Annotated in this window: 33 protein-coding genes (2 of these 33 cut by a window edge); 20 read left to right on the top strand and 13 right to left on the bottom strand. The window is 68.2% G+C overall.

What is annotated here, in order from left to right:
* The 5 genes from KXD96_RS01905 to KXD96_RS01885 form a co-directional block, all read right to left on the bottom strand.
* Positions 1–6,092 carry the start of an amino acid adenylation domain-containing protein gene (locus KXD96_RS01905; RefSeq protein ID WP_396878943.1) on the bottom strand. It extends 10,324 nt beyond the left edge of the window, so only the first 6,092 of its 16,416 coding nucleotides appear in the window; its start codon is at positions 6,090–6,092; the stop codon falls past the left edge of the window.
* Between the two features lie 188 nt (positions 6,093–6,280).
* The gene (locus tag KXD96_RS01900) at positions 6,281–22,843 is read right to left on the bottom strand and encodes a non-ribosomal peptide synthetase (RefSeq protein WP_260742605.1); all 16,563 of its coding nucleotides are present in this window, start codon (positions 22,841–22,843) and stop codon (positions 6,281–6,283) included.
* Positions 22,844–22,858: 15 nt separating this feature from the next.
* Positions 22,859–29,080 (bottom strand): sulfolipid-1 biosynthesis phthioceranic/hydroxyphthioceranic acid synthase, encoded by a 6,222-nt coding sequence (gene pks2 / locus KXD96_RS01895; RefSeq protein WP_260745589.1) that lies wholly within the window; start codon positions 29,078–29,080, stop codon positions 22,859–22,861.
* Between the two features lie 55 nt (positions 29,081–29,135).
* Entirely contained in the window at positions 29,136–29,591 is a 456-nt protein-coding gene (locus tag KXD96_RS01890) for a hypothetical protein (protein WP_260742604.1), read from the bottom strand.
* A gap of 398 nt (positions 29,592–29,989) precedes the next feature.
* Positions 29,990–30,763, bottom strand: a complete 774-nt coding sequence (locus KXD96_RS01885) for an Rv3717 family N-acetylmuramoyl-L-alanine amidase (RefSeq protein WP_260742603.1) — start codon at positions 30,761–30,763, stop codon at positions 29,990–29,992.
* Positions 30,764–30,861: 98 nt separating this feature from the next.
* On the opposite strand from KXD96_RS01885, the gene KXD96_RS01880 reads away from it, so the two are divergent.
* Both KXD96_RS01880 and recR read left to right on the top strand, forming a co-directional pair.
* Positions 30,862–31,209 carry a YbaB/EbfC family nucleoid-associated protein gene (locus KXD96_RS01880; RefSeq protein WP_260742602.1) on the top strand — a complete coding sequence of 116 codons (348 nt, stop codon included), beginning with the start codon at positions 30,862–30,864 and terminating at the stop codon, positions 31,207–31,209.
* A 13-nt stretch (positions 31,210–31,222) separates the two neighbouring features.
* Positions 31,223–31,834, top strand: coding sequence for a recombination mediator RecR (recR, locus tag KXD96_RS01875; RefSeq protein WP_260742601.1), 612 nt, complete (start codon positions 31,223–31,225; stop codon positions 31,832–31,834).
* Positions 31,835–31,930: 96 nt separating this feature from the next.
* Here the strand turns inward: recR and KXD96_RS01870 are convergent, their stop codons facing one another.
* Together KXD96_RS01870 and KXD96_RS01865 are read right to left on the bottom strand one after the other, a co-directional pair.
* Complete coding sequence (locus tag KXD96_RS01870; protein ID WP_260742600.1) at positions 31,931–32,638, bottom strand: type 1 glutamine amidotransferase; 708 nt, start codon at positions 32,636–32,638, stop codon at positions 31,931–31,933.
* Positions 32,631–33,860 (bottom strand): Mur ligase family protein, encoded by a 1,230-nt coding sequence (locus KXD96_RS01865; RefSeq protein ID WP_260742599.1) that lies wholly within the window; start codon positions 33,858–33,860, stop codon positions 32,631–32,633. The genes KXD96_RS01870 and KXD96_RS01865 overlap by 8 nt, the downstream gene beginning before the upstream one ends.
* Before the next feature lie 72 nt (positions 33,861–33,932).
* Between KXD96_RS01865 and KXD96_RS01860 the strand changes: the two genes are divergently transcribed.
* The 3 genes from KXD96_RS01860 to KXD96_RS01850 are packed head-to-tail and all read left to right on the top strand — an operon-like array spanning position 33,933 to position 35,989.
* Positions 33,933–34,925, top strand: coding sequence for a DEDDh family exonuclease (locus tag KXD96_RS01860; protein ID WP_260742598.1), 993 nt, complete (start codon positions 33,933–33,935; stop codon positions 34,923–34,925).
* Between the two features lie 42 nt (positions 34,926–34,967).
* On the top strand, positions 34,968–35,417 hold the full coding sequence (locus tag KXD96_RS01855) for a hypothetical protein (RefSeq protein ID WP_260742597.1): 450 nt from the start codon (positions 34,968–34,970) through the stop codon (positions 35,415–35,417).
* Positions 35,417–35,989, top strand: a complete 573-nt coding sequence (locus tag KXD96_RS01850) for a TetR/AcrR family transcriptional regulator (RefSeq protein ID WP_260742596.1) — start codon at positions 35,417–35,419, stop codon at positions 35,987–35,989. Before KXD96_RS01855 ends, KXD96_RS01850 begins: the two co-directional genes overlap by 1 nt.
* On the opposite strand, the gene leuA is transcribed toward KXD96_RS01850, so the two are convergent.
* Complete coding sequence (leuA, locus tag KXD96_RS01845) at positions 35,986–37,830, bottom strand: 2-isopropylmalate synthase (protein ID WP_260742595.1); 1,845 nt, start codon at positions 37,828–37,830, stop codon at positions 35,986–35,988. The two genes, KXD96_RS01850 and leuA, sit on opposite strands and share 4 nt — an antisense overlap.
* A gap of 298 nt (positions 37,831–38,128) precedes the next feature.
* Between leuA and KXD96_RS01840 the strand changes: the two genes are divergently transcribed.
* From KXD96_RS01840 to egtE, 12 genes are all read left to right on the top strand, one after another.
* Positions 38,129–39,394: an aspartate kinase gene (locus KXD96_RS01840; protein ID WP_260742594.1), complete on the top strand. Its 1,266-nt coding sequence runs from the start codon at positions 38,129–38,131 to the stop codon at positions 39,392–39,394.
* A complete protein-coding gene (locus KXD96_RS01835) occupies positions 39,395–40,429 on the top strand; it encodes an aspartate-semialdehyde dehydrogenase (RefSeq protein ID WP_260742593.1) in 1,035 nt (344 codons plus the stop codon).
* Positions 40,430–40,436: 7 nt separating this feature from the next.
* Positions 40,437–41,579, top strand: a complete 1,143-nt coding sequence (locus KXD96_RS01830; protein WP_260742592.1) for a DUF4185 domain-containing protein — start codon at positions 40,437–40,439, stop codon at positions 41,577–41,579.
* An 80-nt stretch (positions 41,580–41,659) separates the two neighbouring features.
* Positions 41,660–42,025 (top strand): hypothetical protein, encoded by a 366-nt coding sequence (locus tag KXD96_RS01825; RefSeq protein WP_260742591.1) that lies wholly within the window; start codon positions 41,660–41,662, stop codon positions 42,023–42,025.
* A gap of 156 nt (positions 42,026–42,181) precedes the next feature.
* Positions 42,182–42,688, top strand: a complete 507-nt coding sequence (locus KXD96_RS01820; protein WP_260742590.1) for a hypothetical protein — start codon at positions 42,182–42,184, stop codon at positions 42,686–42,688.
* Between the two features lie 69 nt (positions 42,689–42,757).
* Positions 42,758–44,200, top strand: a complete 1,443-nt coding sequence (locus tag KXD96_RS01815) for a catalase (protein WP_260742589.1) — start codon at positions 42,758–42,760, stop codon at positions 44,198–44,200.
* 103 nt (positions 44,201–44,303) lie between these two features.
* Positions 44,304–44,951, top strand: a complete 648-nt coding sequence (locus KXD96_RS01810) for a sensor domain-containing protein (protein WP_260745588.1) — start codon at positions 44,304–44,306, stop codon at positions 44,949–44,951.
* A gap of 156 nt (positions 44,952–45,107) precedes the next feature.
* A complete protein-coding gene (egtA, locus tag KXD96_RS01805) occupies positions 45,108–46,382 on the top strand; it encodes an ergothioneine biosynthesis glutamate--cysteine ligase EgtA (RefSeq protein ID WP_260742588.1) in 1,275 nt (424 codons plus the stop codon).
* Entirely contained in the window at positions 46,379–47,668 is a 1,290-nt protein-coding gene (gene egtB, locus KXD96_RS01800; RefSeq protein ID WP_260742587.1) for an ergothioneine biosynthesis protein EgtB, read from the top strand. The genes egtA and egtB overlap by 4 nt, the downstream gene beginning before the upstream one ends.
* Positions 47,668–48,381 (top strand): ergothioneine biosynthesis protein EgtC, encoded by a 714-nt coding sequence (gene egtC / locus KXD96_RS01795; protein WP_260742586.1) that lies wholly within the window; start codon positions 47,668–47,670, stop codon positions 48,379–48,381. The genes egtB and egtC overlap by 1 nt, the downstream gene beginning before the upstream one ends.
* Positions 48,378–49,343 carry an L-histidine N(alpha)-methyltransferase gene (gene egtD / locus KXD96_RS01790; protein ID WP_260742585.1) on the top strand — a complete coding sequence of 322 codons (966 nt, stop codon included), beginning with the start codon at positions 48,378–48,380 and terminating at the stop codon, positions 49,341–49,343. Before egtC ends, egtD begins: the two co-directional genes overlap by 4 nt.
* Positions 49,340–50,488 (top strand): ergothioneine biosynthesis PLP-dependent enzyme EgtE, encoded by a 1,149-nt coding sequence (gene egtE / locus KXD96_RS01785; RefSeq protein ID WP_260742584.1) that lies wholly within the window; start codon positions 49,340–49,342, stop codon positions 50,486–50,488. Before egtD ends, egtE begins: the two co-directional genes overlap by 4 nt.
* A 3-nt stretch (positions 50,489–50,491) precedes the next feature.
* On the opposite strand, the gene KXD96_RS01780 is transcribed toward egtE, so the two are convergent.
* Positions 50,492–51,172, bottom strand: coding sequence for a class I SAM-dependent methyltransferase (locus KXD96_RS01780; protein WP_260742583.1), 681 nt, complete (start codon positions 51,170–51,172; stop codon positions 50,492–50,494).
* A gap of 21 nt (positions 51,173–51,193) precedes the next feature.
* Positions 51,194–52,666, bottom strand: a complete 1,473-nt coding sequence (locus KXD96_RS01775) for a glutamate--cysteine ligase (RefSeq protein WP_260742582.1) — start codon at positions 52,664–52,666, stop codon at positions 51,194–51,196.
* A gap of 114 nt (positions 52,667–52,780) precedes the next feature.
* Here KXD96_RS01775 and glpK point away from each other — a divergent pair, with 114 nt between their 5' ends.
* Entirely contained in the window at positions 52,781–54,307 is a 1,527-nt protein-coding gene (gene glpK, locus KXD96_RS01770) for a glycerol kinase GlpK (protein ID WP_260742581.1), read from the top strand.
* An 82-nt stretch (positions 54,308–54,389) separates the two neighbouring features.
* Here glpK and KXD96_RS01765 read toward each other — a convergent pair whose 3' ends face one another.
* On the bottom strand, positions 54,390–55,061 hold the full coding sequence (locus KXD96_RS01765) for a PadR family transcriptional regulator (RefSeq protein WP_260742580.1): 672 nt from the start codon (positions 55,059–55,061) through the stop codon (positions 54,390–54,392).
* Between the two features lie 205 nt (positions 55,062–55,266).
* On the opposite strand from KXD96_RS01765, the gene KXD96_RS01760 reads away from it, so the two are divergent.
* Positions 55,267–55,659 (top strand): hypothetical protein, encoded by a 393-nt coding sequence (locus tag KXD96_RS01760; protein ID WP_260742579.1) that lies wholly within the window; start codon positions 55,267–55,269, stop codon positions 55,657–55,659.
* 8 nt (positions 55,660–55,667) lie between these two features.
* Here the strand turns inward: KXD96_RS01760 and KXD96_RS01755 are convergent, their stop codons facing one another.
* The gene (locus tag KXD96_RS01755; RefSeq protein ID WP_260742578.1) at positions 55,668–56,540 is read right to left on the bottom strand and encodes an RDD family protein; all 873 of its coding nucleotides are present in this window, start codon (positions 56,538–56,540) and stop codon (positions 55,668–55,670) included.
* A gap of 36 nt (positions 56,541–56,576) precedes the next feature.
* Here KXD96_RS01755 and KXD96_RS01750 point away from each other — a divergent pair, with 36 nt between their 5' ends.
* The gene (locus KXD96_RS01750; RefSeq protein ID WP_260742577.1) at positions 56,577–57,569 is read left to right on the top strand and encodes a stage II sporulation protein M; all 993 of its coding nucleotides are present in this window, start codon (positions 56,577–56,579) and stop codon (positions 57,567–57,569) included.
* A 72-nt stretch (positions 57,570–57,641) separates the two neighbouring features.
* Here the strand turns inward: KXD96_RS01750 and KXD96_RS01745 are convergent, their stop codons facing one another.
* Positions 57,642–57,671, bottom strand: the 3' portion of a protein-coding gene (locus tag KXD96_RS01745; RefSeq protein ID WP_260742576.1) for a DUF58 domain-containing protein. Its footprint extends 1,293 nt past the window's final position; the window shows 30 of its 1,323 coding nt (coding positions 1,294–1,323); its start codon lies off the right edge, out of view — the gene reads right to left on this strand; its stop codon occupies positions 57,642–57,644.

Here is a 57,671-nt window from a genome sequence, read left to right as displayed (position 1 = left end):
CGCCTGATCCGGCCGTGGTCCAGTGCCGAAGGGGCCCACGTCCAGGTGGCCTGCAGGTGCGGGCCGGCATCGGTGTCGACGGTGCATGCGTTGAGTTCCACGGTGTGTCCCAACGGCATCGGGACTTTGGTCGCGGCGGCGACCGGCAGGCCGTCCTGGCTGACCCGCCACAGCTCGTCAGGGACGGCGGCGGCTGCGCCCATCCGGCCCAGATAGTTGAACCCGATCGTGGGGTCCGACCCGCGCAGGGCGATGTCGGTGTTGAGGTAGCGCAGCAGCCCGTAGGTCAAGCCGTCGGGAAGGGCGCGGAGCTGTTCTTTGGCGTCTTTGATCACCGCACCCAGCGCCGCTTCGCCGGCCACGACCTGGGTCCAGCGCAGGCCACCGATCGCCAGCGAAACCGGGTATTTGGTGGTGAACCAGCCCACCGTGCGCGACAGGTCGACGTCGCGGGACAGGTCGTCGTGGCGCCCGTGACCCTCGACGTCGATGCCGATGGGCGCGCCGCTGTCGGCGCCGGTGTATTCGGCCCAGGCCATCCCGAACGCGATCAGCAGGATGTCGGTGATTCCGGTGTGAAACGCCGCGGGCACCTCACCCAGCAGCAGGCGCGTCGTCTCCGCATCCAGTGATGCCGTCAGGTGCCCGGCGCTGGCATAGGTGTCCAGCTCGGGTTGTACCGGGGGCAACGCGGCCGGGGTCGCCAGCACCTTTCGCCAGCTGTCGGCCTGGTTGACGACTGCCGGGGTGTGGGCGTGCTCGTCGAGCAGTGCTGCCCAGCGGGCAAACGAGGTCCCGGCTGCCGGCAGCGCGATCGGTTGTCCGCTGCGATGCTGGGCCCACGCGATGTTCAAGTCCTCCAACAGGATTCGCCAAGACACGGCGTCGATGGCCAGGTGGTGAATGATCAGCGCCAACTGGCCGCTGGCTTTCGCCCACACTGCGCGCACCATCGCCCCGCCGGCCGGGTTCAACCGTGACCGGCCCTCCGACAGCGCCTCGTCGGAGAGCATGTCGACGGTGTCCAGGCAACCATCGGAGTCGACCGAACCCGGCTCCGGCACCTGGAATGACCAGTCGCCGGCAGCATCGGTGTCGGCGCGCAGCCGCAGCATGGCGTGCCGATCCAGCAGCGCCTGGAGGACGATCACCACGTCGGCCCCGGTGGCCCCGGCGGGCGCCTGCACCACCATCGTCTGGTTGAACTGGTCTATCGGTCCGCCCACGGTGCACAGCCAGCGCATGATCGGCGTGGCCACCACCGGCCCGACACCTTCATCGACCGAGACGGCTTCACCGCCGGCCGCCGCGGCCACGCGCGCCAGCCGGGCCACAGTCTGCTCGACGAAGATGTCGCGCGGGCGACACGTCAGCCCGGCCGCCCGGGCCTGGGCCACCACCTGCATCGACAAGATGCTGTCCCCGCCCAGGTCGAAGAACGATTCCTCGACCCCGACCCGCTCCAGCCCGAGCACCCGGGCGTAGATGCCGGCCAGGACCTCCTCGACCGCGTTGGTCGGCGGACGGTAATGATCGACGTCCCGGTACTCCGGTGCCGGCAGGGCGCGAGTATCGAGTTTGTTGTTGACCGTCAACGGCAGCGCGTCGACGACCACCACCGCGGCAGGAACCATGTAGGCCGGGAGCCGCTCAGCCAGCCGCGCGCGTGCCTCGGCGGGGCAAGTTGTTCCGGTGATGTAGCCGACCAGGCGTTTATCTCCCGGACGGTCCTCGCGGACGATCGCCACCGCCTGCTCCACCCCGGCCAGCCCGGCCAGTGCGGCCTGGATCTCGCCGAGTTCGATGCGGTGCCCGCGGATTTTCACCTGGTCATCGGCGCGTCCCAGATAGCGCAGCTGCCCGTCGGCGCCCCACCGCACGAGATCGCCGGTGCGATACATCCGCGTCCCGGATCCGCCGAAGGGACACGGGACAAATCGTGACGCGGTCAACCTGGGCCGTCGCACATACCCCACCCCCACGCCGCGGCCGGCCACATATAACTCGCCGACCACCCCGGCCGGCACGGGGCGCAGCCATCCGTCGAGGACGAACAATGCCGCGGTCGCCACCGGGGCGCCGATCGGCGCCGCGCCCGACCCCGACGGCCCCGCCTTCAAGGGCGCGCTCATCGACGCGTACACCGTCGCCTCGGTCGGGCCGTAGGCGTTGATCACCACCCGTCCAGGGGCCCACCGATCCACCACCTCGGCGGGGACGGCCTCACCGCCGAGCAGCAACGTCACCGAATCCAATCCCTGCGGTGCGAGTGCGGCGATCGCAGACGGGGTCTGAGTGAGCACGTTGACCTGTTCGCCGACCAACAAGGCGTGGAAGTCCTCTGGCGAGGCGGTTACCTCCTCGGGTACGACCACCAGCCGCCCCCCGCCGAGCAGCGCAGCCCAGATCTCCCACACCGAGAAGTCGAAGGCGTAAGAGTGGCATTGGGTCCACACCGGCGCATCGGGCAGGTCTGGCGGCGCCGACTGCGCCAAGTGGACCAGGTTGCGATGGCTGATGGCCACGCCTTTGGGGACGCCGGTAGTGCCCGAGGTGTAGATGAGGTAGGCGATGTCGTCGGGGTCGGGCTCCGGTAATGCGGTGCTCGGTTGGCTGTCGACAGCCGGATCGTCGACATCGATGACCAATAGGTCGTGCCCGTCCAGTCGCGACCGCAGGCCCGCGGTGGTCACAGCGGCGATCGGCGCGGCATCGGCGATCATGAAGTCGATCCGGGCGTCGGGCAGCGCGGGGTCGATCGCCAGATAGGCCGCCCCGGACTTGAGCACCGCCAGCATTGTCACTACCGCCTGCGCGGACCGCTCCAACAGCAGCGCCACACACGAGCCCGGCCCCACACCGTCGGCGGCCAGCCGGTGCCCCAACCGGTTGGCGGCCTCGTCGAGCTCGCGATAGGTCAGTGAGCGGCCGCCGCAGCGGATCGCGACCGTCTGCGGCGAGCGGGCCACGTGGCCGGCGAACAACTCCGGAACCGACACGGGCGCAGGTGCGGGCGCGGTCAGCACCGCCCGGTTGCCGATCTGATCCAGCCGGGCGTGCTCACTGGCATCCAGCACATCCAGCGACGACAACCGCCGGTCGGGGTCGGCGGTCATGGCCCCCAACACGCGCTCGAACCGCTCGACGAGTGCGGCGACGGTTTTCGCGTCGAACACGTCGGTGCGAAATTCCACCGCGCCGCCGATCCCGGCGGGTTCACCGGCCTCGGTGAAGCGTTCGGCCAGGGAAAACGACAGATCCATGCGGGCGGTGTGGGTGTCCACGAGCACCTGGCTGACCTGTACGTCACCCAAGGCCAATTCGGCTGCGGTGCCCTGATTTTCGTGCGCGGAAAGGTTCTGCCAGGACAACATGACCTGGACCAGCGGGTGATGGGCCAAGGACCGGGTCGGGTTGAGTCGCTCGACCAGCACCTCGAAAGGCACGTCTTGGCGATCGTAGGCGGCCAGGCTGCGCCGGCGCACTTGCCCGAGTAGCTCGGCGAAGCTGGGATCTCCAGCCAGATCGACCCGCAACACCAGCGTGTTGACGAAAAACCCGATCAGCTCGTCGAGTGCTGGATCGCCACGCCCTGCGATCGGGAACCCCACCGCCACATCGGAACTCGCGCTGAGCCGGGAAAGCAGCACCGCCAGGGCGGTCTGAACCACCATGAAGCTGGTCGCGTTGTGCTCAGCGGCGAGCTCGCGCACTCGCTTCTGCAGCCCCGCCGGCCAGTCCACGTCGGCTTTGGAGCCGCGCTGATCCGCCAGAGGCGGATAAGGTCGATCGGTTGGCAGCTGCAAGCGTTCGGGCATCCCGGCCAGGGCATACTGCCAGTAGGCCAGCTGGCCGGCGATAGGGCTGTGGTCGTCGTCGAGATCGCCGAACTGTTCGCGCTGCCACAACGTGTAATCGACGTATTGCACCGGCAATTCGGCCCAGTCCGGGGACCGCCCCGCGTGTCGGCTGGCATACGCCATGCCCAGATGACGCACCAGCGGGGTGATCGACCAGCCGTCGGCGGCGATGTGGTGCACCACGCCCACCAACACGTGTTCATCATCGGCGACGCGGAAAAGCCTTGCCCGCAGTGGAATCTGGGTTGCGAGGTCGAACGTGTGACCCGTCGTCTCCTCGATGGCCGCTCGCAGCCGGCTTGGTGACCATGCGGCGGCATCGACGATTTCCCAACCGAAATCGGCCTGCTCTACGGACACGACCTGCTGCTGGGGTATGCCCTCGGGCGCGATTATCAGCGTGCGCAGGCTCTCATGGCGTGCCACCACGTCGGCCAGCGCGGCACCCAGCGCGTCGACATCGAGTCGACCGCACAACCGCAACGCCACCGCCATGTTGTAAACAACTGAGGGCCCTAACAATTGGTCGAGGAACCACAACCGGTTCTGGGCAAACGACAGCGGCACCACCGCGGGGCGCTCGACGGCCGCCAACGGCTTACGCCGCGCCCCTTTGCTGCCGATACGGGGCGCCAACTGGGCGATCGTGGGGAGTTCGAACAAGTCGTGCACTTCGACGTCGGCGTCCAGCGCGGTGCTGACCGCGGCGACCAGGCGCATCGCGGACACCGAATCGCCGCCCAGGTCGAAAAACGAGTCGTCCGTGCCGACCCGGTTGAGCCCGAGGACTTGGGCGTAGATGCCGGCCAGGATTTCTTCCACGGCGTTGGTCGGCGCGCGGTAGTGGTCGGCATCTTGGTATTCCGGTGCCGGCAGGGCGCGGGTGTCGAGTTTCCCGTTGACCGTCAACGGCAGCGCCTGCAACATGACGATCGCAGCCGGCACCATGTAGTCGGGCAGCCGCTCGGCCAGCGAGGCGCGCGCGGTGGCCGGGTCGGCGGTGCCGGTGATGTAGCCGACCAGTCTCTTGTCGCCGGGGCGGTCTTCGCGGGCGATGACCGCGGCACTGTCGACGCCGTCGAGTGCGGTCAGCGCGGCTTGGATTTCGCCGAGCTCGATGCGGTAGCCGCGGATTTTGATCTGTTGGTCGGCGCGCCCCAGATACTGCAGCTGCCCGTCGGGGGCCCACCGCACCAGATCCCCGGTGCGATACATCCGCGCTCCTGCTCCGCCGAAGGGACACGGGACAAACCGTGACGCGGTCAACGCGGCTCGGCGGACATACCCGATTCCGACGCCGTGGCCGGCGACGTACAGTTCGCCGACCGCTCCGGGCGGTACCGGGTGCAGCAGCTCGTCGAGGACGAACAGCGCCGCCCCCGGCACGGGCGTCCCGATGGGCACCAATGTCGAATCGGGGCGCAACGGGGCGCTGATGGTGGCGTAGACGGTGGTTTCGGTCGGGCCGTAGCCGTTGATCATCACGCGTCCGGGCGCCCAGCGGTCGACCAGGTCGGCGGGGCAGGTCTCACCGGCGGCCATCAGCGCCACCGACCCCAATCCCTCGGGGGAGAGCGCGGCTGCCGCCGAGGGGGTTTGGCTCAACACGGTGACGTGTTCGGCGACGAGTAGGGCGTGGAGGTCGGACGGTGAGCCGGTTACCGCCTCGGGCACCACGACCAGGCGCCCGCCGAACAGAAGGGCACCCCAGATCTCCCACACGGAGAAGTCGAAGGCGTACGAATGGCACTGGCTCCACACTTGCGCCGGGCTCAGTTCCAGCCCGATGTCGAGTGAATCGAACAGCCGGGTGACGTTGTGATGGGTAACCGCAACGCCCTTGGGGACACCGGTGGTGCCGGAGGTGTAGATGATGTGTGCGATGTCGTCGGGGGCCGGGGCCCGCGGTGCCGTCCCCGGCTGGGTGTCGATGCGGGGGTCTTCGATTGTGATGACGGTCAGGTCGCAGGCCTGCAGCCGGCCGGCCTGCGCGGTGGTGGTGACCGCGACAATGGGCGCGGCGTCGGCAACCATGAATTCGATGCGGGTCGCGGGTACCGCCGGGTCGATCGGCAGATACGCCGCTCCGGTTTTAAGCACCGCCAGGATCGCCGCGATCGCCTCGGCGGACCGGGAGAACAGCAGTGCCACGCACGCACCCGGGCCGGCACCATAGCCGACCAGCAGGTGCGCCAACCGGTTCGACGCCTCGTCGAGATCGGCGTACGTCATTGAGCGGCCCTCGAAGGTCACCGCCAGCGCCTCGGGGGCGCGCTTTACCTGGGCGGAAAAGAGCGCCGGGATCGACACGGGCGCCGCGGGCCTGGCCAGTATCGCGCGGTTGCCCCACTCATTCAGGTTTGCGTGCTCGGAATCGTTGAGAAGATCGATGGACAACAGCCGCCGTGTTGGGTTGGTGGTCACGATCGATCCCCCAGATCCGTGGTCATGGCCACCAACGCCCGCTGGAAGCGCTCGATCAATGCCTCGATGCTGGCCGCGTCGAAGACATGGCTGTCGTATTCGACGCGAAGGATCAATTCGCGGTCGGACCGGGCCTGCATCGTCAGCGGGTAATGGCTGGATTCGGTGCCGGTGAAGTCAGTGATGGCCAATCCGTTGTTGCTCAACAGTGCGGTGGTGTCGATCGGGTAGTTCTCAAACACAAACAACGTGTCAAAGAGTTGGTCGTGCCCGGTGATGCGGTGGATTTCGTTGAGCGCCAGATGTTGATGGTCGAGGGTGTGGTTGTGGGCAGTCTGGAGTTGGTCGAGGAGGTCGGCGATTGTGGTAGTCGGTGTGACGGTGGCCCGCACTGGGACCGTATTGATCATCAGTCCCACAATGGATTCCGCATCGGCCAGCTCGGCGGGTCGTCCCGAGACCGCGGCGCCGAAGACGACGTCACGTCGGCCGGTCATCGACATCAACACCTGCGCCCAGGCACCCTGAAGCACCGTGTTGACGGTGGTGCGACAGGACCTGGCCAGCTCGTTGACGGCCTGGGTGATGTCCTCGGGCACCCGAGACGAGGCAACGCCTCGCGGTCCCAGCTTTGACCCGTCCGGCGGTCCGACCAGTGTGGGAATGTCGAATCCGGTCAGCACGTCACGCCAGGCCGCCTGGGCGGCCGACAGGTCTCGCCCGGCGAGCCAGGTGACGAACCGACGATACGACCCGGCCGCCGGCAGCCGCTGGCCGTAGTAACTGGCAAAGATCTCTTGCAGCAGGATCGGCAATGACCAGCCGTCGAGCACGATGTGGTGATTTGTCAGGACGACCCGATACCGTTCCGGTGCGGTGCGGATCAGAGCGGCCCGAAAAGCCGGCGAGCCCCTGAGGTCGCAGACCGTGGCGCGCTCGGCGGCGCATACCCGTCGCACCTGCTCATCGACATCGGTGTCGAATTCGAAGTATTGCCAGGGTGTTTGGGGATCAGCAGGGATGACTTGCACCGGCTGGTCGAATTGACTGCAGAAGTGCGCCGCCAGTTGGGGGTGCCGGGCGATGACGGCGTCCACGGCATCGTGCAGGCGATCGGGGTGGAGCGGGCCGACGACGGTGAAGTCGAGTTGCATTGAGTACAGGTCGTTGTCGCTGTTCTGCCTGGCGGAATGGAACAGCAATCCCTGTTGGAGAGGGGTGAGCGGCAGGATGTCGGCGATCCGGTAATGCTGCTGCAGTTCGTCGATCTGCCTTTGGGTGAGGTGGGCAGGGGAGATGTCGGAGGGTGTCAGGCCGCCGCCACCGCGTTGGACGTGGGCACAGATGCCGGCCAGCGCGTCGAACCACAGCTGGCTGAGCCGCGCGACCTGGACGTGATCGAGCGCCGAAGGCGCCCAGGCCCAGTCGGCGTGCAGGCGAGGGCCCGCGGCCGTGTCGACGGTGCTGGCGTTGAGTTCCAGTGTGTGCGCCAGTGGTATGGGCACCGCCGCGGCGGAGGTGGAGATCGTCAAACCGTCTTGGCTGATCCGCCACAGATCGCCCGACGTCTCGGCCGCGGTCAGCCGCCCGAAGTAGTTGAACCCGATCCTCGGATCCGACTCGGGGAGCGCAACGTCCGCGTTGAGGTAGCGCAGCAGACCGTAGGTTATGCCGTCGGGCAGGGCACGCAGTTGTTCCTTGGCGCGCTTGACGATTGGGCCCACCGCGGCGTCACCGGCCGTCAGCTGGGCCCAATGCAGCCCAGCGACTGCCAGCGACACCGGGTACTTGGTGGTGAACCAGCCCACGGTGCGGGACAGGTTGATATCAGGGGCCAGGTCCTCGTACCGGCCGTGGCCCTCGACGTCGATCCCGATAGCCTCGCCGACCCTCGAGCCCGAAAACTCGGCCCACGCCAACCCCAGGGCGATTAACAGGATGTCCTGGATGCCGGCGCGGAAGGCCGCGGGAACCTCATCGAGCAGTAGGCGGGTGGTCTCGGTGTTCAGCGAGACCGCGAGATGCCCCGCGGTGGCGTAGGTGTCGGTCTCGGGCCTCGGTGGGGTCAGGGTGGTCTGAGCCGCCGCCACCTGCTGCCAATTGTGGGCCTGGTCCACCACCGCGGGCCGGTGAGCGTGCCCGGCGAGCAGCGATGCCCACCGCCGGAATGAAGTCCCGCCCGCGGGCAACGCGACCGGCTGGCCGCTGGCATGTTGCGACCACGCGATATTGATGTCTTCCAACAGGATTCGCCAGGACACTGCATCGACGGCAAGATGGTGGATGATCAGCACCAGCTGGCGGGTGTCGGTCACCCATAACGCGCTGAGCATCACCCCGCCGGCGGGGTTCAGCCGCGACCGGGCCTCCGCCACCGCGGCCTCGGTCAACACATCGACGGTGTGCAGGCACCCGCCGGCATCCACCGCCCCGGCCGCGGGCGCGGTCAGAGTCCACTCGCCGGTGTCGCCATCGGCGATGTGCAGCCGCAGCATGGCGTGGCGGTCCAGCAGCGCTTGCAGGACCACCACGACGTCGGCTTGGGCGACCCCGGGGGGCGCCTGTATCACCATGGTTTGGTTGAACTGATCGATGGGGCCGCCGATGTCGTGCAGCCAGTGCATGATCGGGGTGGCCGGCACGGGCCCGGCGCCGTCATCCACGGCAGCGTCGCGGCCCTCGGTGACGTGGGCGACGCGGGCCAGTCGGGCAACGGTCTGTTCGAGGAAGATGTCGCGCGGGCGGCACACGAGTCCGGCCGCGCGTGCGCGGGCGACCACTTGCATCGACGAGATGCTGTCGCCGCCAAGGTCGAAGAAGGAGTCGTCCACTCCTACGCGCTCGAGTCCCAGGACTTGGGCGTAGATGCCGGCGAGGATCTCCTCGACGGCGTCGGTCGGGGCGCGGTAGTGATCGGCATTGGAGTAGTCGGGGGCCGGAAGGGCGCGGGTGTCGAGTTTCTTGTTGGCGGTCAGGGGAAGCGCGTCCAATGCGACAACGGCAGCGGGCACCATGTAATCGGGCAGCCGTTCAGCCAAGGCGGTGCGGGCGGCGACCGGGTCCGCGGTGCCGGTGATGTAACCGACCAGCCGTTTGTCGCCGGGACGGTCCTCGCGGGCGATGACGGCGGCGTGGTCGACGCCGTCGAGCGCGGCCAGCGCCATCTGGATTTCGCTGAGTTCGACCCGGTAACCGCGGATCTTGACCTGTTCGTCGGCGCGCCCAAGGTAGACAAGTTGCCCGTCGGGGCCCCAGCGCACCAGATCCCCGGTGCGATACATGCGCGCCCCGGGGCCGCCGAACGGGCAGGCTACGAATCGTGCGGCGGTCAGCCCCGCCCGGCGCAGATAACCGACGCCGACACCGCGGCCCGCGACGTACAACTCACCGACTACCCCCGGCGGTACCTGAACCAGCGACGAGTCGAGGACGAACAACGCCGCCCCGGGCACCGGCGCACCGATGGGCAGGGTCCCGGCCCCGGCGGTCAGTGGCGCACTGATCGCGACGCACATCGTCGTCTCTGTCGGGCCGTAGGCATTGATCATCACTCGCCCGGGCGCCCATTGATCGACCACTTCGGGGGCGCATGCCTCACCGACCACCACCAGCGCCGCCGATTCCAAGCCCTCGGGTGACAGCACTCCCATCGCCGACGGCGTCTGCGTGAGCACATCGACTTGCTCGGTGACCAGCGCGTCGTGGAAGTCGGCCGGTGACGTTGCCACGTCTTCGTTCACCACGACCACCCGCCCACCGCGCAAGAGGGCACCGAAAATCTCCCACACCGAGACGTCGAAGGCCAAGGAATGGCACTGCGGCCACACGCCCGTTGGCGGCAGGCCGGCATCCAGCGACTCCAGCAGCTGTGTGACGTTGTGGTGAGTGATGGCAACACCTTTCGGCACACCGGTGGTGCCGGAGGTGTAGATGAGGTACGCGATGTCGCCGGGGGCCGGCGCGGGCAGTGGTGTGTGGGGGTGGGCGTCCACGGCGACGTCGCTCACGTCGAGGACGGTTAACTGGTGCCCGTCCAGCCGCGACCGCAGGTCGGTGGTGGTGATCGCAGCGATCGGCGCGGCATCGGCGAGCATGAATTCGATCCGGGTCGCCGGCAGCGCCGGGTCGATCGGCAGATAAGCTGCACCGGTCTTGAGCACTGATAAGATCGCGACGATGGCCTCGGCCGAGCGAGAGAACAGCAGCGCCACGTAGTCACCCGGTCCTGCGCCATACCGACTCAGGAAGTGCGCCAATCGGTTCGACGCCGCGTCCAGTTCGCGGTATGTCCAGGAGCGCACCCCATCGCGGATCGCGGTCGCCTCAGGGGTACGCCTCACCTGGCTGGCAAACAGCGCCGGTATCGAGACCGGCTCGGGCGCCGGCCGGGTGAGAATCGCCCGGTTAGACGCCTTGTCCAAGCGGGCGTGCTCTTCGGCGTCCAACACATCGATCGACGACAACCGGGCCTGCGGATCGGTGGTCATCGCCGCCAGAACCCGCTGTAACCGCTCGACAATCGTGGTGACGGTGCCGGGGTCGAATACGTCGGTGCGGAATTCGACCGCACCCCGAATGCCATCGGGCGCATTGGCGTCGGTCCAGTGTTCGGACAGAGAAAAGGTCAGGTCCATGCGGGCGGTGTGGGTGCCGATCGGCAATTCGGTAACCTGCAAATCACCTAACACCGGCCCGGCAGCCTCGCTGGGTTGCCCCGGCAGGTTCTGCCACGCCAATGCCACCTGAACCAGTGGATGATGGCTCAGCGACCGGGTGGGGTTGAGCCGCTCGACGAGCACCTCGAACGGTACGTCTTGATGCTCGAAGGCGAGCAGGCTGCGCCGACGGACTTGGGCCAGCAACTCGGCGGCGGTTGGGTCCCCGCCGACGTCGACCCGCAGGACCAAGGTGTTGACGAAGAAACCCACCAGGTCATCGAGCGCCTGGTAACCCCGTCCGGCGATCGGGAATCCCACCGCCACATCGGAACTGGCGCTGAGCCGCGACAGCAGCACCGCCAAGGCAGTCTGGACCACCATGAAACTCGTCGCGTTGAAGTCGCGTGCCACCTCGCGTATGCGTCGCTGCAACTCGGCCGGCCAGTCTACGGTCACTCTGGCGCCACGCTGATCAGCCAGCGAGGGATACGGCCGATCCGTCGGTAAATCCAAGCGTTCGGGGAGGTCGGCCAGGGCATCTTCCCAATACTTCAGCTGGGCGGCGATCCGGCTGTGGGCGTCGTCGAGAGCGCCGAACTGCGCCCGCTGCCACAGCGTGTAATCCGGGTATTGCAGTGGCAATTCGGGCCAATCCGTGGCTCGTCCGTCGCATCGGCTCGCATAGGCCTCGGCGATATCACGGATCATCGGGGCCATTGACCAGCCATCAAAGGCGATGTGGTGTACCACGCACACCAGTACGTGATACTCATCGGCGACCCGGAAAAGCTTCGCCCGCAGCGGAATTTCGGTTTCCAGAACAAAGGGATGATGCGCCGCCTCGTCGATCGCCTCGTCGAGTCGAGCTGACGGCCATCCGCTGGCGTCGATGACGTCCCAGCCGAAATCCGCTCGGTCCGCGGCAATGACGAGCTGCTGTGGTACCCCGTCGGGTGCCGGAAACATCGTGCGCAGGCTTTCGTGCCGGGCCACCACGTCGGCCAGCGATGCGCTGAGCGCTTCGGCGTCGAGCATGCCGCGCAGCTCGAGTGCCACCGGAATGTTGTAGACCGCTGACGGCCCCTGCAACTGGTCGAGAACCCACAGCCGGTTCTGGGTGAAGGAGAGCGGGATCACCGCCGGGCGCCGGCAGGCCACCAACGGCTCACGACGTTCGGCCGCGCCGTCGAGGCAGGGCGCCAGCTGCGCAATCGTGGGCGCGTCGAACAACGTGTGCACAGCCAGGTCTGCGTCCAGCCCCGTGTTGATCGCGGCAATCAGCCGCATCGCCGACAACGAGTCCCCGCCCAGGTCGAAGAATGAGTCATCGACCCCGACCGGTTCGACACCTAGCACCCGGGCATAGATGTCGGCCAAAATTTCCTCAGCAGGAGTGGCCGGAGCTCGGTAATGCTCGGGGGTGTAGTCGGGGACGGGTAGCGCGCGGGTGTCGAGTTTGCCGTTGACCGTCAGCGGCAGCGCCGGCAACACCACGATCGCCGGCGGAACCATATGACCGGGTAGCCGCTCGGCCAGCCTGGCGTGCGCCGCAGCGGGATCTACTGTGCCGGCGGTGGTTTCCACGATATACCCGACGAGGCGTTTGTCGCCGGGGCGGTCTTCGCGTGCGATGACCGCGGCCTGTTCGACGCCGTCGAGCTCGGCCAGCGCGGCCTGGATCTCGCCGAGTTCGATTCGGTAACCGCGGATTTTGACCTGTTCGTCGGCGCGACCCAGGTATCGCAGTTGCCCGTCGCGGCCCCAGCGCACCAGATCCCCGGTACGGTACATCCGCGCGCCGGGTCCACCGTAGGGGCAGGGCACAAACCGCGCGGCGGTCAGCCCGGGCCGGCCGATATATCCGACACCGACGCCGCGTCCGGCCACATAGAGTTCGCCGACCACCCCGGGCGGCACCGGGCGTAGCCACTCGTCGAGGACGAACAATGCCGCCGTGGACACCGGCGCCCCGATGGGGACCGTCCCTGAACCCGCCGCGAGGGGGGCGGTGAGCGTTGCGTAGACGGTGGTTTCGGTTGGGCCGTAGGCGTTGATGACCACCCGCCCGTGGGCCCACCGGTCCAACAGCTCGGGCGGGCAGGCCTCGCCGCCGAGCAGCAGAGCCACCGACTCCAGGCCCCGCGGGGAGAGCGCGGCGGCCGCCGACGGCGTCTGGGTGAGCACCGTGACCCGTTCCCTGACGAGCAGGGCGTGGAAGTCTTTCGGTGATTTCGTCACCTGCCCGGGCACCACGACCAGGCGCCCCCCGCCGAGCAGCGCGGCCCAGATCTCCCAGACGGAGAAGTCGAACGCATAGGAGTGACATTGCGTCCACACCTGGTCTGCGGGTAGGTGCGCCGACGCTGACTCCACCAAATGGGCCAGGTTGCGATGGGTGATCGCGACCCCTTTGGGCACGCCCGTGGTGCCCGATGTGTAGATGAGGTAGGCGATATCTTCTGCTGCGGGCGTCGGAAGCGTGGAGCGGGGCTGAGCGGTCATGCGGTCGTCTGTGATATCGACTACGGCCAGGGCACATCCGGCCAGCCGCGGGCGCAGGGCGGTGGTGGTGACCGCGACGATCGGCGCGGCGTCGCTCAACATGAATCGGATCCGTTCGTCCGGCAGCGCCGGATCGATCGCCAGGTAGGCCGCCCCGGCCTTGAGCACGGCGAGCATGGCGATGACAGCTTCGGCGGAGCGCTCCAGGAGCAGCACCACACACGCACCTGCGCCAGCGCCGCGGCCGGATAGCGCATGCGCCAGATGATTCGACGCCTCGTCGAGGTCGCGATAGGTCAACGACCGGCCCGCGTCACTGATGGCCACCGCCTGCGGCGAGCGGGTCACGTTGCCGGCGAACAGTTCCGGGATCGACACCGGCGCCGCTGCGGGCGCGGTCAGAATCGCACGGTTGCCCATGCGGTCGATGCGGGTGCGCTCATCGGCGTCGAGCACATCGATCGCCGACAATGGGAGCTGTGGATCGGCAATCATCGTCGCGATGATCCGCCGCAGCCGATTGATCAGCGCGCCAATGCTTTCGGCATCGAACACGTGGGTGTCGTACTCGATACGGAAGGAAAGTTCGGAGCCGGGTGTGGCCTGCATGGTCAGCGGGTAATGATTGGCCTCTTGACCGGTGAACTCTGTGATGACCAGCCCACCCGCGCCCGTCAACGTGGTGGCGCCGATAGGGTAGTTCTCGTAGACGAACAGGGTGTCGAACAGTTGGTCGCAACCTGTCGTATGGTGAATCTCGTTGAGCGCCAAGTGTTGATGGTCGAGGGTGTGGTTGTGCCTGTCGTGAAGTTGCTCAAGTAGGTCAGCGGTGGTCGTGGCCGGTGTGATGGCGGCCCGCACCGGCACGGTGTTGATCAGCAGCCCGACCATGGTGTCGGCGCCCGCCAGTTCGACGGGCCGCCCCGAGACGGCGGTGCCGAAGACGACGTCGCGCTGACCTGTCATGCCCATGAGCAGTTGCGCCCACGCGGCCTGCAGCACGGTGTTGACGGTGGTGTGCTTTGAGCGAGCCAGCTCGTTCAAAGCCAACGTGATCTGCTCGGATATCCCAAACGCGCTGGTGGTCTTCGGACCGGGCTTGAGTCGTGCGGGTGGGGCGACCAGGGTGGGGGTATCGAAGCCGGCCAGCGTCTCGCGCCAGGCCGCCCTGGCGGCGTCGAGGTCTCGCTCGGCCAGCCAGGTGACGAACCGGCGGTAGGGGGTGGCCGGCGGCAGGTGCCGGCCCTGGTAACCGGCGAAGATCTCTTGCAGCAGGATCGGTAGCGACCAGCCGTCGAGCACGATGTGGTGGAAGGTCAACACAAGTCGGTGCCGGTCTTCGGCGGTGCGGATCAACGCCACCCGGAAGGTCGAAGCGTTGGCGAGGTCGCAGACGGCGCCTCGCTCGGCCGCGCAGAGTAACCCGGCTTGCTCGCTGACATTGAAGTCGAATCGGACGTACTGCCAAGATATTTCAGGATCACCGGGAATGATCTGCACCGGCTGGTCGAATTGCCGGCAGAATCGAGCGGCCAGGTTGGGGTGGCGCTTGATGACGGCCCGCACGACGCCGTGCAGCCGGTCCGGGTCCAGCGGGCCGGCGATGGTGATGTCGATCTGCATCGCATACAGGTCACCGAGATCGTGACCGGTGCCGGCGTGGAAGAGCAGTCCCTCCTGGAGGGGGGTGAGCGGCAAGATGTCGGCGATGTCGTATCGCGCTTGCAGCTGGTCGATTTGGTGTTGGGCGAGTCGGGCGGGTGCGATGTCGGACGGTGTCAGCCCGCCTCCGCCATGTTGGACGTGGGCGCAAAGGCCGGACAGGGCGTCAAACCAGAGCTGGCTGAGCTGACCGATCTGGGTCTCATCGAGGGCGGACGGCGCCCAGGTCCAGGTGGCGCTGAGGCGGGGGCCGGTGTCGGTGTCGGTGGTGGCGGCGTTGAGTTCGGCGGTGTGGGACAGCGCCATGGGCACCGTGGTGGCAGCACCGGCGATTGCCAGGCTGTCCTCGCTGACCCGCCACCGGTCGCCAGGGACGTCGGTGGTGGCCGCGCCGCCGAGGCGTCCGAGGTAGTTGAATCCGATGGTGGGGTCGGGTCCGGTCAGATCGGAGTCGGTGTTGAGGTAGCGCAGCAGCCCATAGGTCACGGGATGGGGCAGCGCGCGCAGTTGTTCCTTGAGGCGCTTGACAATTGGGCCGAGCCCTGCGCCACCGGTCGCCACTTGTTGCCACGGCACGCCGCCGACGGTCAGTGCCACGGGGTACTTGGTCGTGAACCAGCCCACCGTGCGCGACAGGTCGACATCGTCGACCAGGTCGTCATGGCGGCCGTGGCCTTCGACGTCGATGCCGAGGAGGCCGTCGCCGGCGTGCAGGAATTCGGTCCAGGCCAGCGCATAGGCGATCAGCAAGATTTCGTGGATGCCCGTGTGAAACGCCGCGGGAACGTCGATGAGCAGTCGGCGGGTGGTCTCGGTGTCCAGCGACACCGTCAGGTGCCCCGCGCTGGTGTAGGTGTCCTCGGGTTGGGGTCCGGGCAGCGCGGCGGCGACGCTGGTGATGTGTTTCCAGGTGTCGGCCTGCTCGCTGACCGTCGGGGTGTGCGCGAATCGCTCGAGGATTGCGGCCCAGCGCTGGTATGAGGTTCCGCCGGTCAACAGGGTGATGGGTTGGCCACGCCGGTGCTGGGCCCAGGCGATGTTGATGTCTTGCAACAGAATCCGCCACGATACCGCATCGACGGCCAAGTGGTGGATGATCAGCACCAGCCGACCGGTGGTGGACAGCCACAGCGCGCTGATCATGGCTCCGGCGGCGGGGTTGAGCCTCGACCGGGCCTGGGCGAGCGCCTCATCGGTCAGCACGTCGACCGTTCGCAGACACTCACCGGCATCGATGACCCCGATGTCTGGCACCGTGAGCGCGCGGCCTTCGGCGCCGTCGTCGCCGACTCGCAGCCGCAGCATGGGATGGTGGTCGATCAGAGCTTGCAGGACGGCGAGCACGTCGGTGGGGGTGGCCCCGGCCGGTGCTTGGAGCGCCACGGTCTGGTTGAACTGGTCGACCGGGCCGTCGACGTCGAACAACCAGCGCATGATCGGGGTGGGCGTGATCGGCCCGGTGCCCTTATCGATGACCGTGTCGCAACCGTCGGTGATGCCGGCGATGCGGGACAGCCGGGCCACGGTTTGTTCGACGAAGATGTCGCGGGGGCGACAGTTCAGCCCGGCCGCGCGGGCGCAGCCCGCCACCTGCATCGCCAAAATGCTGTCGCCGCCGAGGTCGAAGAATGAGTCGTCGATGCCAACCCGCTCGATACCGAGGACCTCGGCGTAGATGCCGGCCAGGATCTCTTCGACCACGGTGGTGGGGGCGCGGTAGTCCTCGGTGGTGTAGTCGGGTGCGGGCAGGGCGCAGCTATCGAGCTTGCCGTTGACCGTGATGGGCAGCGCGTCCACCGTGACGATCGCCGCGGGCACCATAAATCCCGGCAGCCGGTCGGCCAGTGCGGCGCGGACTCGGGCGGGATCGACTGTCCCCACGGTTGTTTCAGTGATGTAGCCGACCAGCCGCTTGTCGCCCGGACGGTCTTCGCGGATGATCACCGCGGCGTGCTCGACCCCGTCGAGTTCGGCCAGCGCGGCCTGGATTTCTCCGAGTTCGATGCGATAGCCGCGAATTTTGACTTGCTGGTCGGCGCGGCCAAGGTAGTCGAGTTGTCCGTCGGGTCGCCAGCGCACTAGATCCCCGCTGCGATACATCCGTGTCCCGGGCGGCCCGAAGGGGCACGCCACAAACCGCGACGCGGTCAACCCTGCCCGGTTGACATAGCCGACTCCGACGCCGCGGCCGGCCACGTACAGTTCGCCGACGACTCCGGGCGGCACCGGGTGCAACCAGGGATCGAGGGCGAACAACGCCGCGCCGGGCACCGGCGCGCCGATGGGAACCATCGCGTGGTGGGGGGTCAGCGGGGCGCTGACGGCGGCATAGACCGTGGTCTCGGTGGGGCCGTACCCATTGAGCATCACCCGCCCAGGGGCCCACCGGTCCACCACCTCGGGCGGGCAGGCCTCCCCGGCGGCCATCAGCGCCACCGCCTCCAACCCGTGCGGGGACAACGCCGTGAGCGCGGAAGGGGTTTGGCTGAACACGGTGACCTGTTCGGCGATCAGCAGCGCGTGCAGGTCTTCGGGGGAGCGCGTCACCGGGTCGGGCACCACCACCAGCCGCCCACCGAACAGCAGGGCGCCCCAGATCTCCCACACCGAGAAGTCGAAAGCATAGGAGTGGCATTGGGTCCACACCTGCTCGGGCCCGGGCCTGATTCCCACCTGCAGGGCGTCGAACAGTCGGGTGACGTTGTGGTGGGTGACCGCAACACCTTTGGGCGCCCCGGTGGTGCCGGAGGTGTAAATGATGTGGGCGACGTCCTCGGGCGCCGGAGCGGGTAGGCCGGTGCTGGGCTGGGAGCCAATGCGGGAGTCGTCGATCTCGAGGACGGCCAGGTCGCGCTCGCCAAGGCGGGGGCGCAGCGCGGTGGTGGTCAGCGCGACGATCGGTGCGGCGTCGTTGAGCAGGAAGGCAATCCGCTCGTCGGGCACCGCGGGGTCGATCGGCAGGTAGGCCGCCCCCGACTTGAGCACCGCCACGATCGCGACGATGGCATCGGCCGAACGGGCGAGCAGCAGCGCCACACACCCGCCCGGACCGGCGCCGTAGTCGACCAGCAGGTGAGCCAACCGGTTTGAGGCGTCGTCGAGTTCGCGGTAGGTCCACGAGCGCTGCCCGCAGCGCAGCGCCACCGCATCGGGGGTGCGCGCCGCCTGCTCGGCGAACAACGCCGGGATCGAGGCCGCCTCCGCCGGCTGGGTCAGCACGGCGCGGTGGCCCAGCACATCAAGCCGCGCGGCCTCATCGGGGTCGAGCACATCGATCGACGACAACCGTGCCTGTGGGTCGGCGGTCATCGCGGCCAGCACCCGCTGGAACCGCGCGACCAGCGCGGTGACGGTGCCCGGCTCGAAGACGTCGGTGCGGAACTCCAGCGTTCCCGAAAGCCCCGCCGGCTCACCGGAATCGGTGAACCGCTCGGCGAGAATGAACGTCAAATCGACGCGGGCGGTGTGGGTGGCGATCGGCAGCTGCGTGACCTCCAGGGCACCCAACGCCAAACCCGCCCCGGGGTCAGCGGCGCTTCCCGGCAGGTTCTGCCAGGCCAACATCACCTGCACAAGCGGATGATGGATCAGCGACCGTGTCGGATTAAGCCGCTCGACGAGCACCTCAAACGGCACATCTCGATGCTCGAGAGCGGCGAGCCCCTTCAGGCGGACCTGCGTCAGTAGCTCCGCCACCGTGGGGTCGCCGGCCAAGTCCACCCGTAGCACCAGGGTGTTGACGAAGAACCCGACCAAATCGTCGAGCGCCGGATCATCTCGGCCGGAAACCGGAAAACCAAGCGCCACATCCGAACTCGAGCTAAGACGCGACAATAACACGGCTAATCCGGCCTGGACCACCATGAAAGTGGTCGCGTTGCAGTCACGGGCCACAGCGCGCACCCGCTGCTGTAACTCCGGGGGCCAATTCACCGCCACAGTGGCCCCACGCTGATCGGCCACCGGTGGATATGGCCGATCCGTCGGCAACTCCACGCGCTCGGGCATCCCCGCCAGCGCGTCCTGCCAATACGCCAGCTGCGCGGCGATCGGACTATCGCGGTCGTCAAGATCGCCGAATTGGGCCCTCTGCCACAAGGTGTAATCCGTATACTGCACGGGCAGCTCAACCCAATCCGGAGCAAGCCCCTGCCGCCGCGCCTGATACGCCGAGCTGATATCCCGCACCATCGGGGCCAGTGACAAGCCGTCAAAGGCGATGTGGTGGAGCACGATTCCCACCACGTGCTCCTCTGGGCCGACACGGTAGATCTGCGCACGGATCGGGATGTCTGTCGCCAGATCGAACCGATACCCGGCCAGCGACAGCAACTCGCCGGCCACATCGTGGTCCGCCAACGGCACTATCGCGGCATCCCCGCGTTGCCACATCCCGCTCCGGGGCGGCAGCACCCGCTGGAAGGGCACGCCGTCGAGGTCGGGGAACACGGTGCGTAAGGATTCGTGGCGGACAACGACATCGTCGAGGGCCGCGCGAAGAGCCCCGACGTCCAGTGGCCCGCTGATCCGAAACGCTGTCGGCATGTTGTAAGTGGTTACGCCGTTCTGCAATTGCTCGAGGAACCACAGTCGTCTCTGGGAGAACGACAACGGAACCCTGGCGGGACGCTCGCCGGCCACCAATGGCTCGACCTTGGCTGCATGTTCATTGAGCCGGGGCGCCAGCAGCGCCACCGTCGGCGCGTCGAACAGCCTGCGTAACGAGAGGCCGGCATCCATCGCCGTGTTGATCGCGGCGACCAGGCGCATCGCCGACAGCGAGTCCCCGCCGAGGTCGAAAAACGAGTCGTCGACCCCGACCCGCTCGGCGCCGAGCACTCGTGCGTAAACGCCAGTCAGGATCTCCTCAGTGGGGCTGGTGGGGGCGCGATAACGGTAGGCGTCGTTGTATTCGGGTGCCGGCAGGGCGTGGGTGTCGAGTTTGCCGTTGACCGTCAACGGCCACACCTGCAACACCACGAGCGCCGCGGGCACCATATAGCTGGGCAGCCGCTCGCCCAACACCGCCCGCACAGCCGCGGGATCAACGGCACCGGCAACGGTTTCGGTGACGTAGCCGATCAGACGCTTGTCGCCCGGGCGGTCCTCGCGCACGATCACCGCGGCCCGCTCGACGCCGTCGAGTTCGGCCAGGGCGGCCTGAACCTCGCCGAGTTCTATGCGGTAGCCGCGGAGCTTGACCTGATCGTCCGCGCGCCCAAGGTAATCAAGCTGCCCGTCGCGGCGCCAGCGCACGAAGTCCCCGGTGCGGTACATCCGCGTGCCGGCCGACCCGAACGGGCAGGCCACGAATCGCGACGCGCTCAACCCGGCCCGGCGCCAATATCCCACGCCCACACCATGCCCGGCGATATACAACTCGCCGACCACATCGACGGGCACCGGACGCAACCACCCGTCGAGCACAAACAACGCCGCTCCGGGAACCGGCGCGCCGATCGGTGGTGCGCCCATTCCGGCGTTCAGCGGCGCGCTCCTCGACGCACACACCGTGGTCTCGGTGGGGCCGTAACCGTTGACCATCACCCGTCCCGGCGCCCAACGATCGACGATCTCGGCGGGGCAGGCCTCACCGGCCACCAATAGCGCCGCAGATTTCAAACCCTCGGGGGGCAGCACCGCAACGGCCGAGGGGGTTTGGCTCAGGACGCTGACCTGTTCGGCGGCGAGCAGGGTCTGCAGGCCTTCCGGTGAGCCGGCGACCGACTCGGGCACCACCACCAACCGCCCGCCGAACAACAGCGCGCTCCAGATCTCTTCGACAGATGCGTCGAAGGCCAGGGAATGCCACTGCGCCCACACTTGCCCCGGCAGGTGCGAATTCAGCGAAACCAGCAGCTGGGTAACGTTGTGATGCGTGACCGCAACACCTTTCGGCGCGCCCGTGGTGCCCGAAGTGTAGATGATGTACGCGACGCCATCGTGCCTCGGCAACGGCATCGGCGTGCTGGGGCGGGCGTCGACAGCAGGGTCGGTGATATCGATGACCACCCGGCCGCATCCGTCCAGCCGCGACCGCAGCCCCGCGGTGGTTACGACGGCAATCGGGGCAGCGTCACCCAGCATGAACTCGATGCGGGAACGGGGATGCATCGGATCGATCGGCAGATAGGCCGCACCGGTCTTGAGCACCGCCAGCATCGCGATGACGGCCTCAGCCGAACGACTGAACAGCAATGCGACACACGCTCCAGGGCCCGCACCATGTTCAGTCAGCAGATGCGCCAGCCGATTAGCGGCCCCGTCGAGCTCCCCATAGGTCATCGACCGGCCCGCGAACCTCACCGCCACCGCGTCGGGGGCACGCCCTACCTGTGCGGCGAATAGCTCCGGAATCGAAACCGATTGGGGAGCAGGCTGAGTGAGCACCGCTCGATTGCCCCACTCGTCGAGCCGGTCGTACCGATCGGTGCTGAACGGATCGATCGACGAGAGCCGTCGCCCCGGATCGGCCGTCATGGCCACCAAGATGTCTTGCAGCCGCTTTACCAGGTCTGCAACATCGAGGTCCGAAAATGGTCGGCCGGCGCCCTCCGTGCCGAACAGAAGATCGTCACCGACGGCAGAGAAGAACAACCCGAAGCCGTCCCTCAGACCGGAATTGGTGAACGACGCCGAAGCGGCGAGGCCACCGAAGTCCAAGGTGAATGCGGACGGAAGAAAGTTGACGCTCACTCTCTGCGCCCCCTGGCTCCGGCCGGGGAAGCGGGTCTTGCGCTCCAGGGCTTGCACCGGAAATCGTTGGTGGCGCAGAGCCTCCCGGATTCGGCTTTCGGCGTGGTCACAGAACTCGGCGACGGTGGCTCCCGGGGAGACCGTCAACACCAGCGGCACGACGCCCGAAAGTACCCCCGGAATGGTCTTCGCTTGCGGATCTACTCGCCTACGTACCGGAAAGTCGAGCACCACCTCGGAACCTTGGGCGCACCAGCCGTGCACCAGCAGTGCGCACGCCGCTGTTATGACCGAAGAACGAGGCATGTCCCGCGCCTGGGCCAACTCTTGTGTTCGGCGGACGACCACCCGGTCCAGGAGAACCGGCGCAGAGGAGCGGCAAGGGCCATGGTCGCTCGCCTCGCGGGGCAACCAATGATCGAATCCGCTTTCCGATGGCAGGTTCTGCGTCCAATACGCGTGATCCTGTTGGTAATCGGCTGATGCTTCATACTCCGCCTCACACCTGACCAAGTCCTCGAGCGAGCCGAAGAATGGAGGCGGCAGGGGCGCGCCGGAGACGACGGCAGAGTAGATAGTGGCAATCCGGTGGCCGATCAGCGCAATACCCGATGCGTCCACGACGATGTGGTGGCAGCACGTGAACCAATAGAATTCGTCATGCCGTGTGCGAAATAGCGCGAACCTGAACAGCGGTCCGGTGAGCGGCATCGGCGTCTGCTGAATCGATGACGCTATCTCGTAGGCCTCATGCAGGGGATCATGCGAGCCGCTCAGGTCGTGGAAAACGAGGTCAATTTCCGGATCATCAATCGTCGCTTGGAAAACTTGGCCCTGCTCTTCGAAGAACGTGGCCCTGACGGGATCTGCCTCCCGCAGCGCTCGGCGGATCGCCCACTCGAAGGGCTCTCGCTGCAGCCGGCCCTCGATTTTCGCGAAAAGGCCTAGCTGCCACTCCGTAGTGAAGCGACCCGTCTGTTGCGCGAGCCATATGTCCAGCTGCCCGGGCGTGAGGGGAAGCGCCCGGCCATCACGGTCCATCCGACCCCCTTCGTGTCAGGCCGCGCCAGCGGGCATCAGCTTCTCGCACAGCAGCCCCGCTAGACCGCGGATCGTTATGGTTGAGATGTCAGCGGACGGGATGCGCACCCCTGTTTCGGTCTCGATGCGGGTACGTAGTTCGAGGGCACCGAGCGAGTCCAAGCCGTATCCGGAGAGCGGTCGGTCGGGATCGACGCTGCGACGCAGAATCAAGCTGACCTGATCGGAGATCAGCCGCCGCAGCCACGTGGGCCACTCGTCCGCGGGAAGCTCGTCCAGCTCAGCACGCAGCTTGCTTGTGCCCGTTCGGTTTTGCCCGGCGGAGCGGAATGCCTGCGCAAACAGGCTGCGCTCGGCCAGGATCCCCAACCACGGGGTACCCGTGACCGGCGCGTAGCCGGTATAGGCTCGGTCGTGGCGCAGTATCGCTTCGAACGCGTAAGCGCCCTCATCGGGTTCGATTGCAATGTCGGAACTTTCGGCCAGCGCGGCCGCGCGGCCAATCTTTGCCCAGGGTCCCCAGGCGATCGAAGTGGCTGGCAGGCCCTGCGCCCGCCGCCAGTGGGTGAAGCCGTCCACCCAGCTGTTGGCCGCGGCGTAAGCCCCCTGCCCCGGCGAGCCCACCAGCGCGGCCGCCGAGGAGAAGGAGCAAAACCAGTCCAGCGGCTGCCCGGCGGTGGCAACATGCAAATTCCAGGCGCCGTAAACCTTTGGCGTCCAGTCACGCTCGATCAGGTCATCGGTGATGTTCGCCAATGTGGCGTCCTCCACCACCGCGGCCGCGTGCAGCACGCCACGCACCGCGAGGCCGGTAGCGGTCGCTGTGGCCACCAACCGATGCGCGGTGTCGGATTGCGCGATATCACCGCACTCCACCACGATGTCGGCGCCGCTCGCGCGGATCCGCTCGATCGTCTCCAACGCAGTGCGCGTGGGCCGTGAGCGTGAGGACAGCACGATGCGTCCGCATCCCGCCGCGGCCATCGTCTCCGCCAGGAACAGCCCGAGGCCCCCCAGCCCGCCGGTGACGAGGTAGGCGCCGTCGCGGCGGAAGACCGGGGCTTGCGCGGGCGGCACCGTCACCCGGCGGTAGCCGGTGTGCGGGACGTCAAGCACGATCTTGCCGGTGTGTCCGGCGCCGGCCATCGTTCGAATGGCGTCGCCGGCTTCCTCAAGAGGGTAGTGGGTGCACTCTGGCGCCGGGAGCACACCGTCCGCGATGAGCCGGTACACCGTGGTCAGCAAGTCGTGAACCCGGTCTGGTTCGCTGTACGACAGCAGCGCCAGGTCGACGCCGTGAAACGCGAGGTTGGGCCGGAACGAGAAGAGCCCCAGCCGGATGTCGCGCTTGCCGATTTCGACGAATCGTCCACCGAGAGCCAGCAATTTGAGCCCGGCGAGCTGGGCGGCGCCGGGGACCGAGTTGAGCACGATGTCTACGCCGTAACCGTCGGTGTCGCGTCTTATCAGGTCGGCGAACTCGGTGCTGCGCGAATCGTAGACATGCTCAATGCCCATGGCACGCAACAGTTGACGGCGTTGCTCGCTGCCCGCCGTGGCGAAGATTTCGGCACCTGCGGCCCGGGCCATGGCGATCGCCGCCTGTCCGACCCCGCCCGTCCCCGAGTGGATCAGAACGCGGTCACCGCCCTTGATATGAGCCAGGTCGTGCAGGCCGTAATATGCGGTGGCGTGCGCGGTAGGTACCGCCGCCGCCTGCTCATCGGATAGTCCGGCCGGCAGCGTCACCGCCAGGCGTGCGTCGCAGGTGACGAACGTGCCCCAGCAGCCGTGGCCGCACAGACCCCCGACATGATCGCCGACCTTGTGGTCGGTCACACCCGGGCCGACGGCGGTCACCACGCCGGCGAAGTCGGTGCCCAGCTGCTGTCGTCGGCCCTCGAAGGCTGGATAACGGCCGAACGCGACCAGTACATCGGCGAAGTTGATATTGGAGGCACTGATCTCCACCTCGATCTCACCGGGGCCCGGCGTAACACGCTCGCGAACAATGAATTCCACCGACTCCAGATCGCCCGGCGTGCGGATCTGCAGACGGATTCCGTCGAGCTCGAGGTTGGCAATGGTGGTTTGCCGTTCCTCGGGGCGCAGCGGGCTGAGGGCCAATCGCGCCGTGTACCACGCCCCGTGTCGCCAGGCGGTCTCGTCTTCCTCCGACCCGCTGAGCAGTTGGCGGGCGAGCTGCTCGGCATCGGTGTCGTCGTCCACGTCGATCTGGGTGAGCTGCAAGTGCGGATGCTCGGTTCCGATCACCCGCAGCAAACCCCGCAGCCCGGCCTGCTCCAAATTGGGCAAGTCGCTGGCCACTACGGCCTGCGCGTTGTGTGTCACGACGTAGAGGCGGGGTAGCTGACCGGGCGTGTCGGGCAATTCGCGTAAGACACGCACCAGGTATTGCACGGCCTCGAGGCCCGGCACCGGCGACTGATCACCGGCGTCGCCCTTTCCGGGCTCCGCTCCGATCACCAAACCGCTGAACCCGCCGGCACGCAGACGGTCTCGAAGTTGCTCCCTGTTCAAGGCGTGGTCCGCGTGTGGCGGCCAGCACATGGTGGTGCATTGCGCGCCGAAGCTTTTCAGCGCATCCGTCAAGGGGGCAACGGTGTCTTTGGCGGTGCCGACCACCAGCCAGGCTCCGGGGTCGCGGTATTCCCCTTCCGGCAACTCTCGTTGCCGCCATTCAATTGTCAACAATCGCTTGGCCAGCAGCCGTTCGGCGTGGTCGTCCTCGGATGCGGCGGTGCCCAATCGCAGCCCCTGCGCGGCGAGTAGGACGGCTCCCTGCTCATCGAGCATTTCCAGGTCTGCCTCGACTCCGCAGCCATCGGCTTTCGTCACCCGTGTGTAGCAGTAGCGGGCGCTGCGGGCCGGACCGTGGCAACGGAGCCGTCGGAGACCGAGCGGCAAGGCGAGCGCATCTTCGCCCAGAGCATGCAGTGACCCGTGCGCCGCGACGGCCTGAAAGCAGGCATCCAGCAGCGCCGGGTGCACCCCGTAGGCATCTTGTTGCGAGCGGATCTGGCTGGGTAGCGCAACCTCGGCCAGCACGGTGCGGGTCGCGCCCTCGCCGATGTGCAACGCGGCGAGACCGCTGAACGCCTGACCGTACCGAACACCACGCTCGTCCAGGCGTCGACGCACCTCGGCTCCGTCCTCTCGGCCCGGGTGCGCGGCAAGCAGCGCGGGAATGTCGTAAGTGGGAGGGGGCTCTTCCGCTGCGGCGCAGAGCGCGGCGGTGACCAGCTGTGCTTGTTCGCCCCCGGCATCGGACTCGACGGCGAAATCGGCGGCGCCCGTTGATGACAGGGCTGCCGAGGCGCCGATCGTGGTCTGTTCATCCACCAGCAGCGCCTGATCGAAGCGCAAGTCGCGGACCTCGGAACCATTGCCGAACACGGCACGCGCGGCGGCCAGCGCCATTTCGCAGTAGGCAGCCGCCGGGAAAACGGTCACTTCGCGAACCTGGTGATCGCTCAGCCAGGGCTGGGCCGCGGTGCCGACCTCGGCCTGCCAGACGTGGCGTTCCGGTTCCTCCAGCAGGCGCACGTGGGCGCCCAACAGCGGATGCACCGAAACGGTGCAGCCACCGTGTGTTGAGGATTGGGCGCCGCGGCTCAGCAATAGCCGGCGGTGCGTCCAGGTCGGCAGCGGCGCGTCCACTAACCGGCCAGTCGGGTAGAGCACGGAGAAGTCGACCGCGGCACCCACGCTGTACAGATCCGCGACAAAGGCGCGCAGCCCGTAGGGCTGTGCTTGCTGGCGACGCATGGCGGCCAGAGTGGCCAGCGGCATGTCGATGCTGCGGGCGGTCTGCTCGACCGCATGAGTGAGCAGCGGGTGGGGCGCCAGCTCCGCGAAGACGCGGTGGCCCTCCTCCAAAGCGGCCCGCACCGCCGGGGCGAACCGCACCATCTGGCGCAGGTTTTGCACCCAGTACCCGGCATCGCAGACCGGCCGCTCGCGCGGGTCGTAGAGGGTCGCCGAGTAGAAGGGAGTTTCCGGCGGCATCGGGTTCAGCTCGGCGAGCGCGTCGGCCACATCGTCGAGGATCGGATCCACCTGCGGGGAGTGCGAGGCGACGTCGACGGCGATCTCGCGGGCCATGACGTCACGCGACTCCCAGGTCGCGACCAGATCGCGCACGGTCCGGGTGGCACCGCCGATCACCGTGGACTGCGGCGACGCGACCACAGACACCACGGCATCGTCGACGCCACGGGTTACCAGCTCCGAAAGCACTTGGTGCGCAGGCAGTTCCACCGATGCCATCGCACCCGCCCCCGCGATGCGAGACATCTGCCGGGAGCGCCGGCAAATGACACGCAAGCCGTCTTCCAGCGACAGCGCTCCCGCGACGACGGCCGCAGCGACTTCGCCCAGGGAATGCCCGATGACGGCGGCCGGGTGCACCCCATACGAGCGCATGGTGGCGGCCAGCGCGACTTGCATGGTGAACAGGGTCGGTTGAATCCGGTCGATACCGGTCACGGTCTGCGAGGCGGTCATCGCCTGCGTCACCGAAAACCCGGCCTCGTGGACGATCAGTGGCTCGGCTGCCGCGACGGTCGCGGCGAACACCGGCTCGGTCGCCAACAGTTCGGCTCCCATTTGAGCCCACTGCGAACCTTGCCCCGAGAACACCCAGACCGGTCCCCGGTCATCCTGGCCGGCTGCCGCCTGATACGCGGTGTCGCCCTCGGCGACCTCGCGCAAAGCCTGGATGAGTTCCGAGTGGCAACTCGCAATGACGGCGGTGCGTACTGGGCGGTGCGTGCGCCGGCGCGCGAGGGTGTAGGCGAGATCTGTCAAGGCCACTTCCTCGTGCGCGGCGACCCAGTCGGCCAGGCGGCCGGCGGTGCGGCGCAATTCCTCGGCTGAGGTGGACGACAGCGGGAACAGCAGAGGTGCTGCCGCAACCGACTCGGCTGAGAGGGCCTCGGGCGCAACGGCCTCGGGAACCTGCGCGGGAGCTTGCTCCACTATGGCGTGTGCGTTCGTTCCCGAAAGCCCGTACGACGACACCGCCGCCCGCCTGGGATGATGACCATTCGTCGGCCACGGTGTGATCGTTTGCGGCACAAACAGTTTGGTATCTATTGCGGCCATGTTGTCGGGCAGCCGGGTGAAGTGCAGATTTTGGGGAATGATGCCGTGCTGCAGGGCTAGGATCGTTTTCATCAGCCCGAGCGTTCCGGCGGCGGACTGGGCATGCCCGAAGTTGGTCTTCACTGTCGCCAGCGCACAGGGGACGTCGGTGCCGTAGACGGCTGCCAGGCTCGCGTATTCGACCGGGTCACCGACTGGCGTGCCGGTGCCGTGCGCCTCGACCATGCCGACGCTGCGGGCGTCGACGTCTGCGGCGGCCAACGCCGCCCTGTACACCGCGGTCTGCGCCGCGAGCGACGGTGTGGCGATGTTGACGGTGTGGCCGTCTTGATTGGCGGCAGTGCCGCGGATTACCGCCAGGATCCGATCGCCGTCACGCAGCGCGTCGGACAACCGTTTCAGCAATACGACCACACAGCCTTCGGCTGAAGCGAACCCGTCAGCCGCGACGTCGAACGCGTGACACCGTCCGGTGGGAGACAGCATGCCTTCTGCGGAACCTGCGACGAACTTCCGCGGATCCAGGATCACGGCGGCCCCACCCGCCAGGGCAAGGTCGCTTTCACCGTCGCTCAGGCTGTGACAGGCCAGGTGCACTGCGGTCAGACCGGACGAACATGCGGTGTCCACCGTCAGCGCTGGACCGTGAATGCCCAAGGCGTACGCGATGCGTCCAGACGCGAGGCTGAAGCTGCTGCCGGTAAACCCATACGGCGCCTCCACAGCATTCGCATCGGCGGCCAGCAGTTGATAGTCGCCGTGCGTCAAACCCACAAACACACCGGTGAGCGAGTCGGCCATGGTTTCTCGAGTCAGGCCGGCGTGCTCCATGGCCTCCCAGGAGGTTTCCAGCAGCAACCGGTGCTGCGGGTCGATCGCGGTCGCCTCGCGCTCGTTGATTCCGAAGAATTCGCAATCAAAGCCGGCGACGTCATCGAGGAACCCACCCCACTTCGTCACCGAGCGACCCGGAACGCCTGGCTGAGGGTCGTAATATTCCTCGGCGTTCCACCGGTCCGGCGGCACCTCCGTGACCAGGTCATCGCCCCGCACCAACGCCTCCCACAGCCGCTCGGGGGAGTCGATGCCCCCCGGCAATCGACAGGCCATACCGATGACAGCGGTGGAAGTGAAAGTTACTTTGTCCACGGCCGTTCACCTCTTCTTATCCGGAGGGGCGGTAAGCGCGTTCGCATTCGAGTTGGTTGGTGGCACCGCCTGGTCGGGCCAACACATCTTCGACAATTGGTTGCGGCGGGAAACGTCGGGTATTGGACGTCATAGCGGTGCCTATTCCGATTGATCGACTGCAGAGCTGATCGGCTGCAATACCGGGGTCTACCAGCGCTAAGACACAATCAGAGTTCGGATCGACGCCTGAATAATCGGTCGCGCCTCGGACAACTTCGCGGTCCACCTCGAAGAAATCGGCCCGGAGTTGCTCCGACGACCCTCGCGATGCTTTGCTGAATACTTGCCTAAGCAAATCCGGGTTGATCGAAGCCGGGATATTCGCCAATAGGCTGAGTCGCCATTCGGTACGGAAGTGACCAGACTTTTGCGGCGGCGCGACAATTGATTGTCGCCTCGTCGGTGAAAGGGTCGGGTCCTCAAACTCCATCCGACTCTGCCCGCCTTGGCGGCGTGTGAATGGACGACCGCGCCAGCGCAGCCGTTGTCGTTGCTTTGTCGGACGGCGGAGCGATGCAGCGTGAATGGCTGCAGTCTCGGCCGTCCGGTGATTGCTTGGAACTTCGGCGAAGGCCTGCCACGAGTGGTCCCGTGCCGGTTGTCGTCGGCAGAGACGAACAAGCTCTCGTTGTCATTGTCGACGGGTCGATCATCGGTGCTCCCACCCGCAAGTCGACATGCGTGAAATAGACCATACATAAGGTCATCCCACCGCGCGCCGCGTTAAGGCAAATTCTTAGAAGTGACCAGTGCGTTAGCTGCGCGTTAAGTCGCGATTGGTCACACGGCCCGGCAGAGAAGCCTCGTGCAGACGATGGAACGCCCCGCCTACCGCGCCTGGCCCTGAGAGGCCAGGAAACCCGCGACACCGCGGACCATGGCGTCGGCATACTTCTGCCGGCCCTCGGCGGACTCCATCAGCGCCGAGTCCGCGGGGTTCTTCATGTTGCCGCACTCGACCAGGATCGACGGGTACTGCGCCAGGTTCAGCCCGGCCAGGTCCGAGCGCCCGTACAGCCCGCTCTGGCCGATGTAGTTGGCCGGCGGGATCCCGGAGGCCTGCATCTGGTCGCGCATGATCCGCGCGTACTGCACCGACGGTCCGGCCTGCACCTGGTTCAGCGGCGGGGCCGAGTAGTTGACGTGAAATCCCCGGCCCGACGCCGGCCCGCCGTCGGCGTGGATGCTCAGGACCGCGTTGGGGTGCAGCGCGTTGGCCATGTTGGCGCGCTCGTCGACGCACGGTCCCAGCCCGGTGTCGTTGCCGCGCGCCAGGGCGGTCCGCACGCCCAGCGCGTTCAACTCCGCGCGGACCCGCAGCGCCGTGTCCCAGGTGAAGGTGTGTTCCGCATAGCCACTGTTGGTCGACGTCCCGCTCGCCTGGCAGTCCTTGGTGCCGCCGCGGCCGGTGGGCACCTGACGGCTGATGGAGGCGTCGTTGGAGCCGTTATGGCCGGGATCGATGAAAACCACCATGCCGGCGATGTTGGACGGGACCCCCCATGCGGTCGGGGCCGCGATCGGGGTGATCGCCGCCGAGGCAGCAACCAGCACACCGATGACCAACCTGATGCCGACACGCCTGCTCACTCGTAGGTCCACGGCGCAAAGGTAGCGTCGCGCGGTCTACGCTGGGGGTTTCGAATCGCCGGACACGCGCAGGCGAAACCAACTCGAGACCAAGATGCGAGGGGACTGTCATGCAACCCGGAGGCGACATGTCGGCGCTGCTGGCCCAGGCGCAGCAGATGCAGCAGAAGTTGATGGAAGCCCAGCAACAGCTCGCCAACGCCGAGGTGCACGGGCAGGCCGGCGGCGGGTTGGTCAAGGTGACGGTGAAAGGCAGCGGCGAGGTGGTCGCCGTGCGCATCGATCCCCAGGTCGTCGACCCCGCGGACGTCGAGACGCTGCAGGACCTGATCGTCGGGGCCATGGGCGACGCTTCCAAGCAGGTCACCCGCATGGCGCAGGAGCGGCTGGGCGCGCTGGCCGGCGGACTCGGCGGGCCACCGCCGGGCCAACCGCCGGCCCCGGCGCCGGAGCTCTAGCTCTTCCATCGACATGTTTGAAGGACCCGTCCAGGATTTGATCGACGAGCTCGGCAAGCTGCCGGGTATCGGGCCAAAGAGCGCCCAGCGTATCGCCTTCCACCTGTTGTCGGTCGAGCCGCCGGATATCGACCGGTTGACCGCGGCGCTGGGGAAGGTCCGCGACGGCGTGCGGTTCTGCGCGGTGTGCGGCAACGTCTCCGATAACGAGCGCTGCCGGATCTGTTCGGACCCCCGGCGCGACGGCTCGCTGGTGTGTGTCGTCGAGGAGCCCAAGGATGTGCAGGCCGTCGAGCGCACCCGCGAGTTCCGCGGCCGCTACCACGTGCTGGGCGGCGCGCTGGATCCGTTGTCCGGGGTGGGGCCCGATCAGCTGCGGATCCGCGAGCTGCTGAGCCGGATCGGGGAACGGGTCGACGGCGTCGACATCACCGAGGTGATCATCGCCACCGACCCCAACACCGAGGGGGAGGCGACCGCCACCTACCTGGTCCGCATGCTGCGCGACATCCCGGGCCTGACCGTGACGCGGATCGCGTCCGGGCTACCGATGGGGGGCGACTTGGAGTTCGCCGACGAACTGACGCTGGGCCGCGCGCTCGCCGGCCGCCGGGCGATGGTCTGACGCGCAGCGCGAGACATAAAGCATGGCGACGCCCGCCGGCGTGTCGCCGCAGCCATTTACGTGTCGCGGAAACGGGTCGCTGGGCGGGCGGCCGCGTCAGCGGGCGGCCAGTCGCTCCCGGCGCAACAACTCGACCTCCGGCAGCTCCAGCGGCGCCAGCTGCCCGACCACCCTGCTGAGCAGCAGGTCGGCCAGCTCGGGGTTGCGGGCCAGGCATGGCCCGTGCATGTAGGTGGCGACGACGCTGCCCTGCACCGCGCCGTCGTAGCCGTCGCCCGCCCGGTTGCCCGCGCCCTTGGTCACCGCGCCCAGCGGCGACGCGGCGGGGCCCAGAACGGTGCCGCCCCGGTGGTTCTCGAAACCGGTGAGCCGTTGGGTCAGCCCGGGCAGCAGCGGCTTGGTGATCAGCTCGCCGATGGTGCGGGCATCCTGCGGCGAGGTGGTCGCGTCGAGGAGGCCCACGCCGTCGACCCGTTCCCCCGCCGACGTCTCGTACCACTGCCCGAGCACCTGGACGGCGGCGCAGATCGCCAGCACGGGTGCGCCTCGGGCGGCGGCGCGTTGCAGGCCCGAATACTGAAGCAGGTGTTTGGTGGCCAACCGCTGCGCGTAGTCCTCCGCCCCGCCCAGGGTGTAGAGGTCCAGCGAGTCCGGCACCGGGTCGGCCAGCGTGATCTCGACGATCTCTGCGGCGATGCCCCGCAACCGCAATCGCTGGCGCAGCACCAGCGCGTTGCCGCCGTCGCCGTAGGTGCCCATCACGTCGGGCAGCACCAGCCCGATCCGCACGGTCGAATCAGCCATGGCGCGCCAGTGCCCGCTGCAGCTGGAGGAACGCGGTGTAGTTGGCGACGACCTCGACCCGCCCCGGCGGGCAGGACGCGATGGCTTCCACGGTGTCGTGCACGAGGGTGTGGTCGACGCCGGCATATTCGAGGCGCACCGCGAGGTCGGTGCCGCGTTCGCCTGCGGCGACCACCGCCGTCTGCTCGAAGTCCTCGAAGCGCACGTCCCACAGCCAGGACAGGTCTTCGCCGTCGGGCACCTGCCCGTTGACCGAGATGACCACCCCGGCCGCGTGCTTGTCGACCATGGACAGCGCCTCCTGCCAGCCGGCCGGATTTTTGGCCAGCAGGATCCGCGCCTCGTGGTCGCCGATGCGGACGGTCCGGTAGCGCCCGGCGACCTCGTCGACGCCCGACACGGCCGCCACCGCCTTCGAAGGATCCGCGCCCAGCGCGACGGCGGCGGCGACGGCCTGGGCGGCGTTGCCGCGGTTCACCGCGCCCGGCAGCGCCAACCGCATCGGCAGGGCCAGCCCGTCGGGCCCGTACAGGGTGTGGTCGTCGAACCACCATTGCGGGCTGGGGCGCTTGAAGTCGGCGCCGGTGGAATACCAGTGGCCCTTGTCGCGGACGATCACCTCGCCGCTGCGCGGGCAGCTGACCGAGTCGTTCGCCCACGACCCACCCGCGGCGACCCACACCACGTTCGGGCTGTCGTAGGCCGCCGATGTCATGAGCACGTCGTCGCAGTTGGCGACGACGACCGCCTTCGGGCGCCTGGCCAGCCCGGCCCGCAGCGTGCGTTCGATGACGTTGATCTCGCCGACCCGGTCCAGCTGGTCACGCGACAAGTTCAGCAGCACGACGACGGCGGGCTCGACGGCGTCCGAGACGTGCGGCACGTGCATTTCGTCGACTTCCAGGGCCGCGAGCGGCGCCTCGCGGTTCGCGGCCAGCGCGGCCACCAGGCCGGCGTCCATATTGGCGCCCTCGGCGTTGGTGGCCACCGGCCCTAGCGTGCCCAGAGCGGCAGCGGTCATCCGCGTGGTGGTCGACTTGCCGTTGGTGCCGGTCACGACGACGGTGCGCCGGCCGGCCGCGAGCTGACGCAGCACCGAGGGGTCCAGCGACATCGCGATCAGGCCGCCGATCATCGACCCGGCGCCGCGCCCGGTCACCCGCGATGCCCAGCGCGCGCTCGCTCCCGCGGCGAGGGCCAGGCGTGCACGGGTGGTGACCACCCGGGCAGATTACCGACCGACACGGCCGCGCAGCGACCCGGTGATGTCGGTCCAACGTGCCATCCTGACGACATGAACCGGGTGTCCTGGGGGCTGCCGGCGAGCGAGCCGGACGGGGGTTGGGCCGTCATCGACGTCGAGACGTCGGGTTTTCGGCCCGGTCAGGCGAGGGTCATCAGCCTGGCGGTGCTCGGCCTCGACGTCGACGGCCGCGTGGAGCAATCCGTTGTCAGCCTGCTCAACCCCGGCGTGGACCCCGGCCCAACCCACGTGCACGGCCTGACGGCGGCCATGCTGGAAGACCAGCCGCAATTCGCCGACGTCGTCGACGACGTGATCAAGGTGCTGGACGGCCGCACGCTGGTGGCCCACAACGTCGCGTTCGACTACGCGTTCCTTGCCGCGGAAGCCGAGCTTGCTGAGGCCGAACTGCCGATCGACTCCGTGATGTGCACCGTCGAGCTGGCCCGGCGGTTGGACCTCGGCATCGACAACCTGCGGTTGGAGACCCTCGCGGCGCACTGGGGCGTCACCCAGGAACGGCCGCACGACGCCTTCGACGACGCGCTGGTGCTGACCGGTGTACTGGCGTCGGCGCTCAAACGGGCGCGCGAGCGCGACATCTGGCTGCCGGTGCATCCGGTGACCCGGCGCCGGTGGCCGAACGGCCGCGTCACCCATGACGAGCTGCGCCCGTTGAAGGTGCTGGCGTCGCGGATGCCCTGCCCGTATCTCAACCCCGGGCCCTACGTGTCCGGCAGGCCGCTGGTGCAGGGCATGCGGGTGGCGCTGGCGGCCGAGGTCGGCCGCACCCACGAGGAACTGGTCGAGCGGATCCTGCACGCCGGGCTGGCCTACAGCGACACGGTCGACGGGGAGACTTCGCTGGTGGTCTGCAACGACCCGACGCCGGATCAGGGGAAGGGCTACCTGGCCAAACAGCTCGGGGTGCCGGTGATCTCCGACGCGCAATTCCTGGACTCCGTCCGCGCCGTCGTCGGCGGCACGAGCATGGAGGAGTTCGCCGACATCACCACGGTCGACCAGCAGCTCGCGCTGTTCTGAGCGAGGCTTGTACCACTACGTACGTAGTGGTATCGTCGCGGCATGAGTACCACTACCGATGTAGTACACAAGGGTTCGTGGTGGGCGTTCTACCGGCGCCACGGCTACTTCTTCCGACCGGCGGCCATGCTGACCATCTCGCTCGGATTCGCCCTGCATCTGTACCGCGTCATCTTCGGCGACGCCCACACCCTGCAGCACGCTGCGACGCTGACCAACGACAGGATCCTGCTCGTCCCGATGACGTATGCCGGCATCACCGGTGTCCTGGTATGGCGGCGCGTCCGGTTTTCCAACAACCGGCATCGGGCGCTGTTCACCGCATCGGTGGTCTACATCGCTGGCAGCGTGCCGCTCCACATCTACCTCGACTATGTGATCAAGGACCTGACGTTCGTCTCCCGGTTCCCGATGTGGTTCAGCTACCTGCTCTTGATCGTCGTCTATCCGGCGTTCCTGACGATGTTCTGGCGACTGCGCTTTCAGGACTGATGCCGTCCAACCCGGGGCGCCGCGCGCAGCTGCTCGACGCGGCGATCGACATCCTCGCCGACGTCGGCGTGGGGGGCCTGACGCATCGCGAGGTCGACGACCGGGCGGGCCTGCCCGCCGGCACCACCTCGAACTACTTCCGCACCCGCCAGGCCCTGCTCGAAGCCACGGCGGCCCGCACCGTCGAGCTGCATTGGCGGCGCGTCGAGGCGCTGAGGGCGGCGGTCGGGCCGCTCACCCGCGACGGCGTCAAAGCCCTTATGACGCGGGTGATCTCCGAGCCCGACGAACAGGCCCGGCGGTACACGCTGGCCCGGTTCGAGCTGTTCATGGAGGGCACGCGCCGGCCCGAACTGCGGCCGCTTCTGAAGGATCTGCAGGCGGCCGCGGTGAAGTCCGCCACGTTGATCTTCGAGGCGGCGGGCTATACGCCGGAGCCCGAGCAGATGGAGGAGTTGAGCCGCCTGCTCAACGGCTACGTGTTCAGCAACCTGACCATCGGGGGTGCCCCCGACGACCCCGCCGGCCTGGTGGAGCGACTGCTGCGCGCATTCTTCGACGCCCAGCGTTAATTCCGGGACGCGCGGTTGACCGCCGACACGACGGCGCGCAGCGATGCGGTGGTGATCGACGGCGCGATGCCGACGCCCCACACCGTGCGGCCGTTGACCGACGCCTCCACGTACGCGGCGGCCTGGGCGTCGTCGCCCGCGCTCATCGCATGCTCGGAGTAGTCGAGCACCGCGACATCGAACCCCACGTCACCCAGCGCGTGGACGAACGCCGCCAGGGGGCCGTTGCCGGCGCCGCTGACCTCGGTCTCCACCCCGTTGACCTTCACCGTCGCCGCGATCGTGGTGGTGCCGCTGTCTTCTTCCGACGCCTCGACCCGCTGTTTCATTCGCTCCAGCGGCCACACCGGGGCCAGGTACTCCTCGTAGAACGCGTCCCACATCTCCTTCGGGGAGACCTCGCCGCCCTCGCCCTCGGTGATCTTCTGGATCGCCTGCGAGAATTCGATCTGCAGCCGCCGCGGCAGCGCCAGGCCATGGTCGGACTTCATGATGTAGGCCACCCCGCCCTTGCCGGACTGCGAGTTGACCCGGATCACGGCCTCGTAGGTGCGCCCGACATCCTTGGGGTCGATCGGCAGATACGGCACCTGCCACAGCATGTCCTCGACGTCGGTGTCCGCGGCATCCGCGTCGACCTTCATCTGGTCCAGACCCTTGTTGATCGCGTCCTGATGGCTGCCGGAGAACGCGGTGTAGACCAGGTCCCCGCCGTAGGGGTGACGCTCGTGCACGGGCAGTTGGTTGCAGTACTCCACGGTGCGACGGATCTCGTCGATGTTGGAGAAGTCGATCTGGGGGTCGACGCCGCGGGAGAACAGGTTCAGCCCCAACGTCACCAGGCACACGTTGCCGGTGCGTTCGCCGTTGCCGAACAGGCAGCCCTCGATCCGGTCCGCGCCGGCGGCGAAGCCCAATTCGGCTGCGGCGACGGCCGTTCCGCGGTCGTTGTGCGGGTGCAGGCTCAAGATGACGGATTCCCGGTTGGCCAGATTACGGCTCATCCACTCGATCGAGTCGGCGTAGACGTTGGGCGTGGCCATCTCCACCGTGGCGGGCAGGTTGAAGATGATCGGGTTGTCCGGTGTGGGCGCGATGATCTCGCCGACGGCGTCGCACACCTGCCTGGCGTATTCCAGCTCGGTTCCGGTGTAGGACTCCGGCGAGTATTCGAAACGCCATTGCGTGCCGGGGTATTTGGCGGCCTCCTCGACGCACTTGCGGGCACCCTGGACCGCGATCTCCTGCACGGCGGCCCGGTCGGCGCGAAAAACCACGCGGCGCTGCAGGATTGACGTCGAGTTGTAGAAGTGCACGATGGCCCGCGGCGCGCCCTCGCACGCGGTGAAGGTGCGCTCGATGAGTTCGGGGCGGCACTGGGTCAGCACCTGGATGGTGACGTCGTCGGGAATGGCGCCGTCGGTGATGATCTCGCGGACGAAGTCGAAGTCGGTTTGACTGGCCGAGGGGAAACCGACCTCGATCTCCTTGTAACCCATGCGCACCAACAGATCGAACATGCGGCGCTTGCGGGTCGGGCTCATCGGGTCGATCAGCGCCTGGTTGCCGTCGCGCAGGTCCACCGCGCACCATAGCGGGGCGCTGTTGATGACGCGGTCGGGCCAGGTGCGGTCGGGCAGCCGGATGGGCTCGACCTCATCGGCGAAGGACCGGTACCGGTTGATTGGCATCGCCGAACCGCGCTGGGGATTCCAGGCGGGCTGGCCGGGCCCCGGCGGGCCGGCGGGTTTGGCGATCGATCGTGTCGACGTATAGGCGTCGGGATTGGAAGTCACGGTAGTTGCTCCGGGGGTGTCAGAAGGAACCTCAGACCGGCGCATCGCGAACACCCGCGACGGGAGGCCGGTCTGGATCAGACCCCGTCGCGGCGTCCGAGGAGGAGCACCCGCTGCACGTGGGCAACTCTACCGCGATTGGCGCGTGGGAGAAAATTGCGCGAAAGTCGTCGAGTGTGCGGCGACGGCTTTCCGTGTGCGTTCATGGCGGGAAAATCGCGAAAGTTTCGCCCTGAACGCACACGCAAGGCCCTGAGCTCACGCCGGATGCCTCGCCGAGAAAACCGCGGTGTGCAGGCACGTATTCTGTTCTGGACCTAAATGGCTGCGTGAAAGGGAGACAGTGGCGCTCGTCGTGCAAAAGTACGGCGGATCCTCGGTGGCCGATGCCGATCGGATTCGCCGTGTCGCCGAGCGCATCGTCGCGACCAAGAAGCAGGGAAACGACGTCGTCGTCGTGGTCTCGGCCATGGGCGACACCACCGACGACCTGATGGACCTGGCCCAGCAGGTGTGCCCGGCCCCGCCACCCCGGGAACTCGACATGCTGTTGACGGCGGGCGAGCGCATTTCCAACGCGCTGGTGGCCATGGCGATCGAATCGCTGGGCGCGGAGGCGCGCTCGTTCACCGGTTCGCAAGCCGGCGTCATTACCACCGGCACGCACGGCAACGCGAAGATCATCGAGGTGACCCCGGGACGGCTGCGGGACGCGCTCGACGAGGGCCGGATCGTCCTGGTCGCCGGATTCCAGGGCGTCAGCCAGGACACCCGCGACGTCACCACGCTGGGCCGCGGCGGTTCGGACACTACCGCCGTCGCCCTGGCCGCCGCACTGCACGCCGACGTCTGCGAGATCTACACCGACGTGGACGGCATCTTCACCGCGGACCCGCGGATCGTGCGCAACGCGCGCCGGTTGGACACGGTGACGTTCGAGGAAATGCTCGAGATGGCGGCCTGCGGCGCGAAGGTGCTGATGCTGCGCTGTGTGGAATACGCCCGCCGCTACAACATTCCGGTGCATGTCCGTTCGTCGTACTCGGACAAACCAGGCACCGTCGTCGTCGGATCGATCAAGGACATCGCCATGGAAGACCCCATCCTGACCGGAGTCGCGCACGACCGCAGCGAGGCGAAGGTGACCATCGTCGGCATACCCGACATCCCCGGCTATGCGGCCAGGGTGTTCCGGGCCGTCGCCGACGCCGACGTGAACATCGACATGGTGTTGCAGAACGTCTCCAAAGTGGAGGACGGCAAGACGGACATCACCTTCACCTGCTCGCGCGACAGCGGGCCTACGGCGGTGGCCAAGCTGGACGCGCTCAAGGACGAGATCGGCTTCACGCAGCTGCTCTACGACGACCACATCGGCAAGGTGTCGCTCATCGGCGCGGGCATGCGCAGCCACCCCGGTGTCACCGCGACCTTCTGTGAGGCCCTGGCGGAGGTCGGCGTCAACATCGAGCTGATCTCCACCTCCGAGATTCGCATCTCCGTGCTGTGCCGCGACACCGAACTAGACAAGGCCGTCGTGGCGTTGCACGAGGCGTTCGGACTCGGCGGCGACGAGTCGGCGACGGTGTATGCGGGGACGGGCAGGTAAATGGTTGCGATAGGCGTTGTAGGCGCCACCGGCCAGGTGGGCCAGGTGATGCGCAGGTTGCTCGAGGAGCGGGACTTCCCCGCAACGTCGGTGCGGTTTTTCGCGTCGGCCCGCTCGCAGGGCCGCAAGCTGGCATTCCGCGGCCAGGAGATCGAGGTCGAGGACGCCGCCAAGGCCGACCCGACCGGCCTGGACATCGCATTGTTCTCCGCCGGCAAGACCATGTCACTGGTGCAGGCGCCGCGGTTCGCCGCGGCCGGGGTGACGGTGATCGACAATTCGTCGGCCTGGCGCAAGGATCCCGACGTGCCGCTGGTGGTGTCGGAGGTGAATTTCGACCGGGACGCCCACCGCCGACCGAAGGGCATCATCGCCAACCCGAACTGCACCACGATGGCCGCGATGCCGGTGCTCAAGGTGCTGCACGACGAGGCCGAACTGGTGCGCCTGGTGGTCTCGAGCTACCAGGCGGTGTCCGGCAGCGGGCTGGCCGGGGTCGAGGAGCTGGCCACGCAGGCGCGCGCCGTTATCGACGGCGCCGAGCAGTTGGTGTACGACGGCTCCGCGGTCGAGTTCCCGGCGCCCAAGACGTACGTCGCGCCGATCGCCTTCAACGTGGTGCCGCTGGCCGGCTCGCTGGTGGACGACGGCTCCGGCGAGACCGACGAGGACCAGAAGCTGCGGCACGAGAGCCGCAAAATCCTCGGCATCCCCGAGCTGGCGGTGAGCGGGACCTGCGTGCGGGTGCCCGTGTTCACCGGGCACTCGCTGTCGATCAACGCCGAGTTCGCCCGCCCGCTCTCACCCGAGCGCGCCCGGCACCTGCTCGACGGCGCACCCGGGGTCAAAGTGGTCGACGTGCCGACCCCGCTGGCGGCCGCCGGCGTCGACGAGTCCCTGGTCGGCCGGATCCGGCAGGACCCGGGCGTGCCCGACGGGCGCGGCCTGGCCCTGTTCGTGTCGGGGGACAACCTGCGCAAGGGGGCGGCGCTGAACACCATCCAGATCGCCGAGCTGCTGGCCGCCCAGCTGTGAGAAGCGGGTGAGCACCGCCCCCACCCGACTGGTCGCGCGGTGCTCGCTTGCATTGACTCTGATTGCGCCACAATGGTTTTGGGTGGCTCACGCCGACCCGCCCGCGCCCGCCCCCGAGCCGATCGTGCAGCCGCTGGCGCCCGGTCAGGTGCTGCGGATCGGCCCGACCGCCGGCACCGGCACCCCGACCCGGGACTACGGCATCGGCGCGACCGACCTCTGCGAGTTCGTCGAGTTCCCCACCGAACTGCTACAGGTCTGCGGCGACAGCTTCGCCGGCCAGGGCGTCGGGTTCGGTGGCTGGTATTCGCCGATCGCGCTGCGCGTCGACACCGCGTCCGTCGACGACCCCGGTGGAGTCCGCTACACCGGCGTCACCGGAGTCAGCAAGCCCCTGCTGGCCGATCCCACACCGCCGGGCGATTCGCAGCTGCCCGCCGGCGTGATTCAGGTCAACCGACACAACTACTTGATGGTGACGACCACGAAAGACCTAGAGCCGCAGAGCTCACGGCTGGTATTGGCCGTACCGGAGCGCGCGGGCTGGCAGACGATTGCGGGGTCCCGGCGGGCCGCCTCCTACCAGGGCGGCTCGCAGACGCAGATAAGTGGCTACTACGACCCGATCCCCACCCCGGATTCGCCGACCGGCTGGGTGTACATCGTGGCCGACAGCTTCACCCGCAGGGACCCCGTCGTGCTGTATCGGGCCACCCCGCAAACGTTCATCGACCGGTCCAAATGGCAGGGCTGGGCGGCCGGGCCGGGCGGCGGCTGGGGCAAGCCGCCCACCCCGCTGTGGCCGGACGCGGTGGGCGAGATGTGCATTCGGCAAATCGATGGCAAGTCCGTGCTGTCCTACTTCAACTCCGTCACGGGCAACATGGAGGTCCGCGTCGCCAACGACCCGACGGCGTTGGGCGACGCGCCGGTCACCACGGTGGTGCAGCACGACGAGTGGCCCGAGCCCGCCGAGAGCCTGCCGCCGCCGTACGACAACCGGCTCGCGCAACCGTACGGCGGGTATATTTCCCCCGGCTCCACGCTCGATGAGCTGCGAATCTTCGTGAGCCAGTGGGACACTCGCGCCCGGGTGGCCGCGCCGTACCGGGTGATCCAGTTCGCCGTCAATCCGTTCAAGCCGGAGTAAACGCCGCGCCGCTCAGCTCACAGCTGCTACATAACTAGCGCAAAGCCGCAACTATTGTTAACGCCTTCATCATTTGTCTCATGAGTGAAACATCTGAAACCCCCTCCGTGCGGTCCTCCACCGCAACTGCGCCGACGCCATACCGGGCCCCGCGGGTATTCCAAATCGCCGCGTGGGTCGCCATCGTCGCCGGAATCGTGTTCATCGTCGCCGTCATCTTCTTCACCGGCTTCATCCTCGGCCACCGCGGTGGCCACCACGGCGGACATCACCACCACCACAAGCACCACGCGGCGTGGATGCACCAGCACCGCATGGGCGGCCCGGCCGGACCCGGCGCCGGCGGACCGGCCGGCGTCCAGCAGGGCGGACCGGGCGCGGCGACCCCCGGCGCCCCCGGCCCCAGCCAGATCCCGTCGTCGGTCGCCCCGTCCCGGACGCCGTGATCCTCACCCACTGACCGAACAACCAGCAGCCCGGTGCTCACCAGAGCGCCGGGCTGCGTGTCGTTGCGTCACCGGCAGCGCGCCGCGTCTGGATTCACAGCAAGTTTGTCGGCCGAACCTGTTACGTGCGATGGGCCTCTGGGCATCATTCAAGGCATGAGCGAGACACCCGAACCCTCGACCCCGCCGACCCCGCCGCCTCCCGCCGCCGCGGCCACCGCCCCGCCGCCGCCGGAGCGGGTGCGGCCGCCGCGGCTCTATTCCGCCGCCGCGTGGGTGATCATCGTCGCCGGCATCGTCTTCATCATCTCCACGGTGTTCTTCGCCGGCGCCTTCGTATACGGCCATTACCACCACTGCCACCACCACCACGGCCCGGTGTTCAGGCCGAGCGGCGGTGCCGGCGCCCCCGGACCGGGCGACGGGCGTTTCGGGCCCGGACCGGGCAACGGGCCGTGGGGCCCCGGACCGGGCGGGCCGTGGGGGCCCGGACCCGGCAACGGCCCGGGCGCTCACGGCGGCCCCGGGTTGATCGTGCCCATGCCGCCGGGCGGTCCGGGTGGACCCGGCGGGCCGGCCAGCGGACCCGGTCTGAGCGGCCCAGGTCAGCCGCCGGCGAGCGCGGTCAGCCCCGGCCCCACCGCGCCGACGCCGCGTCCGTAACGGAATTGGCGCGCAGGAACATTCGTCGCCCAAACATGGAGGCAGCCCCGCAAGCGAGGAGATAGCGACATGACGGAGAGTTTCACCACCACTGACGCCGGCATCGCTGCGCCCAGCGACGACCAGTCGTTGACGATCGGTCCCGACGGCCCGATTCTGCTGCAGGACCACTACCTGATCGAGCAGATGGCCCAGTTCAACCGGGAGCGGATCCCGGAGCGTCAGCCGCACGCCAAGGGCGGCGGCGCCTTCGGCACGTTCGAGGTCACCAACGACGTCAGCAAGTACACCAGGGCCGCCGTCTTTCAGCCCGGCACCAAGACGGACATGCTGGCCAGGTTCTCCACTGTCGCCGGCGAGCGCGGCAGCCCGGACACCTGGCGCGACCCGCGAGGTTTCGCGCTGAAGTTCTACACCAGCGAAGGCAATTTCGACCTGGTCGGCAATAACACACCGATCTTCTTCATGCGGGACCCGCTGAAATTCCAGCACTTCATCCGGTCCCAGAAGCGCATGCAGGCGACGAACTTGCGCGACCACAACATGCAGTGGGACTTCTGGACGCTCTCACCGGAATCCGCGCACCAGGTGACCTGGCTGATGGGCGACCGCGGTATTCCCAAGACGTGGCGGAACATGAACGGCTACAGCAGCCACACCTACAGCTGGATCAATGCCGCCGGCGAAATCTTCTGGGTGAAGTACCACTTCATCACCGACCAGGGCATCGACTTCCTGACCCAGGAGGACGCGGACCGGCTGGCCGGCGAGGACGGCGATTACCACCAGCGCGACCTCTACGAGGCGATCGAGGGCGGCAACCACCCCAGCTGGACGCTCAAGATGCAGATCATGCCGTACGAGGAGGCCCGGAACTACCGGTTCAACCCGTTCGACCTGACCAAGGTGTGGCCGCACGGCGACTACCCGTTGATCGACGTCGGCAAGATGACGCTGAACCGCAACGTCACCGATTACCACACCGAGATCGAGCAGGCGGCCTTCGAGCCGAACAACACCGTGCCGGGCACCGGACTGAGCCCCGACAAGATGCTGCAGGCCCGCGGGTTCTCCTACTCCGACGCGCATCGCGCCAGGCTGGGGACGAACTACCGGCAGATCCCCGTCAACACGCCGAAGGTGCAGGTGAACAGCTACTCGAAGGACGGCGCGATGCGGGTGAAGAACGTCTCCGACCCCGTCTACGCGCCCAACTCCTACGGCGGCCCGCACGCCGACCCGGCTCGCGCCGCCGAGGTGCGCTGGCACGCCGACGGCGACATGGTCCGCGCGGCCTACACGTTGCACGCCGAGGACGACGACTGGGGACAGGCCGGCACCATGGTGCGCGACGTCCTCGACGACGCGGCCCGGGACAGGTTGGAGCACAACATCATTGGACATGTCTCCAAGGGCGTCAAGGAGCCGGTGCTGTCGCGGGTGTTCCAGTACTGGCGCAACGTCGACCCCGACCTCGGCAAGAAGGTCGAAGAGGCCGTGCGGGCCAAATAACCGCGTCCAACGTCGAGTTGTCGGGCCTTTTGGACACCATTTGGCCCGACAACTCGACGTTCGCTACACGGCAGCCGCCCTGGCATGATCGAAAACCATGACCATGCGGATCTGGGCCGCGGTGGTGACCGTGGGTGCGGCGGTAGGGACGGCGCTGGGCGCGCCCGTTGCGGCGGCGCACCCGTCGGATCCGGGGGTGGTGAACTACGCGGTCCTGGGCAAAGGATCGGTGGGCAACATCGTCGGGGGCCCCATGGGTTGGGAATCGGTGTTCACCCAGCCGGTGCAGGGCGACTGGGTGGACGTTCCCGTGTGCAACAACTGGGCCGACATCGGGTTGCCGGAGGTGTACAACGACCCGGATCTGGCATCGTTCAACGGTGCCGTCACGCAGACGTCGGCCAACGACCAAACCCACTTCGTCAAGCAGGCGGTCGGGGTGTTTGCCACCAACGACGCCGCCGACCGCGCTTTCCATCGGGTGGTGGATCGAACGGTGGGCTGCTCCGGCCAGACCACCGCGATGCATCTGGACAACGGCGTTACGCAGGTGTGGTCGTTCGACGGCGGGCCGCCCGGTGCCGCCGATGCGAACTGGACCAAGCAGGAAGCCGGCACCGATCGGCGGTGCTTCAATCAAACCAGGCTGCGGGAAAACGTGTTGCTGCAGGCCAAGGTCTGCCAGTCTGGCAACGCCGGGCCGGCGGTCAACGTGCTGGCCGGGGCGATGCAGAACGCGCTGGGCCAGTGAGCCGGGTGCTGCGTCCGCTTGAAATCCGGCGAGGACGGGAATATGTCGGGGCCATCTGTTAGATGAAGTAGTGGCGGTTACCGTTGCCTTAGCCGGTTGGGGGAAGCGGTCCGCGGACGCACGTTCAGGCTTGCTCAGGCCCGAAGGGATAGTGATATGACGTTCGCCGCCATCACTACCGCCCGCTCCGAGCTGGGCAGCCCCGAGCTGGCCGATTCCAAATCCGCCGCGAGCTACATCGCCGACGGCTGCCTGGCGGATGCCCCCCTCGGGCGCGTGGGTCTGGAGCTGGAAGCCCACTGCCACGACGCGGCCGACCCGCACCGCAGGCCCGGCTGGGACGAGATCGCCGAGGTCCTGGCGCTCTTGCCGGAGTTGCCGGGCGGCAGCCGGATCACGGTGGAACCCGGCGGTGCGGTGGAGTTGTCCGGTCCGCCGGCCGACGGGGCGGTGGCCGCCATCGACGCGATGCGGCAAGACCAGGCCGTGCTGCGGTCGGCGTTCGCCGACGCCGGGCTGGGTCTGGTTTTCCTGGGGGCCGATCCCCTGCGCCCGCCCAAGCGCATCAACCCGGGCCCGCGATACCGCGCCATGGAGCAGTTCTTCGTGTCCAGCCGCTCGGGTGATGCGGGCTCGGCGATGATGACGTCCACCGCGTCCATTCAGGTCAACCTGGACGCCGGGCCGCGCGCCGGCTGGGCGGCGCGGGTGCGGCTCGCGCACGCGCTGGGCCCCACCATGATCGCGATAGCCGCGAACTCCCCGATGCTGCGTGGCGAGTTCACCGGGTGGGCCTCGACCCGCCAGCGGGTGTGGGGGCAGATGGACTCGGCGCGGTGCGGGCCCATCCTTGGGGTCAGCGGCGACGAACCGGGCACCGACTGGGCGCGCTACGCGCTCAAGGCCCCGGTGATGCTGGTGAACAACCCGGACGCCGTGCCGGTCACGCACTGGGTGCCCTTCGCCGACTGGGTCGACGGCCGGGCGCTCCTGGGTGATCGCCGTCCGACCGTGGCCGACCTGGAATACCACCTGACCACGCTGTTTCCGCCCGTGCGCCCGAGGCAGTGGCTTGAGATCCGCTATCTCGACAGCCTGCCGGACGACTTCTGGCCGGCCGTGGTCTTCACCCTGGCGGCGCTGCTCGACGACCCGGTCGCCGCCGACATCGCGGCCGAGGCGGTCGAGCCGGTGGCCACCGCCTGGGACACCGCGGCCCGATTGGGCCTGCGTGACCGGCGGCTGTACGCCGCGGCCATCAAGTGCGTGGCCGTCGCCGCCCGGCTGGCACCCCCCGAACTCGGCGATTCGATGCAGCGCCTCCTCGACGCGGTCGAGCGGGGCCGATGTCCCGGTGACGACTTCTCCGATCAGGTGATTCAGGACGGCATCGCGCCCACCGTGTCGCGACTGGCGCAAGGGGGGCCGTGACCTTAAGGGCAGGCCTTGCCGACGATTTGACGCGGGCGCGAGCACGGACGTTGCGGCTGGTCGACTTCGACGACGCCGAACTGTGCCGGCAGTACGACCCGCTGATGAGCCCGCTGGTGTGGGACCTCGCGCACATCGGTCAGCAGGAGGAGCTCTGGTTGCTGCGCGGCGGTGACCCCGCCCGGCCCGGCATGTTGCCACCCGCCGTCGAGGGCCTCTACGACGCCTTCGTGCACTCGCGCGCGAGCCGGGCCGACTTGCCGCTGCTGTCCCCGGACCGCGCGCGGTCGTATTGCCGGACGGTGCGGTCGGCCGCCCTCGATGCCCTGGACGCCCTGCCCGAGGACGCCGACGGCTTCGCGTTCGCGTTGGTGATCAGCCACGAGAACCAGCACGACGAAACCATGTTGCAGGCGTTGAACCTGCGCACCGGCGCCCCGCTGCTGCGCGACTCGGCGGCTTTGCCCCCCGGCCGGCCCGGGGTGGCCGGCACCTCGGTGCTGGTGCCCGCCGGCCCGTTCGTGCTGGGCGTGGACGCCGCGAGCGAGCCGTACTCGCTGGACAACGAGCGGCCCGCCCACGTCGTCGAGCTGCCGGCGTTCCGGATCGGCCGGGTGCCGGTCACCAACGGCGAATGGCGGCAATTCATCGAGGACGGCGGGTACCTGCAGCCGCGCTGGTGGTCCGAGCGCGGCTGGGAGCACCGCCGGCGCGCGGGCCTGACCGCCCCGCAGTTCTGGAGCCCCGACGGGCGCACGCGCACCCGGTTCGGCCACGTCGAAGACATTCCCGCCGACGAACCGGTGCAGCATGTCACCTACTTCGAGGCCGAGGCCTACGCGGCCTGGGCCGGCGCGCGGCTGCCAACCGAGATGGAGTGGGAGAAGGCCTGCGCGTGGGATCCCGCCACCGAGAGCCGGCGCCGCTACCCGTGGGGCGCGCAGCCGCCCTCCGATGCCCTCGTTAATCTGGGTGGAACGGCGTTGCGCCCGGCGCCCGTCGGGGCCTACCCGGCCGGAGCCTCGGCGTACGGGGCGGAGCAGATGCTCGGCGACGTGTGGGAGTGGACCGCCTCGCCGCTGCGGCCCTGGCCCGGTTTCGCCCCGATGATCTACGAGCGCTACTCGCAACCGTTCTTCGAGGGCGACTACCGCGTGTTGCGCGGGGGCTCGTGGGCCGTGGAGCCCACCATCCTGCGGCCGAGCTTCCGCAACTGGGACCATCCGATCCGGCGCCAGATCTTCTCGGGTGTCCGGTTGGCTTGGGACGCAGAGGATTTCGCCTGATGTGCCGTCACCTGGGCTGGCTAGGGGCCGACGTCACCGTCTCCTCGCTGGTGCTGGACCCGCCGTATGGCCTGCGGGTGCAGTCGTACGCACCCCGCCGGCAGAAGCACTGCCTGCTCAACGCCGACGGTTGGGGCGTAGGCTTTTTCGATCACTCTGCGCAAGGCGTTGTGCCGCGCCGCTGGCGCAGCCAGGCGCCGTTGTGGGGTGACGTGTCGTTCGAGTCCATCGCGCCGGCGCTGCGCAGCCGCTGCGTGGTGGCCGCCGTGCGCTCGGCGACGGTCGGCATGCCCATCGACGTCAGCGCGACGGCACCGTTCACCGACGGCCAGTGGTTGTTGTCGCACAACGGGGTGGTCGACCGTGCCGTGTTGCCCGCGACGTCGCAGGCCGAATCCGTCTGTGACAGCGCGTTGCTCGCGGCCGTCATCTTCGAACGCGGCCTCGATGCGCTCGGCGAGACCATCACCGAGATAGCGGCGGCGGACCCGAATGCCCGGCTGAACATCTTGGCCGCCAACGGTTCTCGCCTGGTGGCGACTACCTGGGGGGACACCCTTTCCGTCCTGCGCCGCGCGGACGGTGTCGTGCTGGCCAGCGAGCCCTACGACAACGACTCCGACTGGGAGGACGTGCCGGACCGCCACCTCGTCGAGGTCACCGCGACGGGCGTCGCGCTGACCCCGCTGGATCGCTCGGAAGGTTATCGATGACGCTGACACTGGCAAACCACCTCGCCGCCGACTCCGCGTACCAGGCGTTGCGACGCGATGTGTTCGACGGCTTGCAACAGACGCCGAAATCGTTGCCGCCCAAGTGGTTCTACGATTCGCTGGGCAGTCATCTGTTCGATCAGATCACCCGGTTGCCCGAGTACTACCCGACCCGTGCCGAGGCCGAGATCCTGCGCGCGCGGTCGGCCGAGGTCGCGGCGGCCAGCGAGGCCGACACCCTGGTGGAGTTGGGCAGCGGGACGTCGGAGAAGACGCGGCTGCTGCTCGACGCGCTGCGCGAGCGCGGATCGCTGCGCAGGTTTGTTCCGTTCGACGTCGACGCCGGCATCCTGTCCACGGCCGCGGCGGCCATCCAGCGGGAATACGACGGCGTCGAAATCAACGCCGTCTGCGGCGATTTCGAGGAACACCTGACCGAGATCCCCGCCGGTGGGCGACGCCTGTTCGTGTTCCTGGGCTCGACGATCGGCAACCTGACCCCGGGACCGCGCGCGGAGTTCCTCTCGAGCCTGTCCGCGCAGATGCGGTCGGGGGACAGCCTGCTGCTGGGCACGGATCTGGTCAAAGACACCGGCCGGCTGGTGCGGGCCTACGACGACTCGGCCGGCGTGACGGCGGCGTTCAACCGCAACGTGCTGGCGGTGATCAACCGGCAGCTCGACGCCGATTTCGACGTCGAGGCCTTCCAGCACGTGGCCCGCTGGAACGCCGAAGAGGAACGCATCGAGATGTGGTTGCGCGCCGGCCGTGGCCAGCGGGTGCGCGTCGACGCGCTGGACCTGACCGTCGATTTCGCGGCCGGCGAGGAGATGCTCACCGAGGTGTCGTGCAAGTTCCGCCCGGACGGGGTGAGCACCGAATTGGCCGACGTGGGACTGCGTCCCACCCGGTGGTGGACGGACGCCGCGGGGGATTTCGGGTTGTCGTTGGCCGTGAAGTGACCGCCTGCGGTTCGCTGGCGGAGCGCTGGCGGGCGGCCCGCCTGCCAGCGGCCGGGCTGCACCTGGACAGCGCCGCCTGTTCGCGGCAGAGCCTCGCGGTGATCGATGCCGCCACCCAGCACGCGCGCAACGAATCCGAGGTCGGCGGCTACGTCGCGGCCGAGGCGGCCGCGCCCACGCTGGACGCCGGACGCGCCGCCTTCGCCGCGCTGGCCGGCATGCCCGACGCCGAGGTGGTGTTCACCACCGGCTCCCTGAACGCGCTGGATCTGCTGCTCGGCGCGTGGCCGGCGGACCGCCGCAGGGTGGCGTGCCTGCCCGGCGAGTACGGCCCCAACCTGGCGATGCTGGCCGCCCATGGCTTCGACCGTCAGCTGCTGCCCGCGCTGGAGGATGGCCGGGTGGCGCTCGACGACGCGGCCCTGCAGCTCGAGGCCGACCCGCCCGATCTGGTCCACCTGACCGCGGTCGGCAGCCACAGCGGTGTGGTGCAGCCGTTGTCGATGGTGGCGCAGCTGTGCCGCGAGTTGGGCTTGCCGCTCGTCGTCGACGCCGCCCAGGCGCTGGGCCAGGTGGACTGCGCCGTCGGCGCCGACGTGACCTATGGGTCGTCGCGCAAGTGGATCGCGGGGCCGCGCGGCGTCGGGGCGCTGGCGGCGCGCCGCGAGCTGATGGAGCGCTTGCGGCCAAGGCTGGCGGCGCCGGACTGGCTCGCGGGGTCGTTCACGGTGGCGCAGCAACTCGAATTCGGCGAGGCCAATACCGCCGCGCGCGTTGGCTTTTCGCTGGCGCTCGGGGAGCATCTGGCGTACGGGCCGCAAGCGGTGCGGGCCGGGTTGGCCGAGCTGGGCGCCACCAGCCGCCGGGTGCTGGCCGACGTGGCCGGCTGGGCCGTGGTCGAAGAGGTCGAGGAGCCCAGCGCCATCACCACCCTGGCCCCGGTCGACGGGGCCGACCCGCAAGCCGTGCGGTCGTGGCTGCTCGCCGAGCAGCGGATCCTCACCACCTTCGTCGGTGTGCGGCGGGCGCCCCTGGAGCTGGCTGGGCCGAGGCTGCGGATCTCGCCGCACGTCGACACCACGGCCGACGATCTGGAGACCTTCGCCGAGGCGCTGATCGCCGCGACGGCGGCGACATCGGCTTGATCGCTAGCCCGCTTTGTGCGCCGTCAGCAGGTAGGCGGGCATCTTCACCCGGCCCTTCTCGTCGCGCTCATGCGTCGGGAATTCGAAAGGCGCGTCGGGAATCTCGACGGCGTTCGACAGGATGAAGGCCGGCCGGATCTCGTCGACCTCCCAATACTTGCTCACCGCGGCGCGAAGCTCGTCCTCGTCGACCTCGTTGGGCTTCGGTTCCATCTCGGCGGGGAAGGCGCCCTTGGCGAACACCAGCACGAACAAGCTGGCGCCCGGAGCGGCCGCGCGGTGGATGGAACTCAGGTAGCCGTCGCGGCCCTCGACCGGCAGCGAGTGAAACAGCGTGGAATCGACGACGGTGGAGAACCGGCCGTCATAACCGGTGAACGACGTGATGTCGGCCTGAACGAAGCTGGCCGTGGTCAAGCCGCGCTCCCGGGCGGCCTTGGCCGCCGCGGCGACGGCGGTCGGCGTCAGGTCGACACCGACCACCGTGTAGCCCTGGGCGGCGAGCGCCAACGACAGCTCGGCGAACCCGCACCCGGCGTCCAGCACGTCGCCGCGGAACATCCCCGCCGCGGCCAATGCGGCCAGCTCCGGCTGCGGCTCACCGATGTTCCACGGCGGCGGACCCGCGAAGTGCGCCTGCTCGCGGTATGCGCCGTCCCAGTCCATAACCTGATCGTCCGTCATGGTTGGCAACGTACCCCGCGGTCAGGAGTCCCAGGTGTGCACCGGCTCGTTGGCGTGCATGTGTTCGCAGTACCGGCGCAGCATCTCGGCCAACGCCGCCGGCCGGGTCATTCCCCCGTCTTCCAGCGCGCGCACGGTGGACACCTGCCAGGTGGCGCCGTTGCGGCCCGTCCGGGCGCGTCCCTCGATGACCCCGAGGAAGCGGTCCCGCACGTCCGCGTCCGCGCCCCAGCGGCGCAGTCCCGCGTCGGCGATCGGCAGCAGCGTGTCCAGCACCAGCTCGGTCGCCCGCACGTGGCCCCGACCCGGCCAGTGCAGCCGGGCGCCGATGCCGCTTCGCGCCGCCTCGAGGAAATTCGCTTGTGCCACAGCGAAATCCATGTCGGCACACAGGGGGTTGTCGTCCTCGGACAGGCTGCGCAGCAGGCCGTAGAAGAACGCGGAATTGGCCAGCATGTCCACCACGGTCGGCCCGGCCGGCAACACCCGGTTCTCCAGCCGCAGGTGCGGGCGCCCGTCGACCACGTCGTAGACCGGCCGGTTCCACCGGTACACGGTTCCGCTGTGCAGCCGCAACTCGGACAGCTGCGGCGCCCGCCCGGCGGCCAGCTCGGCGACCGGGTCCTCGTCGGACACCTCGGGCAGCAGGGACGGGAAGTAGCGGATGTTCTCTTGGTAGAGGTCGAGGACCGAGGTGATCCACCCTTCGCCGAACCACACCCGCGGCCGCACGCCCTGGGACTTCAGCTCCTCGGGCCGGGTGTCGGTGGACTGCGTGAACAGCTCGATGCGGGTTTCGGACCACAGCTGGTGGCCGAAGAAGTATGGCGAGTTCGCGCCCAGCGCCAGCTGCGGCCCGGCCACCACCTGGGCTGCGTTCCAGTTGGCGGCGAACGCTTCCGGGGCCAGCTGGAGGTGCAATTGGATGCTGGTGCAAGCGGATTCGGGGGCTATCGACACGGCCTGCCAGCTCAGCGGTTCGGGGCCGGAGATGTTGATCGGGATGTCCTCGCCGCGGGCGGTGAAGATCGACTCGTTGAGCGCCGCGTATCGCCTCGAGTCGCTCATCCAGCCGGTGGCCAGGTGTTCGGGCATCAGCGTGGGCAGGATCCCGATCATGACGATGTGGGCCCCACCCGCGCTGGCCTTGATCTCGGCGACGTTCAGGCTGGCCCGCACCTCGCCCTCCAGGTCCAGGGTGGTGTGTCCGGGCAGGGCGTGGGGTGGCACGTTGAATTCGATGTTGTAGGCGCCCAATTCCGGCTGGAAAGCCGGATCGGCGATGGCGTCCAGCACATCGCGGTTCGCCATCGCGGGCTGATAGTCGGCGTCGACGAGGTTGCACTCGATCTCCATGCCGGTGAGTGGCTTATCCGACTCGAAGCGCGACTGCGCCAGCATCGTCTCGAAGACGTCCAGGCACAACTGGAGCTTGCGGCCGTATTCCCGCCGATCTGCGCTGTTGTACGTGGTGCGCTTGACCTCTTCGCCCACACCGCCGATGGAACAGGGTCACCGCCGGTAACGCAAGCTACGCGGTGAGCTTGTCGAGTTCACCCAGACCGTGATGGACTCCTGACGAGTCCGATCACGGGTAAAGGAGAGCAGTTGGCCGGGTCCGCTGAGTTTGTAGCCGCCATCGACCAGGGAACCACCAGCACTCGCTGCATGATCTTCGATCACGACGGTGCCGAAGTGGCTCGCCATCAGCTCGAGCACGAACAGATCCTGCCCCGCGCCGGCTGGGTCGAGCACGACCCGGTCGAAATCTGGGAGCGCACCTCGTCGGTGCTGATGTCGGTGCTCAACCGAGCCAATCTGGCCGCGAATAACATTGCGGCGCTGGGCATCACGAATCAGCGGGAAACCACGCTGGTGTGGAATCGGCGCACGGGGCGGCCCTATTACAACGCGATCGTCTGGCAGGACACCCGCACCGATCGGATCGCATCGGCGCTGCAACGCGACGGACGCGGCGAGGTGATCCGCCGCAAGGCGGGCCTGCCGCCGGCGACGTACTTCTCCGGTGGCAAATTGCAGTGGATCTTGGAGAACGTCGACGGGGTGCGAGAGGCCGCCGAGAGCGGCGACGCGCTGTTCGGCACCGCGGACACCTGGGTGCTGTGGAATCTGACCGGAGGCCCGCGCGGCGGCGTGCACGTCACCGACGTGACCAACGCCAGCCGGACCATGCTGATGGACCTGCAGACCCTGGACTGGGACGACGAGCTGTTGTCGTTCTTTGCGATTCCGCGTGCGATGCTGCCGGCGATCGCCCCGTCGTCATCGCCGCAGCCGTACGGCGTCTGCGCCCAGGCCGGGCCGATCGGCGGCGAGGTGCCCGTCACCGGGATGCTCGGTGACCAGCACGCGGCGATGGTGGGGCAGGTGTGTCTGTCGCAGGGCGAGGCGAAAAACACCTATGGCACCGGAAACTTCCTGCTGCTCAACACCGGCGAGACCATGGTGCGCTCGAACAACGGGCTGCTGACCACCGTCTGTTACCAATTCGGCGACGCCAAACCCGTTTACGCGCTTGAGGGTTCGATAGCGGTCACCGGCGCCGCGGTGCAGTGGCTGCGCGACCAGTTGGGCATCATCAGCGGTGCCGCGCAAAGCGAGTCGCTGGCGCGCCAGGTCGCCGACAACGGCGGAGTCTATTTCGTCCCGGCGTTTTCCGGCCTGTTCGCGCCCTACTGGCGATCCGACGCCCGCGGCGCGATCGTGGGGTTGTCCCGGTTCAACACCAACGCGCACCTGGCCCGCGCGACGCTTGAGGCGATCTGCTACCAGAGCCGCGACGTGGTGGACGCGATGGCGGCGGATTCCGGTGTGCGCCTTGAGGTGTTGAAGGTGGACGGCGGCATCACCGCCAACGACCTGTGCATGCAGATCCAGGCCGACGTGCTGGGCGTGGACGTGGTGCGGCCGGTGGTCGCCGAAACGACCGCGCTGGGCGCGGCCTACGCGGCCGGTTTGGCGGTGGGGTTCTGGGCCGATCCGTCCGACCTGCGGGCCAACTGGCGCGAGGACAAGCGCTGGACGCCGGCCTGGACCGACGAGCAGCGCGCGGCCGGATACGCGGGTTGGCAAAAGGCGGTGCAGCGGACCCTGGACTGGGTCGACGTGACCTAGCTTCCCGGTGCCGCGAGCGTCCGTGTTTGTACACCGACACGCCGGGGCGGGGGAACATTTGCGGACGGTCGCGGCACGAGGGTCAGTCCTCGCCGAGGATGCCGTAGATCTCGCGCCGCGCGCTGTTGAGGATTTCCACGATGCGCTGCTGCTGCTCGGCCGTCGCGGTGTGCGCGGACTGCGCGACCGCGCCGAACAGCTGGCCGATGGCGGCCCGCAGGTTCATCTGACCCGGGTCGGCGCCTTCGGCGATCTCGTCCCACGGCGGGGTCTCGACCTTCCCGGCCGCCGCGCGGCCCTGCTCGGTCAGCTCGAACAGCTTTTTGCTGCCCTCGCTTTCGCTGGCGGTGATCAGGCCCTCGTCGGTCAACAGCTGCAGCGTCGGATAGACCGAGCCGGGGCTGGGTTTCCAGATCCCGTTGCTGCGTTCGGCGATCTGCTGGATCATCTCGTAGCCGTGCATGGGCCGTTCGGTCAGCAGCGCCAGGATGGCCGCCCGGACGTCACCGCGTCTGCCCCGGCCGGGGCCGCGGCGCCATCCGCCGCGCCGGCCGCCCGGCCCGAAGCCGAATCCAGGTCCGAAACCCGGCCCGAACCCGGGGCCGAAACCGGGGCCGAATCCCTGGCCGCCCGCGTGGTCGCGGAGGTTCTCGAAGAATTCCCGACGTGCCTGGCGCCGGGCGCCGTGCAGGCCGAAACCGAATCCCGGATGACCGACGAACGGTCCCCCGGGGGGAGTGAATGGGTTGCTCATTGGTGTAGTCCTCATGCTCTCGGGCTTGGCGCACCGTCGGTGCGCTTCGAGGTATCACGATATATCGGAAACGATCGCGATGCAACGGGTGCGGTGCGGCGGCCGTTGTGACCCGGTGACGTCCGGTTTTGGGGCACTGGCGCATTCACGAGGCCGCGCGCCCGCCGCGGTTTGCGCTCGACAGGCGGCGGGTAGGCACTCTGGGATGAACGCTGATAACCCCAACCTGGCGGTGGGCGGCGGAACCTCCACCGCGACCGGCCTCGCGCAGGGTGGCAGCGCTCCCCGGCGCAACGCACGGCCGTGGGTCAACTGGGCCTTGGCGCTGGCCACTGTGCCCGCCGCCGCCATCGTGATGCTCTTCGCGCTTGGCGCGGTGATGAGCACCGACGGCTGCGCCGACAGCAATTGCCCCAACCTGGGCCACGGCGGCATCAACTTCGGGGTCGCGTTCTATGGCGCGCCCGCGGTTGCGGCCGTCGTGATCGTCATTTCGCTTTTCACCGCGAAGCGCCGCGGCGGCATCGCCGTTCCGCTGTGCGGATGGGCGCTGTTGATCGCCGACGTCGCGCTCATGGCGGCGAGCGTTTCCGGTTAGTGCGTCGGTCAGCCGGGCGGTGAGAAACCACCCGGACTGGGCGGGGCCTGCCGGGGTGGTCCTTGATCCGGCCATGGGACGGCCTGCTGCTGCGGCGCGGGCGGCCACGACGGCCACGGCGCGACGCCCGGCGGCGGCATCGCGGGACGGAGCCGGGCCAGTTCGCGGCGGTGCCGTTCGGCGAGCACGGCGGCGAGCACCAATTCCGGCGGGGCGCCGGGCGGGGGCGGCGGGGCGATGCGCGACACCACGTCACCGGCGATGCGGTATGCCATCTGCTGGCGTAGCTGGCGATCGAGTTGCGTTGCCCGCGAAAGGAATTGGCGCGCGACCTCGGCCTGGCCGGCGGGCAGGCCGGAAAGTTGCAGCGACGACGCCCACCAGGCCAGCGACGGCGGCATCACCGGCGGCGGGCCCAGGCGGGGTGCGCGTTCGTTCACGACGACGGTGCCGGCGAAGATGTCGCCGATCCGCTTGGCCTTCGGCGACAGCATGCTGCAGATGACCGCGGGACTGCCGAACAACATCCAGATCTCCACCACCGACGCCAGAGCCCGAAACAGGGCCTGCCGGAAGCGTTCCGGGCCGCCGTCGTCGGACACCACCCGCAGGCCCATCGCGATCTTGCCCACCGAGCGCCCCCGCGTTGCCGTTTCGAGTATCACCGGATAGCCCAGGAACACCACCACCGTGAAGATGAGCAGCACGGCTGTGCTCAGCGCGGTGTCGAACTGGGTCAGGCTGGCGGCCCACAACATCAGCCCGAGCACGTAGCAGACGACGATCACCGCGATATCGATCAGTGCGCTCACAGCCCGCACCGGCAACTGGGCGATCTGCACATCGAGCACGACGGCGTCGCCGGTCACCACCTCCGACATAACACCGAACGGTACAGGGCGATTAGGCTGCGCAGGGTGGACGTCGACGCATTCGTGCTGGCCCATCGGGGTACCTGGGACCGCCTCGAGCGGCTGGTCGCGAGGCGTCGCTCGCTGACCGGCGCCGAGGTCGACGAGCTCGTCGAGCTGTACCAGCGGGTGTCCACCCACCTGTCGATGCTGCGCTCGGCCTCGTCGGATTCGCTGTTGATCGGGCGGCTCTCCAGCCTGGTCGCGCGCGCCCGTTCCGTGGTTACCGGGGCCCACGCGCCGTTGAGCCGTACCTTCGCCCGGTTCTGGACGGTGTCCTTCCCGGTGGTGGCGTACCGGTCATGGCGGTGGTGGCTGGGCACGGCGGTGGCGTTTTACGCCGTGGCCGTGGTCATCGCGTTCTGGGTGGCCGGCAACCCGGAGGTGCAGTCGGCCGCCGGAACGCCAAGCGAGATCGAGCAATTGGTGAACCACGACGTCGCCGCCTACTACAGCGAACATCCCGCCGCGGCGTTCGCCGTGCAGATCTGGGTGAACAACTCCTGGGTGTCCGCGCAGTGCATCGCCATGTCCGTCCTCCTGGGACTGCCCATTCCGATCGTGCTGTTCCAAAACGCGGCCAACCTGGGACTGATCTCCGGGCTGATGTTCCAGGCCGGCAAGGGCGCCGTCCTGCTCGGGCTGCTGATTCCGCACGGACTGCTGGAGCTCACGGCGGTGTTCCTGGCGGGGGCGGCGGGGATGCGGCTGGGGTGGTCGGTGATCTCGCCCGGCGACCGGCCCCGCGGTCAAGCCCTCGCCGAACAGGGCCGCGCCGTCGTGTCGGTCGCGATCGGACTGGCGGGCGTGTTGTTGGTGTCGGGGCTGATCGAAGCGTTGGTGACGCCGTCGCCGCTGCCGACGTTCGTTCGGCTGGGCATCGGGATCGTCGCCGAGGCCGCGTTCCTGACCTACATCGTGTATTTCGGTCGCCGCGCGGTGAGGGCCGGCGAGACCGGCGACATCGAGGACGCGCCCGACGTGATCCCTACCGGCTAGTTGCGCCGCGAAGGTGCAAGTACCGACACGTTTCCCGGGTGAGGCCGTCGGTAGTTGCACTTTCGCGGCCCGCTAAAGCCGGCCGGTGGCTTTCATCGCCAG

The organism is Mycobacterium sp. SMC-2 (assembly GCF_025263485.1).
In the GTDB taxonomy this organism is placed as follows: domain Bacteria; phylum Actinomycetota; class Actinomycetes; order Mycobacteriales; family Mycobacteriaceae; genus Mycobacterium.
Note: the sequence above shows the minus strand (reverse complement) of the source record. Positions and strands in the feature narration are given on the sequence as shown.

Coding starts and splice junctions, on each gene's coding strand:
- KXD96_RS01900 (WP_260742605.1), bottom strand. CDS start 22,843: ATGGACCGTGATGGCCGGGCGCTTCCCCTCACGCCCGGGCAGCTGGAC.
- pks2 (WP_260745589.1), bottom strand. CDS start 29,080: ATGGCCTGTCGATTGCCGGGGGGCATCGACTCCCCCGAGCGGCTGTGG.
- KXD96_RS01890 (WP_260742604.1), bottom strand. CDS start 29,591: ATGGAGTTTGAGGACCCGACCCTTTCACCGACGAGGCGACAATCAATT.
- KXD96_RS01880 (WP_260742602.1), top strand. CDS start 30,862: ATGCAACCCGGAGGCGACATGTCGGCGCTGCTGGCCCAGGCGCAGCAG.
- recR (WP_260742601.1), top strand. CDS start 31,223: ATGTTTGAAGGACCCGTCCAGGATTTGATCGACGAGCTCGGCAAGCTG.
- KXD96_RS01870 (WP_260742600.1), bottom strand. CDS start 32,638: ATGGCTGATTCGACCGTGCGGATCGGGCTGGTGCTGCCCGACGTGATG.
- KXD96_RS01860 (WP_260742598.1), top strand. CDS start 33,933: ATGAACCGGGTGTCCTGGGGGCTGCCGGCGAGCGAGCCGGACGGGGGT.
- KXD96_RS01855 (WP_260742597.1), top strand. CDS start 34,968: ATGAGTACCACTACCGATGTAGTACACAAGGGTTCGTGGTGGGCGTTC.
- KXD96_RS01850 (WP_260742596.1), top strand. CDS start 35,417: ATGCCGTCCAACCCGGGGCGCCGCGCGCAGCTGCTCGACGCGGCGATC.
- leuA (WP_260742595.1), bottom strand. CDS start 37,830: ATGCGCCGGTCTGAGGTTCCTTCTGACACCCCCGGAGCAACTACCGTG.
- KXD96_RS01835 (WP_260742593.1), top strand. CDS start 39,395: ATGGTTGCGATAGGCGTTGTAGGCGCCACCGGCCAGGTGGGCCAGGTG.
- KXD96_RS01825 (WP_260742591.1), top strand. CDS start 41,660: ATGAGTGAAACATCTGAAACCCCCTCCGTGCGGTCCTCCACCGCAACT.
- KXD96_RS01820 (WP_260742590.1), top strand. CDS start 42,182: ATGAGCGAGACACCCGAACCCTCGACCCCGCCGACCCCGCCGCCTCCC.
- KXD96_RS01815 (WP_260742589.1), top strand. CDS start 42,758: ATGACGGAGAGTTTCACCACCACTGACGCCGGCATCGCTGCGCCCAGC.
- KXD96_RS01810 (WP_260745588.1), top strand. CDS start 44,304: ATGCGGATCTGGGCCGCGGTGGTGACCGTGGGTGCGGCGGTAGGGACG.
- egtA (WP_260742588.1), top strand. CDS start 45,108: ATGACGTTCGCCGCCATCACTACCGCCCGCTCCGAGCTGGGCAGCCCC.
- egtC (WP_260742586.1), top strand. CDS start 47,668: ATGTGCCGTCACCTGGGCTGGCTAGGGGCCGACGTCACCGTCTCCTCG.
- egtD (WP_260742585.1), top strand. CDS start 48,378: ATGACGCTGACACTGGCAAACCACCTCGCCGCCGACTCCGCGTACCAG.
- KXD96_RS01780 (WP_260742583.1), bottom strand. CDS start 51,172: ATGACGGACGATCAGGTTATGGACTGGGACGGCGCATACCGCGAGCAG.
- KXD96_RS01765 (WP_260742580.1), bottom strand. CDS start 55,061: ATGAGCAACCCATTCACTCCCCCCGGGGGACCGTTCGTCGGTCATCCG.
- KXD96_RS01760 (WP_260742579.1), top strand. CDS start 55,267: ATGAACGCTGATAACCCCAACCTGGCGGTGGGCGGCGGAACCTCCACC.
- KXD96_RS01755 (WP_260742578.1), bottom strand. CDS start 56,540: ATGTCGGAGGTGGTGACCGGCGACGCCGTCGTGCTCGATGTGCAGATC.